At 64.7% G+C, this 57671-nt stretch carries 51 protein-coding genes (1 of these 51 running past the window's edge); 22 read left to right on the top strand and 29 right to left on the bottom strand.

The window, feature by feature from the left end; translation table 11 throughout:
* Positions 1-290: the 5' portion of an alpha/beta fold hydrolase gene (locus ACP159_RS20290; protein ID WP_425101538.1), read on the bottom strand. Its footprint begins 490 nt before the window's first position; only the first 290 of its 780 coding nucleotides appear in the window; it begins with the start codon at positions 288-290; the stop codon falls past the left edge of the window.
* Positions 290-889 carry a 2-hydroxychromene-2-carboxylate isomerase gene (locus ACP159_RS20285; protein ID WP_425101537.1) on the bottom strand — a complete coding sequence of 200 codons (600 nt, stop codon included), beginning with the start codon at positions 887-889 and terminating at the stop codon, positions 290-292. The genes ACP159_RS20290 and ACP159_RS20285 overlap by 1 nt, the downstream gene beginning before the upstream one ends.
* A 94-nt stretch (positions 890-983) precedes the next feature.
* On the opposite strand from ACP159_RS20285, the gene ACP159_RS20280 reads away from it, so the two are divergent.
* Both ACP159_RS20280 and ACP159_RS20275 read left to right on the top strand, forming a co-directional pair.
* Positions 984-1994, top strand: a complete 1011-nt coding sequence (locus ACP159_RS20280; protein WP_425101536.1) for a ribose-phosphate pyrophosphokinase — start codon at positions 984-986, stop codon at positions 1992-1994.
* Between the two features lie 78 nt (positions 1995-2072).
* Positions 2073-2543, top strand: coding sequence for a c-type cytochrome (locus tag ACP159_RS20275; protein WP_425101535.1), 471 nt, complete (start codon positions 2073-2075; stop codon positions 2541-2543).
* A 6-nt stretch (positions 2544-2549) separates the two neighbouring features.
* Here the strand turns inward: ACP159_RS20275 and ACP159_RS20270 are convergent, their stop codons facing one another.
* Together ACP159_RS20270 and ACP159_RS20265 are read right to left on the bottom strand one after the other, a co-directional pair.
* Positions 2550-2900, bottom strand: coding sequence for an H-type lectin domain-containing protein (locus tag ACP159_RS20270; protein WP_425101534.1), 351 nt, complete (start codon positions 2898-2900; stop codon positions 2550-2552).
* 93 nt (positions 2901-2993) lie between these two features.
* Positions 2994-3665: a MarC family protein gene (locus tag ACP159_RS20265; protein WP_425101533.1), complete on the bottom strand. Its 672-nt coding sequence runs from the start codon at positions 3663-3665 to the stop codon at positions 2994-2996.
* On the opposite strand from ACP159_RS20265, the gene ACP159_RS20260 reads away from it, so the two are divergent.
* Positions 3664-3933, top strand: a complete 270-nt coding sequence (locus ACP159_RS20260) for a hypothetical protein (protein WP_425101532.1) — start codon at positions 3664-3666, stop codon at positions 3931-3933. The two genes, ACP159_RS20265 and ACP159_RS20260, sit on opposite strands and share 2 nt — an antisense overlap.
* A 392-nt stretch (positions 3934-4325) precedes the next feature.
* On the opposite strand, the gene ACP159_RS20255 is transcribed toward ACP159_RS20260, so the two are convergent.
* The 6 genes from ACP159_RS20255 to ACP159_RS20230 all read right to left on the bottom strand — a co-directional run bounded on the left by ACP159_RS20255 (position 4326) and on the right by ACP159_RS20230 (position 10482).
* Positions 4326-4760, bottom strand: coding sequence for a F0F1 ATP synthase subunit epsilon (locus ACP159_RS20255; RefSeq protein ID WP_425101531.1), 435 nt, complete (start codon positions 4758-4760; stop codon positions 4326-4328).
* Between the two features lie 101 nt (positions 4761-4861).
* Complete coding sequence (gene atpD, locus ACP159_RS20250; protein ID WP_425101530.1) at positions 4862-6286, bottom strand: F0F1 ATP synthase subunit beta; 1425 nt, start codon at positions 6284-6286, stop codon at positions 4862-4864.
* Between the two features lie 19 nt (positions 6287-6305).
* Positions 6306-7190, bottom strand: coding sequence for a F0F1 ATP synthase subunit gamma (locus ACP159_RS20245; RefSeq protein WP_425101529.1), 885 nt, complete (start codon positions 7188-7190; stop codon positions 6306-6308).
* A gap of 12 nt (positions 7191-7202) precedes the next feature.
* Complete coding sequence (gene atpA / locus ACP159_RS20240) at positions 7203-8741, bottom strand: F0F1 ATP synthase subunit alpha (protein WP_425101528.1); 1539 nt, start codon at positions 8739-8741, stop codon at positions 7203-7205.
* Complete coding sequence (locus tag ACP159_RS20235; protein ID WP_425101527.1) at positions 8742-9302, bottom strand: F0F1 ATP synthase subunit delta; 561 nt, start codon at positions 9300-9302, stop codon at positions 8742-8744.
* A gap of 424 nt (positions 9303-9726) precedes the next feature.
* Positions 9727-10482: a methyltransferase domain-containing protein gene (locus ACP159_RS20230; protein WP_425101526.1), complete on the bottom strand. Its 756-nt coding sequence runs from the start codon at positions 10480-10482 to the stop codon at positions 9727-9729.
* 63 nt (positions 10483-10545) lie between these two features.
* Between ACP159_RS20230 and gloB the strand changes: the two genes are divergently transcribed.
* The 4 genes from gloB to ACP159_RS20210 all read left to right on the top strand — a co-directional run bounded on the left by gloB (position 10546) and on the right by ACP159_RS20210 (position 17866).
* Complete coding sequence (gene gloB / locus ACP159_RS20225) at positions 10546-11310, top strand: hydroxyacylglutathione hydrolase (protein ID WP_425101525.1); 765 nt, start codon at positions 10546-10548, stop codon at positions 11308-11310.
* 143 nt (positions 11311-11453) lie between these two features.
* On the top strand, positions 11454-13778 hold the full coding sequence (gene clpA, locus ACP159_RS20220) for an ATP-dependent Clp protease ATP-binding subunit ClpA (RefSeq protein ID WP_425101524.1): 2325 nt from the start codon (positions 11454-11456) through the stop codon (positions 13776-13778).
* Positions 13779-13926: 148 nt separating this feature from the next.
* The gene (locus ACP159_RS20215) at positions 13927-14148 is read left to right on the top strand and encodes a hypothetical protein (RefSeq protein WP_425101523.1); all 222 of its coding nucleotides are present in this window, start codon (positions 13927-13929) and stop codon (positions 14146-14148) included.
* A 439-nt stretch (positions 14149-14587) separates the two neighbouring features.
* The gene (locus ACP159_RS20210; protein WP_425101522.1) at positions 14588-17866 is read left to right on the top strand and encodes a calcium-binding protein; all 3279 of its coding nucleotides are present in this window, start codon (positions 14588-14590) and stop codon (positions 17864-17866) included.
* A gap of 222 nt (positions 17867-18088) precedes the next feature.
* Here the strand turns inward: ACP159_RS20210 and ACP159_RS20205 are convergent, their stop codons facing one another.
* The 7 genes from ACP159_RS20205 to ACP159_RS20175 all read right to left on the bottom strand — a co-directional run bounded on the left by ACP159_RS20205 (position 18089) and on the right by ACP159_RS20175 (position 26408).
* The gene (locus ACP159_RS20205; RefSeq protein WP_425101521.1) at positions 18089-19420 is read right to left on the bottom strand and encodes a sigma-54-dependent transcriptional regulator; all 1332 of its coding nucleotides are present in this window, start codon (positions 19418-19420) and stop codon (positions 18089-18091) included.
* Positions 19417-21156 (bottom strand): sensor histidine kinase, encoded by a 1740-nt coding sequence (locus tag ACP159_RS20200; RefSeq protein WP_425101520.1) that lies wholly within the window; start codon positions 21154-21156, stop codon positions 19417-19419. Before ACP159_RS20200 ends, ACP159_RS20205 begins: the two co-directional genes overlap by 4 nt.
* A gap of 4 nt (positions 21157-21160) precedes the next feature.
* Positions 21161-23170 (bottom strand): TRAP transporter permease, encoded by a 2010-nt coding sequence (locus tag ACP159_RS20195; RefSeq protein ID WP_425101519.1) that lies wholly within the window; start codon positions 23168-23170, stop codon positions 21161-21163.
* Positions 23167-23652, bottom strand: a complete 486-nt coding sequence (locus tag ACP159_RS20190) for a DUF1850 domain-containing protein (protein WP_425101518.1) — start codon at positions 23650-23652, stop codon at positions 23167-23169. Before ACP159_RS20190 ends, ACP159_RS20195 begins: the two co-directional genes overlap by 4 nt.
* Positions 23649-24635 (bottom strand): TAXI family TRAP transporter solute-binding subunit, encoded by a 987-nt coding sequence (locus ACP159_RS20185; RefSeq protein ID WP_425101517.1) that lies wholly within the window; start codon positions 24633-24635, stop codon positions 23649-23651. Before ACP159_RS20185 ends, ACP159_RS20190 begins: the two co-directional genes overlap by 4 nt.
* A 332-nt stretch (positions 24636-24967) precedes the next feature.
* A complete protein-coding gene (locus tag ACP159_RS20180) occupies positions 24968-25645 on the bottom strand; it encodes a hypothetical protein (RefSeq protein ID WP_425101516.1) in 678 nt (225 codons plus the stop codon).
* A 556-nt stretch (positions 25646-26201) separates the two neighbouring features.
* A complete protein-coding gene (locus ACP159_RS20175; RefSeq protein ID WP_425101515.1) occupies positions 26202-26408 on the bottom strand; it encodes a cold-shock protein in 207 nt (68 codons plus the stop codon).
* Positions 26409-26960: 552 nt separating this feature from the next.
* On the opposite strand from ACP159_RS20175, the gene ACP159_RS20170 reads away from it, so the two are divergent.
* Entirely contained in the window at positions 26961-27830 is an 870-nt protein-coding gene (locus ACP159_RS20170; protein ID WP_425101514.1) for a hypothetical protein, read from the top strand.
* 325 nt (positions 27831-28155) lie between these two features.
* Here ACP159_RS20170 and ACP159_RS20165 read toward each other — a convergent pair whose 3' ends face one another.
* The 6 genes from ACP159_RS20165 to ACP159_RS20140 all read right to left on the bottom strand — a co-directional run bounded on the left by ACP159_RS20165 (position 28156) and on the right by ACP159_RS20140 (position 33538).
* Complete coding sequence (locus tag ACP159_RS20165; protein WP_425101513.1) at positions 28156-28872, bottom strand: aspartate/glutamate racemase family protein; 717 nt, start codon at positions 28870-28872, stop codon at positions 28156-28158.
* 9 nt (positions 28873-28881) lie between these two features.
* Positions 28882-29595 (bottom strand): ABC transporter ATP-binding protein, encoded by a 714-nt coding sequence (locus ACP159_RS20160; RefSeq protein ID WP_425101635.1) that lies wholly within the window; start codon positions 29593-29595, stop codon positions 28882-28884.
* Between the two features lie 12 nt (positions 29596-29607).
* The gene (locus ACP159_RS20155; RefSeq protein WP_425101512.1) at positions 29608-30390 is read right to left on the bottom strand and encodes an ABC transporter ATP-binding protein; all 783 of its coding nucleotides are present in this window, start codon (positions 30388-30390) and stop codon (positions 29608-29610) included.
* A complete protein-coding gene (locus ACP159_RS20150; protein ID WP_425101634.1) occupies positions 30387-31370 on the bottom strand; it encodes a branched-chain amino acid ABC transporter permease in 984 nt (327 codons plus the stop codon). The genes ACP159_RS20155 and ACP159_RS20150 overlap by 4 nt, the downstream gene beginning before the upstream one ends.
* Before the next feature lie 2 nt (positions 31371-31372).
* On the bottom strand, positions 31373-32242 hold the full coding sequence (locus ACP159_RS20145) for a branched-chain amino acid ABC transporter permease (RefSeq protein ID WP_425101511.1): 870 nt from the start codon (positions 32240-32242) through the stop codon (positions 31373-31375).
* A 108-nt stretch (positions 32243-32350) separates the two neighbouring features.
* The gene (locus ACP159_RS20140) at positions 32351-33538 is read right to left on the bottom strand and encodes an ABC transporter substrate-binding protein (protein ID WP_425101510.1); all 1188 of its coding nucleotides are present in this window, start codon (positions 33536-33538) and stop codon (positions 32351-32353) included.
* A 217-nt stretch (positions 33539-33755) separates the two neighbouring features.
* On the opposite strand from ACP159_RS20140, the gene ACP159_RS20135 reads away from it, so the two are divergent.
* Entirely contained in the window at positions 33756-34460 is a 705-nt protein-coding gene (locus ACP159_RS20135; RefSeq protein WP_425101509.1) for a GntR family transcriptional regulator, read from the top strand.
* 39 nt (positions 34461-34499) lie between these two features.
* Here the strand turns inward: ACP159_RS20135 and ACP159_RS20130 are convergent, their stop codons facing one another.
* Entirely contained in the window at positions 34500-35312 is an 813-nt protein-coding gene (locus ACP159_RS20130) for an N-acetyltransferase family protein (protein ID WP_425101508.1), read from the bottom strand.
* A gap of 392 nt (positions 35313-35704) precedes the next feature.
* On the opposite strand from ACP159_RS20130, the gene ACP159_RS20125 reads away from it, so the two are divergent.
* The gene (locus tag ACP159_RS20125; protein ID WP_425101507.1) at positions 35705-36124 is read left to right on the top strand and encodes a nuclear transport factor 2 family protein; all 420 of its coding nucleotides are present in this window, start codon (positions 35705-35707) and stop codon (positions 36122-36124) included.
* A complete protein-coding gene (locus ACP159_RS20120) occupies positions 36121-37017 on the top strand; it encodes a polysaccharide deacetylase family protein (RefSeq protein ID WP_425101506.1) in 897 nt (298 codons plus the stop codon). Before ACP159_RS20125 ends, ACP159_RS20120 begins: the two co-directional genes overlap by 4 nt.
* 117 nt (positions 37018-37134) lie before the next feature.
* Here ACP159_RS20120 and ACP159_RS20115 read toward each other — a convergent pair whose 3' ends face one another.
* The 3 genes from ACP159_RS20115 to ACP159_RS20105 form a co-directional block, all read right to left on the bottom strand.
* Entirely contained in the window at positions 37135-38064 is a 930-nt protein-coding gene (locus ACP159_RS20115) for a hypothetical protein (RefSeq protein WP_425101505.1), read from the bottom strand.
* A gap of 140 nt (positions 38065-38204) precedes the next feature.
* Positions 38205-41702, bottom strand: a complete 3498-nt coding sequence (dnaE, locus tag ACP159_RS20110; RefSeq protein ID WP_425101504.1) for a DNA polymerase III subunit alpha — start codon at positions 41700-41702, stop codon at positions 38205-38207.
* Between the two features lie 234 nt (positions 41703-41936).
* On the bottom strand, positions 41937-43427 hold the full coding sequence (locus ACP159_RS20105; RefSeq protein WP_425101503.1) for an MDR family MFS transporter: 1491 nt from the start codon (positions 43425-43427) through the stop codon (positions 41937-41939).
* Between the two features lie 184 nt (positions 43428-43611).
* On the opposite strand from ACP159_RS20105, the gene ACP159_RS20100 reads away from it, so the two are divergent.
* From ACP159_RS20100 to ACP159_RS20055, 10 genes are all read left to right on the top strand, one after another.
* Positions 43612-44214 (top strand): MarR family winged helix-turn-helix transcriptional regulator, encoded by a 603-nt coding sequence (locus tag ACP159_RS20100; RefSeq protein ID WP_425101502.1) that lies wholly within the window; start codon positions 43612-43614, stop codon positions 44212-44214.
* A 194-nt stretch (positions 44215-44408) separates the two neighbouring features.
* Positions 44409-45803 carry a xanthine dehydrogenase small subunit gene (gene xdhA, locus ACP159_RS20095; protein WP_425101501.1) on the top strand — a complete coding sequence of 465 codons (1395 nt, stop codon included), beginning with the start codon at positions 44409-44411 and terminating at the stop codon, positions 45801-45803.
* Positions 45800-48220: a xanthine dehydrogenase molybdopterin binding subunit gene (xdhB, locus tag ACP159_RS20090; RefSeq protein WP_425101500.1), complete on the top strand. Its 2421-nt coding sequence runs from the start codon at positions 45800-45802 to the stop codon at positions 48218-48220. Before xdhA ends, xdhB begins: the two co-directional genes overlap by 4 nt.
* On the top strand, positions 48210-49145 hold the full coding sequence (xdhC, locus tag ACP159_RS20085) for a xanthine dehydrogenase accessory protein XdhC (RefSeq protein ID WP_425101499.1): 936 nt from the start codon (positions 48210-48212) through the stop codon (positions 49143-49145). The genes xdhB and xdhC overlap by 11 nt, the downstream gene beginning before the upstream one ends.
* Positions 49112-50635, top strand: coding sequence for an ABC transporter ATP-binding protein (locus ACP159_RS20080; RefSeq protein WP_425101498.1), 1524 nt, complete (start codon positions 49112-49114; stop codon positions 50633-50635). The genes xdhC and ACP159_RS20080 overlap by 34 nt, the downstream gene beginning before the upstream one ends.
* Positions 50636-50701: 66 nt before the next feature.
* Positions 50702-51787: an ABC transporter permease gene (locus tag ACP159_RS20075; RefSeq protein WP_425101497.1), complete on the top strand. Its 1086-nt coding sequence runs from the start codon at positions 50702-50704 to the stop codon at positions 51785-51787.
* Complete coding sequence (locus ACP159_RS20070) at positions 51784-52101, top strand: hypothetical protein (RefSeq protein ID WP_425101496.1); 318 nt, start codon at positions 51784-51786, stop codon at positions 52099-52101. Before ACP159_RS20075 ends, ACP159_RS20070 begins: the two co-directional genes overlap by 4 nt.
* Positions 52101-53024, top strand: coding sequence for an ABC transporter permease (locus ACP159_RS20065; RefSeq protein ID WP_425101495.1), 924 nt, complete (start codon positions 52101-52103; stop codon positions 53022-53024). Before ACP159_RS20070 ends, ACP159_RS20065 begins: the two co-directional genes overlap by 1 nt.
* Before the next feature lie 42 nt (positions 53025-53066).
* Positions 53067-54149, top strand: coding sequence for a BMP family ABC transporter substrate-binding protein (locus ACP159_RS20060; protein ID WP_425101494.1), 1083 nt, complete (start codon positions 53067-53069; stop codon positions 54147-54149).
* Between the two features lie 179 nt (positions 54150-54328).
* Positions 54329-55015 carry a class I SAM-dependent methyltransferase gene (locus ACP159_RS20055; RefSeq protein ID WP_425101493.1) on the top strand — a complete coding sequence of 229 codons (687 nt, stop codon included), beginning with the start codon at positions 54329-54331 and terminating at the stop codon, positions 55013-55015.
* 27 nt (positions 55016-55042) lie between these two features.
* On the opposite strand, the gene ACP159_RS20050 is transcribed toward ACP159_RS20055, so the two are convergent.
* Together ACP159_RS20050 and ACP159_RS20045 are read right to left on the bottom strand one after the other, a co-directional pair.
* Complete coding sequence (locus ACP159_RS20050; protein ID WP_425101492.1) at positions 55043-55957, bottom strand: DMT family transporter; 915 nt, start codon at positions 55955-55957, stop codon at positions 55043-55045.
* A 177-nt stretch (positions 55958-56134) separates the two neighbouring features.
* Positions 56135-56365 (bottom strand): hypothetical protein, encoded by a 231-nt coding sequence (locus ACP159_RS20045; RefSeq protein ID WP_425101490.1) that lies wholly within the window; start codon positions 56363-56365, stop codon positions 56135-56137.
* Between the two features lie 185 nt (positions 56366-56550).
* On the opposite strand from ACP159_RS20045, the gene ACP159_RS20040 reads away from it, so the two are divergent.
* Positions 56551-57671 (top strand): S-(hydroxymethyl)glutathione dehydrogenase/class III alcohol dehydrogenase (locus ACP159_RS20040; RefSeq protein ID WP_425101489.1); only part of this gene is annotated, 1121 nt, incomplete at its 3' end.

Genomic DNA, 57671 nt, shown 5'->3' with positions numbered 1-57671 from the left:
AGACGCAGCGCCACGGTGGCCCCGAAGCTGTGGCCGACGAGGTGCAGATCGTCGCACATCAGCGGCCGGACCGCTGCTGTCGCCTGATCGTGTACGTCCGGCCCGTCCCGGAAGGCCGCGCTGCGGCCGTGGCCGGGCAGGTCCGGAGCCGTCAGGGTGAACCCCGGCAGGTGCGCAGCGACCCCCTTCCACATGGTTCCGCTGCCCAATCCGCAATGCAGGGCCAGCATCCGTCCGGCCCCATCCCCGAAGCTGCGCAGCCCGATCGCCGGTGCCTCGAGCGTCGTCATCAGAGTGTTCCGGCAAGATGCGCGTCGAGATCCTCCAGCCGGTCCTGACCCCAGAACAGCTGCCCGCTGTCCACCGCGTAGGTGGGCGCACCGAAGACACCGCGCGTCACCGCTTCGTCGAGATTGCGCTCGTACGTCTCCGCCCCGACAAGCAGGCCGCTGTCCGCCAGTTTCGGATCGAACCCGGCTTCGCTCAGGCAGGCGCGGATGGTCTCGTCCTCCGCCACGTCCTTCTGATCGGCCCAGACGCTGCGCGTGATGGCATGACACAGCAGGCCAAGGTCTCCACCGCCGGCGTTCTGGGCCGCGATGACGGCATAGCTGCTGGGCGCCATGTTGGTCGGCCAATGCGCCGGTTTGAGATTGAACGGCATGCCCAGCTTCTTTGCCTGCCGGGTCAGTTCCTGGGCGCGGTAGGCCATCCGGTTCGGGTGTCGCTCGCCCGGGGGCGTGCCTCCGGTGCGGGCAAACAGCGCGAGGATGTCGAGCGGCTTATAGGTGATCGTCGCACCGTGCCGGGCCGCGATCTCCTCCAGCCGGGTGCCCGCGAGATAGGCATAAGGCGAGAGTGTCGCAAAAAAGTAGTCGATGTGAGCCATGGTGTCGCCCTTCCCCCGTAACGCTGGCAGGGACAGTACGGTCATGTTAACGGGACCGCAACTGACCGAATCCTGACCCGCCGGAGCTGCCGCCATGCCCACCGTCATCGAACCGAAGCTGATCTCGGGAAATTCCAACAAGCCGCTTGCGCAGGCGATTGCCAAGCGGATGTCACTGTACCGGGGGATGAGCGTCGGTCTCGTCGATGCCCGGGTCGAGCGGTTCAACGATGCGGAGATCTTCGTCGAGGTCTACGAGAACGTGCGCGGCGAGGACATGTTCATCATCCAGCCGACCTCGAACCCGGCGAATGACAACCTGATGGAGCTGCTGATCATGGCGGACGCGCTGCGCCGCTCCTCGGCGGCCCGCATCACCGCCGTCATTCCCTACTTCGGCTATGCCCGTCAGGACCGCCGCACGAAGGCACGGACGCCGATCACCGCCAAGCTTGTGGCGAACATGATGGTCGAGGCGGGGATCGAGCGCATCCTGACGCTGGACCTGCACGCGGCGCAGATTCAGGGCTTCTTCGACATCCCGGTGGACAACCTCTACGCCTCGCCGATCTTCGCGCTCGACATTCTCAAGCAGTTCAAGGGCCAGATGGACGACATCATGGTCGTCTCGCCGGACGTGGGCGGCGTGGCGCGGGCGCGGGAACTGGCAAAGCGGATCAACGCACCGCTGTCCATCGTGGACAAGCGCCGGGAAAAGCCGGGCGAGGTTGCCGAGATGACGGTGATCGGGGAAGTCACCGGCAAGAAATGCTTCATCGTCGACGACATGTGCGATACGGCGGGCACGCTGTGCAAGGCGGCGGAGGTGCTGATGGACCACGGCGCGACCGAGGTGCACGCCTATATCTCCCACGGCGTGATGAGCGGCCCGGCGGTGGAGCGGGTGTCGAAGTCCGTCATGAAGTCGCTGGTGCTGACCGACTCGATCCAGCCGACGGAGGCTGTCCTCGGCTGCCCGAACATCCGCATCCTGCCGACCGCGCCGATGTTCGCCCAGTCGATCCTGAACATCTGGAACGGCACGTCAGTTTCGTCGCTGTTCGAAACAGAGACGCTTGGGCCGATCTATGAGGGTATTCTCTGAGCCGGTTGATCCGGATCATTGAGGGTTTTGAAGGGCCGTCCCAAACTCGGGGCGGCCCTTCGTTTTCGGGAGTTCCGCATGCGGTTACTGCTCGCCTTCCTCCTCCTCTGGCCCGCGCTGGCACTGGCGCAGGCCGATGCGCATGACGTCTATGAGAGCGCCTGCGCCCGCTGCCATACGGCGCACGCCGGGGCCTTTGTCTTCGAGGCGATGAAGGCACAGGACGGCGTTCTGACGGGTCTGAGGAGCGGCAAGCCGGTGGGGGCTTTCCTTGCGCAGGGGCATGGCAGGGTGAGCGCAGAAGAGGCGACGCTGCTGACGGAGCATTTCAAAGTCGTGCTCGCAGGCGGGCGGGTGTTTCAGGAGAAATGCGCCATCTGCCACGGTCGGGCGCGGGAACTGGTGCGGCTCAAGCTGATCGTGAAGGACGGGGTGCTGGTCGGGCGGTATTCGGGCGTGGAGGTCGAACCGTTCTTGAGCGGCCACGGCAGGCTGCGCCCGGAGGAGGTTCCGGTGGTGCTCGAGCGGCTCAGGCGGTTTCTGGAATAAAACCCGTCAATAAAGCTCCCAATCATCCTCGGAGGTGACCTCGCCAATTGCGGTCCAGCTCATGCGGACACGGGCGACGCGAGTGTCGGACCAGGTGCGGAAGACGAGGTCGAAATGCTCCTCGGTGATGTTCTCCGCGGCGATGTCGGCGCGGACGTTGGCGCCCTGATCCATGTCCCAGAGCGACAGCGAGACCTGCACGGTTGGGATACTGCGGAAAGGCTCGGAGAATTTCACCCGCTTGCGGCGCTCGCGGGAGCCGTGGCCGGTCCACATGTCGCCGCCGGAGGCGAAGTCGGAAAAGACCTCGTCATTGCCCTGATCCACCCCGATCAGCGAACCCACGTATTTCTTCATAAGGCACCTCGTCGCAATGCCCGGACTTTGGCCGAGATCGCGCGGGATTTGAACGGGCAAGATGCGGGAAAGGTCAATTTCGCGGTAAGCCTTTCATTCCGGGTCCAGCACCGAGCCTTCCTGCGAAGGTGGCAAACGCAGCGCACCGACTTCGTCGAGACCGCCGAGGATGGCATCCACGGCGACGGTGGCGAGCACGATGCCCATCACGCGGCTGATGACACCCGCTCCGGTGTTGCCCAGGATCTTCTTGAGCCGGGCGGCCAGGAGAAGGAGCAGCAGCGTGACCAGCATGACGAAGGTCAGCAGCCCTGCGGTGATCACCTGCTCCTGGACGGAGTGGCGATGGTTGTCGGTCAGCACCACGATCGCCAGCATGGCGCCGGGCGAGGCGATGGACGGCATGGCAAGCGGGAAGACCGCGCCGGAGAGGTGATCGCGCTCGGCGGAGTGGATCTCCTGCTCGGGCTTGCTCTCGCCGAAGATCATGGTCAGCGCAAAGAGAAAGAGGATAATTCCCCCGGCAATCTGGAACGAGCCAAAGCGCAGGCCGAGTCCTTCGAGCAGCCATTGCCCCGCCAGCAGGAAGGCCAGCAGCACCAGCCAGGCAACCAGCACGGCGCGGATGGCGAAGCGGCGATGCAACGCCACGGGGACTGTTGCGGTTGCGAAGTAGAAGACCGGCAGGGTGCCGATGGGGTCGATGACAACGAAGAGCGTGATCAGCTCCCGCAACATGCCGGTAAAGTCGAGTGAGAAATCCATGGCTGTCCTGTATGCGCTCCCTTGGCAGATAGCGTTTCTGCGGCGCGGCGCAACGGGTATTGGCACCGGTTGCGACGGTTCAGCGGTTTTGGGCAAACCACTGCACGATGGCGGGCATGTCGCGCTCGAAACCGCCGGGCAGGAAGATGTTCAGGAGGGTTGCAAGCGCGTTGGTGCGATTGCGGAAGTCATGCGTGACGCCGGCCGGGATACGCAGGAAGGCGCACGGTGCGTGGCTCTACCACTAGTCTCCGACCAAAAGTTCTGATGTGCCGGAAAGGACAAGGAACAGTTCGTCATTGGCCTCGTGCAAATGGGGGCCGACATCCTCGAAACCGGGATGCACGGTCCATTCGGAGACAGAATACCGCGCGCCGGCTTCCGCCTCGTCGGCTTTGAACCGCGCTTGCAAGAGACCCATGTCATAGGGAAGGCCCTCTCCTGCCGCGAAACTGATGACCTGCTTTTCAGGATCGTCCTTAACGGCGACGGGTCGGGGGGGCGGTATGCATGGCGACGCGCTCTCCTGCGATGGGTGTCAGACTCATCCTGCCGTATCGGCCCTGGTAATGTCATCCCGGTCCCGCACCAACTATACCACAAGGCAAAAGGCCCCGCGCTGGGAGCGCAGGGCCTTTCGTGTTGGGCATTGTCGACGCGTCAGAGCGAGGGCTGTTTCGGATCGAGGCCGATGTGCGTGCCCACGGCGACCATGTCCTGCAACAGCTTGGCCGCATCATCGACGGGGCCGGGCTCGTTCTGGAAGGCTTCCTTGGTCTGCTTGTAGGCGTTGTGTGCCTCTTCGACCAGGGCTTCGTAGGTGGCCTGGTCCATGTCCGCGCGCGGCAGCGCCTTCTCCGCCAGAACGGACAGGCTCTCGCCGATCTCGGCGAAACCGCCGGTCACCACGAACTGCTCGGTTCCCGTCTCGGTTTCGACCGTGAGGATGCCGGGGCGCAGGGTGGTGATCGTCGGGGCGTGGTTCGGCATGGCGGTCATGTCGCCATCCGCACCCGGGATCTGCACGGACTTGACCTTCGTGGAAAGAAGGCTGCGCTCCGGGCTGACCAGATCGAATTGCATTGTCTCTGCCATTTGGCTCTCCTTGGAGCGCAAGGTGGGTCACAGCCCCACCCTACACCACGTCTTGAGACTGGGGTGTAGGGTGGGTTTTCAACCCACCCCCGCCCGGTTTATCAGGCGGCGTCCGCTGCCATCTTCTCGGCCTTGGCCAGCACCTCGTCGATGCCGCCGACCATGTAGAAGGCACCTTCCGGCAGGTGGTCGTACTTGCCGGCCACAACGTCCTTGAAGGACGCGATGGTGTCGGCGAGCGGAACCTGCACACCGTCGGAGCCGGTGAAGACCTTTGCCACGTCGAACGGCTGGGACAGGAAGCGCTGGATCTTCCGGGCGCGGGCCACGGTCAGCTTGTCCTCTTCCGACAGTTCGTCCATGCCGAGGATGGCGATGATGTCCTGCAGCGACTTGTATTTCTGCAGGATACCCTGGACGTCACGGGCGACGTTGTAGTGCTCTTCGCCGACGATCTGCGGGTCCATGAGACGCGAGGACGAGTCCAGCGGGTCCACGGCCGGGTAGATGCCGAGTTCGGAGATCGCACGCGACAGAACCGTGGTTGCGTCGAGGTGGGCGAAGGTGGTGGCCGGTGCCGGGTCGGTAAGGTCGTCCGCCGGAACGTAGACGGCCTGGATCGAGGTGATCGAGCCGTTCTTCGTCGAGGTGATGCGTTCCTGCATCGCGCCCATGTCCGTCGCCAGCGTCGGCTGGTAGCCCACGGCCGACGGGATACGGCCGAGAAGTGCGGACACCTCGGAACCGGCCTGCGTGAAGCGGAAGATGTTGTCCACGAAGAACAGAACGTCGGTGCCGGACTGGTCACGGAACTGCTCCGCGAGGGTCAGGCCGGTCAGGGCGACGCGGGCGCGGGCGCCCGGCGGCTCGTTCATCTGGCCGTAGACGAGGGCCACCTGGGACTCCTCGAGGTTGTCCGGCTTGATGACGTTGGATTCGATCATCTCGTGGTAGAGGTCGTTGCCCTCACGGGTGCGCTCACCCACGCCGGCGAACACGGAGTAGCCCGAGTGCACCTTCGCGATGTTGTTGATGAGTTCCATGATGAGAACGGTCTTGCCCACGCCGGCGCCGCCGAACAGGCCGATCTTGCCGCCCTTGGAGTAGGGAGCCAGCAGGTCGATGACCTTGATGCCGGTTTCGAGCACTTCGGAGGCAGTGGACTGCTGTTCGAAGGTCGGGGCCGGCTGGTGGATCGCGCGGTATTCGGTCGCGTTCAGCGGTGCGCCTTCGTCCACCGGCTCGCCGATGACGTTCAGGATACGGCCAAGGGTCGCGTTGCCGACGGGCACGGAGATCGGGCCGCCGGTATCGGACACTTCCTGACCACGGACGAGACCTTCGGTCGCGTCCATGGCGATGGTGCGCACGGTGTTTTCGCCGAGGTGCTGAGCCACTTCCAGAACGAGGGTCTTGTCGCCGTTGGTGGTGTTCAGCGCGTTGAGGATTTCCGGCAGGTGGCCGTCGAACTGAACGTCGACCACGGCGCCAATCACCTGGGTGATCTTGCCTTTTGCGTTTGCCATAAAATGGTTCTCCGGTGTCTTAGAGCGCCTCGGCGCCCGAGATGATTTCGATCAGTTCGTTCGTGATGACGGCCTGGCGCGAACGGTTGAACTCGATGGTCAGCTTGTCGATCATCTCGCCCGCGTTGCGCGTCGCGTTGTCCATGGCCGACATCCGGGCGCCCTGTTCGGAAGCGCCGTTCTCGAGCAGCGCCGAGAAGATCTGTGTCGCCACGCCGCGCGGCAGCAGGTCAGCAAGGATGGCTTCTTCATCGGGCTCGTAATCGTAGAGCGTCGATGCGCCGTCCGCTGCCTCCCTCTCCGCCTGTTCGTAGGCAGCGGGGATGACCTGCAGGGCCGTCGGAACCTGGGCGATGACGGACTGGAACTTCGCATAGAAGATCGTCGCCACATCGAATTCGCCGTTGTCGAACCGGGTCAGAAGCTCGCGGGCGATGCCCTGGGCGTCGCCGTAGCCGATCTTCTTGACCTCGCTCAGGTCCACGTGGCCGACCGAAAGCGAACCGTAGTCACGCTTCAGCTGTTCGCGGCCCTTCTTGCCCACGGTCAGGACCTTGACGGTCTTGCCCGCAGCCTTGAGCTGCTCGATCCGGGTCTTGGCCAGTTTCACGATGTTGGTGTTGAAACCACCGCACAGGCCGCGTTCCGAAGTCATCACGACGAGCAGATGCACGTCGTCCTTGCCCGTCCCGGCGAGGAGCCGGGGCGCGCTGTCACTCTTGCCGACCGAGGCGGCCAGCGACGCCATCACACCATTGAAGCGGTCCGCATAGGGGCGGGCCGCCTCGGCCGCATCCTGGGCGCGGCGCAGTTTTGCTGCCGCGACCATCTGCATGGCCTTGGTGATCTTGCGGGTCGACTTGACCGACACGATCCTGTTTTTCAGGTCCTTGAGGCTCGGCATTCGTCGATCCCCTTACGCGAAGTCTGCGGCGTATTCGTTCAGAACGGCCTTGATCTTGTCTTCCGCGTCGCCCTTGATCTTCGGATCCTCGTTGGTGATCCACTCCAGGAGCTCCGGGTTCTTCGAGCGCACGTGCGCCAGAAGACCGGCCTCGAAGCGGCCAACGTCGCGGACGGCAACCTTGTCGAGGTAACCCATGGTGCCCGCGCAGATCACGAGAACGATCTCGGCGTTGGTCAGCGGCGAGTACTGCGGCTGCTTCATCAGCTCGGTCAGACGCGCACCGCGGTTCAGCAGCTGCTGGGTCGCGGCGTCGAGGTCGGAGCCGAACTGGGCGAAGGCCGCCATTTCGCGGTATTGGGCCAGCGACAGCTTGATCGGGCCTGCGACAGACTTCATCGAGTTGGTCTGAGCCGAGGAACCCACGCGGGACACGGACAGACCGGTGTTCACGGCGGGGCGGATGCCCTGGTAGAACAGTTCGGTTTCGAGGAAGATCTGGCCGTCGGTGATGGAGATCACGTTGGTCGGAATGAACGCGGACACGTCACCGCCCTGGGTCTCGATGATCGGCAGAGCCGTCAGCGAGCCGGCGCCGTTGTCTTCATTCAGCTTCGCGGACCGCTCGAGCAGGCGGGAGTGGAGGTAGAACACGTCGCCCGGGTAGGCTTCGCGGCCCGGCGGGCGGCGGAGCAGCAGGGACATCTGACGGTAGGACACGGCCTGCTTGGAGAGGTCATCATAGATGATGAGGGCGTGCTTGCCGTTGTCGCGGAAGTACTCGGCCATCGCGGTTGCGGAGTACGGCGCGAGGAACTGCATCGGAGCCGGGTCGGAGGCGGTGGCCGCCACGACGATCGAGTACTCGATCGCGCCGGATTCTTCGAGCTTCTTCACCAGCTGCGCCACGGTGGAGCGCTTCTGACCCACGGCGACGTAGATGCAGTAGAGCTTCTTGCTCTCGTCGTCACCTGCGGCGTCGTTGTAGGACTTCTGGTTCAGGATCGCGTCGAGCGCCACGGCGGTCTTGCCGGTCTGACGGTCGCCGATGATCAGCTCGCGCTGGCCACGGCCGATCGGGATCATGGCGTCCACGGCCTTGAGGCCGGTGGCCATCGGCTCGTGCACGGATTTGCGCGGGATGATGCCCGGTGCCTTCACGTCGGCGATGCGGCGCTCCTCGAACTGGATCGGGCCCTTGCCGTCCAGCGGGTTGCCGAGACCGTCGACGACGCGACCCAGAAGGCCCTTGCCCGCCGGAACGTCCACGATGGAGTTCGTGCGCTTGACGGTGTCGCCTTCCTTGATGTCCCGGTCGGAGCCGAAGATCACGACGCCGACGTTGTCGGTTTCGAGGTTCAGGGCCATGCCCATGATACCGCCGGGGAATTCGACCATCTCACCGGCCTGCACGGCATCGAGGCCGTACACGCGGGCAATACCGTCACCGACGGAGAGCACGCGGCCGATCTCGGCAACTTCGGCATCCTGGCCAAAGTTCTTGATCTGGTCTTTCAGGATCGCAGAAATCTCTGCTGCTTGGATACCCATTTATCCGACCTCTTTCATTGCATTCTGGAGGGAGGCGAGCTTGGCCTTGATCGACGTGTCGATCATCCGCGAGCCCAACTTGACGACAAGACCGCCGATGAGGCTTTCATCGACGGTCGCATTGATTTTGACATCGCTGCCAACCTGCGCCTTGAGCGTCTCGGCGAGACGGGCGGACTGGTCGGCGCTGAGCGGCTGGGCGGAGACCACGTCCGCGGTCACTTCGCCCTTCTCGGTGGCGATCATCTCGCGCAGGCGGCGCACCATGGCGGGCACCACGAAAAGACGGCGCTTCTGGGCCATCAGGCCAAGCGCGTTCGTCAGGACATCCAGCAGGCCCATCTTGCTTGCCACGGCCGTGATGGCCGCACCCTGTTCGTCGCGCGCATAGATCGGCGAGCTGAGCAGATCGCGCAGTTCGGCGCTTTCGTCCAGCGCGGCAGAGAGGTCATCGAGACTGGCTTCGAGCTGGGGAAGCGCGTTGGCTTCCTTCACGAGTCCGAAGACGGCGGTGGCATAGCGCTCGGCGATGCCGGAGGAAACTGAGGCTGATTCAGACACGTCCACCCTTCCGATATAAGGCCCCCGTGTCGCACGGGTACTCCCGGCGGCCGAGGGCTTGGTCGCACCTTGAAGTCTGACAAGGCGATATTGATCGGGGCGGATGTAGCAGAGCCCTTGGTTTGTCGCAACATCCTAACAGTTATTTAAGACTCGGTAGTTTCCCTTTCAATTCAAGGTCTTGCCTCAAGTGCGACCATAGGTGCGGCAAAAAAGGGCAAAATTTCTCGGGTTTTGCGGCAAGAACGGCGGGTCATCGGCGGATTCTGCCTGTGTGAGCGGGCGTCGATTGCCTCTCCTGACGGCCTCCACGAGCGGCCCGCATGGATTTCGGCAAGGCGCGGGGCGCCGCTGCGGGACGGCGGGCGGGGCGCCTTCCGGCTTCCCCGACGGGAAGCCGGAACAGCGGCGTCCGGCGGCCGCGTCAGACGGGTTTCGCCACCTTTCCCGGCTTCGGCGCCAGCACTTCCAGCGGATTGAGCATCCGCGCCGCCTCACCGACGCCGCGCCGGGTCGGCGGGTAACGTTTCGAGGCAACGACCATCATCACGCCCCCTGCCATCACCGCCGGGATCGCGCGCCCGGTGTTTTCCCAGATCGGCGCGGTCTTCATCCAGAACCGCCGGGTCGAAGGCGGCTGGTAGAGCACGCTGACGTGGCTTTCGGGGATGAAGTCGTGCCGCTTGAGCTGCGCCTCCAGCTGGCTGCGGGAATAGGGGCGGCCATAGCCGAACGGCGTCGCATCGGACCGCGCCCAGAGCCCGGAACGGTTCGGCAGGATGAACAGCGCCTGCCCGCCGGGGCCGAGCACGCGATAACATTCGTCGAGCAGTTCGGAGGGGTTTTCGGAGGTCTCCAGCCCGTGCATCAGAACCAGCCGGTCGATGTGCCCGGTCTCGATCGGCCAGCTGTGCTCTTCGCAGAGGACCGAGACGTTGGGCATCCCGGCAGGCCAGGGCATCACCCCCTGCGGCCCGGGCATCAGCCCGATCACCCGGCGCGAGTCCGCGAGGTACGGGCGCAGCAGCGGCACGGCGAAACCGAAGCCCGCCACGGTCTGGCCTTTCAGTTTCCCTTCAGGCCAGAACACCCGTGTCTGGCGGCGAATGATGGCCTGCGCCGCGCGCCCGAGCGCGTTGCGATAGTAGAAATCCCGCAATGTCTGTACATCCAGATGCATTGCACCTCGCCCGCCGATGGGTTTGACTGGAGTTAACCCCGACCTCGCGCGAAAGGAAAGCCCATGGCCCTGGAGATCGTCACCGTCCCCTGTCTCAAGGACAACTACGCCTATCTGGTGAAGGGACCGGATGGCGTGGCGGTGATCGACGCACCGGAAGCCGCGCCCCTGATCGCGGCGCTGGACGAACGCGGCTGGACCCCCGGTGTCATCATGCTGACCCACCACCACTGGGACCACGTCGAGGGCATACCCGGCCTCAAGGAGCGTTGGCCAGACTTGGTGATCATGGGGCCGAAGGCCGAAGAAGCGAAACTCCCGCCCGTCGACATGGTTCTGGAAAACGGCTTCGAAGGCGGAACGGACGAAGGCCTCTGCCGTGTGATCCCGGTGCCGGGGCACACGCTCGGGCATGTGGCGTATCACTATCCAAAGGCGGGTGCCGTGTTCACCGCCGACAGCCTGATGGCCCTTGGCTGTGGACGGGTCTTCGAAGGCACGCCGGAGATGATGTACGAAAGCCTGATGCGTCTCGCCGCCCTGCCCCCGGAAACAATGGTCTATTCGGGCCACGAGTACACAACGTCGAACGCGAAATTCGCGCTGACCATTGAACCCGGCAACACCGCGCTTAAATTGCGGGTAGACGAGATTTCCCGTGCCCGTGCCGACGGGCACCCCACCGCCCAGGTTCCGCTCTCGCTGGAACTGGCCACCAACCCTTTCCTTCGGGCCTCGGACCCGGGCGTCAAGGCCGCCCTCGGAATGGAAACCGCTTCGGATGTCGCCGTTTTCACCGAAATCCGCGCCCGCAAGGATCGCTTCTGATCCGGTGAGCATTTCATCACACGCATAAAATGTGACCGGCCCGGACTGAGAAAATACTTGAAGGTTTGGCGTTATAGACCAAACTTTAAGGTAATGAGGCGAAGCTGATCCCCGGATCGGCGCATAGCAAGAGGAGCACACTCGTGCCTTCATTCTCGAACACCCTGGAGCAGGCAATCCACTCGGCGCTGGCCCTGGCCAATTCGCGCAGCCACGAGTTTGCCACCCTCGAACACCTTTTGCTGGCCCTGATCGACGAGCCCGACGCCGTGCGCGTCATGAAGGCCTGTTCGGTCGATACCGAAGAGCTGCGAACCACCCTGGTCGAGTTCATCGACGAAGACCTGTCCAACCTCGTGACCGACATCGAAGGCTCCGAAGCGGTGCCCACCGCCGCGTTCCAGCGCGTGATCCAGCGCGCTGCCATCCATGTGCAGTCGTCGGGCCGGACAGAGGTGACCGGCGCAAACGTGCTGGTCGCCATCTTCGCCGAACGCGAGTCGAACGCGGCCTACTTCCTGCAGGAGCAGGAAATGACGCGCTACGATGCGGTGAACTTCATCGCGCACGGCGTGGCAAAGAACCCGGCATACGGCGAGTCCCGTCCGGTTCAGGGCGCCCCGGAAGAGGAAGCGCAGGCCCCGGAAGCCGAGGCGCCGTCCGCCGACAAGGAATCCGCGCTTGCGAAATACTGCGTTGATCTCAATGCGAAATCTCGCGAGGGCGACATCGACCCGCTGATCGGCCGCGACCACGAGGTCGAGCGCTGCATCCAGGTGCTCTGCCGCCGTCGCAAGAACAACCCACTCTTGGTGGGTGATCCCGGCGTGGGCAAGACTGCGATCGCCGAGGGTCTGGCGCGCAAGATCGTCGCGGGCGAGACGCCGGAAGTGTTGTCCGACACCACGATCTACAGCCTCGACATGGGGGCGCTGCTGGCCGGCACCCGCTATCGCGGCGACTTCGAAGAGCGGCTGAAGGCTGTTGTGACCGAACTGGAGGATCACGAAGACGCGGTTCTCTTCATCGACGAGATTCACACCGTGATCGGCGCCGGGGCGACCTCTGGCGGCGCGATGGATGCGTCCAACCTGCTCAAGCCTGCGCTGCAGGGCGGCAAGCTGCGCTGCATGGGCTCGACCACCTACAAGGAATTCCGCCAGCACTTCGAGAAGGACCGTGCGCTGAGCCGCCGGTTCCAGAAGATCGACGTGAACGAGCCGTCGGTCGAAGATGCGGTCAAGATCCTCAAGGGCCTCAAGCCCTATTTCGAGGAGCATCACGGCGTGAAATACACCGCCGATGCCATCCGCACCGCTGTGGAACTGTCGGCCCGCTACATCAACGACCGCAAGCTGCCGGACAAGGCCATCGACGTGATCGACGAGGCTGGTGCCGCGCAGCATCTCGTCACGGAGTCGAAGCGCCGCAAGACCATCGGCGTCAAGGAGATCGAGAATGTCGTGGCGAAGATCGCCCGCATTCCGCCGAAGAACGTCTCCAAGGACGACGCGGAAGTGCTCAAGGATCTGGAGAAGTCGCTCAAGCGCGTTGTTTTCGGTCAGGACAAGGCCATAGAGGCGCTGTCGTCGGCGATCAAGCTGGCCCGGGCCGGCCTGCGCGAACCGGAGAAGCCGATCGGCAACTATCTCTTTGCCGGTCCCACCGGCGTCGGCAAGACCGAGGTGGCCAAACAGCTGGCTTCTACACTGGGCGTCGAGCTGCTGCGTTTCGACATGTCTGAGTACATGGAGAAGCACGCGGTCAGCCGCCTGATCGGTGCACCTCCTGGGTATGTCGGCTTCGATCAGGGCGGCCAGCTGACCGATGGCGTGGACCAGCATCCGCATTGCGTCCTGCTGCTCGACGAAATCGAGAAGGCACATCCGGATGTCTACAACATCCTGTTGCAGGTGATGGACCACGGCTCGCTGACCGACCACAACGGCCGGACGGTGGATTTCCGCAACGTGATCCTGATCATGACCTCCAACGCGGGGGCCGCGGAGCAGGCGAAGTCGGCCATCGGCTTTGGCCGGGATCGTCGCGAAGGCGAGGATACGGCGGCCATCGAACGCACGTTCACGCCGGAGTTCCGCAACCGCCTCGACGCGGTCATCAGCTTTGCGCCGCTGCCGAAAGACACGATCCTGCAGGTGGTCGAGAAGTTCGTGCTGCAACTGGAAGCCCAGCTTCTGGACCGCAACGTGACCATCGAGCTGACGCGCCCCGCCGCGGAATGGCTCGCGGACAAGGGCTACGACGACAAGATGGGGGCCCGCCCGCTCGGCCGCGTGATCCAGGAGCACATCAAGAAGCCGCTGGCGGAGGAATTGCTGTTCGGCAAGCTCGCCAAGGGCGGCGTGGTGAAGGTCTCCGTCAAGGATGGCGAACTGGTGCTGGGTATCGAAGGGCCGGAGAATCCGCGCCTGAGTTCGAAGAAACCGCCGCTTCTCACCGCGGAATGAAACCGGGTCTTCCTTTGCCCTGAAACGCCTCACCGCCGCGGGACCAGCTCTCGCGGCGGACGCATGTCTGGACCTGTCCATTGCCTGCACCCTCGGGCAGGATTGCACCATCGAAGCCTATGGCGGTCGTGAGCCGGGGCCGGACCGGATGGATCCGAACTGCGGGTTGCCGACGCGGGACGGACACCGGGGTATCGACTTTGCCTGGGGCGTCTACGATTCCGTGAATTCCGGCATCGCCATGCTCACCAGTGCCAGCGGCATCGTCGAGGCCGTGCGCGGTGGCGTGCCGGACACTTTCCCTGCCACAGGATTCGAGGGCGATCAGCAGTGCGGCAACGCGGTTCGACTCGGCCGCTCACGACCCTGACCTGCCAGTTGGCGGCCGGTTCTTTCCGCCTCCGGACCGGGAATGCGGTTCGGGCGTAACAGCGCCTCGGCGCTCGTTGGCCAACTGCACCTCCTTCACAATTCTCCCATGCTCGCTGATCACGAAATTTGCGGCATTCTCAAACGAAACACCCAACCCCCCAAAAGCCTCGTCCCGTAATCTTTCTATTGGAGCCGATACGGGAATGGCGCCAGCTTGCCCTCGATCTCGTAACGGGAAGGGGCGGGTCACGACGCAGCTCCCGTTTCGGCATCTCATGGATTAGCACGTTTCAGCACGGGCTTTGGAACAGGCTGCGCAGGCGACACGATTCAACAGGAGGCCGCTTGACGTCAAGTCGCGTCAGAAAGCGATTGTGCCAAGGCGCCGCCTATGGTCTGACGGAGTTGTAATACACTGATAAAATGAGTTTTCCTTTATGGCTACTGCTGGACTTCTACCCACCCCGAGCACCTGGAACATCGATTATTCAAACCTCGGAGAACCGCTTTCCATTCAGAGCACGGTTCTGACCGACGGCACCGTGATGGTGGTCTGGGTTGCGTGGGATGGGTCGCAATTCAGCAACATCGTGCAGAATACCCGGGTCCTCGGCGCACGCTTCACCGCGGACGGAACCCCGATTGGCGGCGTTGTCGAGTTGAACGGTTTCACCAACGAAATTCGCGTCGGCGCTCTGCCAACCGGCGGTTTCGTGGTCACCTGGAGTTCTCGCGCCGATGGCAACATCTACCAGCAAGTCTACGATGCCAACGGTCTGCCTGCGGGAGCAGAAACACAGGTCAACACGCTGACGACAGGGTTCGAATACGATCCTGATATCATTCCGCTCGACGACGGAGGATACCTGATCGTCTGGGATAGCGACAGAACGGCGATCTATTTCCAGCAGTTCGACGCCTCCGGAACGATGATCGGAGGGCAGACGCTTGCCCCGGTCAGCACTGCGAACGTCACGAGAGGATACGCCAACGAGCCGATACCTTTTGTCCAGCTCGACGATGGCAGTCTCGCAACGGTGTACCGCGACGGGGACAATATGATCGTCACGACCTTTGATCTCGACGGCAGTCTGCGAACGGCGATGACAATCCCGGTGAGTGCCCCGAATGGCTACGACATGAAACTCATCACGATTCTGGAAGACGGCTCTGTCATTCAGATCTGGGAGGAAAGCGCAGGTGTCGGGCGATCCGACTACAAGGCCGTCATCCTGGCTGCGGATGGTACCGTTCTGGTGCCGGAATTCACGATGTTCGCGGATGCGTTTGACGATCGTGTCATCGACTCTGCGATCCGGTTGCCGAATGGCACCTTGATCGTTGCCTGGCATGACTATGGTGGGAAGACGATATTCGGACAGGTGTTCGATACCGCGGGTGTGCCGGTGTCGGAACCGGTGGAACTCACCTATGGCCCCGCCTTGACAACCAAGACCGACTTCGATGTCATGGCTGATGGCAACGTGCTCGTGACGTTCAACGGCATGCAAAGCCTTGGGGGTCAGATCATCGGGTCGGTCTTCGACCTGTCACAAAACGCAGTCGTCACGAACCTGACGACGGGCGACGATTCGTTGGATGCGGGACCCGGCGACGATATCATCGACGGGCTGGCCGGGAACGATACCGTCGATGGCGGTGCGGGAAGCGACGTGCTGATCGGCGGGCCGGACGACGACAGCCTGACCGGCGGCGACGATCCCGATTATCTCGCGGGTGGCGACGGCAATGACGTGCTCTTCGGTGACGCTGGCAACGATCTGCTGCTGGGCGGTGCGGGCTATGACATCCTCGATGGCGGCCCGGGCAACGATACGCTGGACGGCGGCCTCGGCAACAATGCCTTGCATGGCGGCGACGGCGATGACCTGATCACGGCCGGATTGAAGTATGCCAATTCCTACACCACCATCATGCTGTGGCAAACCATCACCGGCGGCGCCGGGAATGACACCATCACGGCGTTCGATTCATGGGGAACCATCGACGGCGGCCCGGGTGACGACTGGATTGACGGTGCCGGGACGATCGAGGGTGGCGACGGCAACGACTACATCAAAGCCGGTATGGACGACTCTTTCGAATTCGGCCCCGGACAGATCAACGGCGGCGCGGGTGACGATACCCTGAACGTGGCCGTCTTGAACCACGTCGATGGCGGACCCGGACGCGACGTGCTCATGCTGGTGGATGCCATGGAAGTCGACGTGACCGCCGGCACGATGAGAGAATATGGCCCGTACAGCGGAACCAATTATTCCGGAACCTTCACCGGAATCGAAGTCTTCCGGTTCGGCTCCAGCTACGACACAACCGCCAATCAGCTCCGAACCGTCTTTCACGGCAGCGCCGGATCGGAGGAAATCTGGTACTCCGGCGAAAAATTCTACGGTGAGCTCGGCGGCGGTGACGACTTTCTCGCGGCCTATTCGCGTGGCGTGTCCACCACCCGAACCAGTCGGTACGCCAGCAACGATACGATCCTTGCAGGCGCAGGCGACGACACCATCCTTGCGGATATCGCAAACGACTCCATCGACGGGGGCGCCGGAAACGACTCCCTCTTCGGAGGGCGGTTCAACGACACCCTGCTGGGCGGAGCCGGTAACGACACCCTGGGCGGGGAGGCGGACGATGACAGCCTCGACGGCGGAGAAGGCGATGACCTGCTGCTCGGCGGCGATGGCATCGACACGCTGGCAGGCGGGCTCGGCAACGATGCGATCTGGGGGGGCAATGGTGGCGACCGCGCATGGGGTGGCGCGGGCAATGACACGCTCGGCGGCGGCAATGGCGACGACATGCTGCGGGGCGGCGATGGCGATGACGAAGTCTGGGGCGGCGGCGATGACGATTCCCTCTACGGAGACGCCGGGAACGACACGCTCGGCGGTTATTCCGGGGACGACTATCTCGCCGGGAACGCGGGGAACGACGAACTCTGGGGCAACACCGGCGACGACACCTTGCTGGGCGGGACCGGCGACGATCTGCTCGGCGGCCATGACGGGGCGGACTTCCTCGATGGCGGCGAAGGCCATGACACCCTCGGCGGCGGCGCGGGCCGCGATACGCTGTTGGGCGGCCTTGGCGACGACGCGCTCTGGGGCGGCGGCGACGACGACATCGGCTATGGCGGCTGGGGCAACGATACCCTCGGCGGCGGAAACGGCAACGACACGATGTACGGCGATCTGGGCAACGATGTCGTTGGCGGCGGGTACGGCGATGACCAGCTCTTCGGTGACGCGGGCGACGACACGCTGGGCGGCTTTGGCGGCGACGATACGCTGGACGGCGGCGCGGGCGACGATGTGCTCTGGGGCAACACCGGCAATGACTCGATTCTCGGCGGCGACGGCGCGGATCTGCTGGCGGGGTTCCACGGAGCGGACACGCTGGATGGCGGTGCCGGGGCCGACGAACTGCGCGGCGGGCCGGGTGACGACGTGCTCTGGGGGGGCAGCGATGCCGATACCTTCGTCTTCGACTGGTCTCACGGGAACGACACGGTGAAGGACTTCGAGGACGGAATCGATGTGATCCGGATCTCCTCGCCGGGGATTTCGACCTTCGCGGACCTCTCGATGAGCCAGGTCGGGAGCGACGTGGTCCTCCACCTCGCCAAGGGCGACGTGACGATCGAAAACGTGAACCTCGGCCAGTTGACGGACGCCGACTTCGTTCTTGTCTGACAGACCGGAAGGTCGGGCGCTGTTATCGGTGGCACTCTTTCGGAATGGGCTAAAAAATCTGGCGTCACCCAGGCGACATCAACCCGGAAAGCCCCGGCACTACGCCCATGCCAACCGCTCCAACCGGACGGTCAAACACGAAGGGCCGGCCTTGTACTTTCGCGATGGCATCGAGGAAGTCCGTGCGTGGCATGGCGTGGACACGAGACGGTTTCGACAACCTTATCCGGTTTCGTCCGGTTTGCGCTCGGCGTCGGAAGAAATCGCGTAGCGTCGCATCTTGTCGTTTAACGTGCGGCGCGGCAGCCCGAGGGTTTCCGCCGCGCGAAGGGTGTTGCCTGCATGGGCATCCAGAACCGCGGAGATTTCACGCGCTTCGAATTCGGCGACACGATCGGCAAGGGTCTTCGGGGCGGACGCGGGTGCGCCGGTGCCTTCGAACTCCGCCAGCCCCAGCGCATAGGCCTCGGCGCTGGTCTTCAACTCGCGCACATTGCCGCTCCAGACCTGGCGTTTCAGAGTTTGTGCCAGCGCCCAGGGCAGTTTCCGCGCCTCCCGGCCATAGCGGCGGGCGGCAAGCTGGGCGTAATGGGCAAAGATCAGGGGGATGTCCTCGCCCGCTTCACGCAGGGTTGGTGTCGTCAGTTCCGCTCCGGCCAGCCTATAGAAGAAATCCGGCCGGAACGTATCGAGCACGCGCAGGTTGGTTTTCGATGTCGCGATCACCCGCACGTCGAGGGGCCGCGCGACCGTGTCGCCCAGTCGCTCGAAACTGCGTTCCTGCAAGACCCGCAAGAGCTTGGCCTGAATGCCCCCGGGCATCGTTTCGACCTCGTCCAGCATCAGCGTGCCACCCTGCGCCGCCTCCAGCTTGCCGACCCGCCCTGCGGCATCATGCGCAAGAACGCCCTCGGCATGGCCGAACAGAATGGTTTCCGCCATGGTTTCCGGCAATGCCGCGCAATTGAGTGCCACGAACGGCCCATCAGACCGCGTGCTTGCGGCGTGGATGGCGCGGGCGGCCAGTTCCTTGCCCGTGCCGGTCTCGCCGGTGATGAGCACGTCCAGATCGACCGACGCCAGCACGGAAATGCGCTTGCGAAATCGTTGCATCGCACGCGACCGTCCAAGGATGCTGTCGTCGGCGCGCTCGGCCAGAACCTGTTGCAGGCGGGCGACCTCGTTGCGCGTCGCCTGCGCCTCCAGCGTGCGACGGATGACCGCCAGCAGGTGCGCGGACTCGTAGGGTTTTTCGAGGAAGTCCTCAGCGCCCGCCCGAATGGCGTCAACCGCGTGGCCGACATCGCCGTGACCTGTGAGCAGCACGACGGGTACGACCTGTTTCTGCAGCCTGAGTTCCTTGAGCAAGGCGATTCCGTCCATGTTCGGCATACGCAGATCGGTGATGACAAGATCCGGCTGTTGCGTCATCGCCGCAAGGGCAGCCGCAGCCCCGCCGAAGGTTTGCACGGTGTATCCCGAGGCGTCCATCAGGTCGGCCAGTGCCGAAAGATGATCCTCATCGTCATCGACAATGAAAATGCGTGCGCTCATGCGGCCTCTGCTCCGGTTGCGATGGCGAGGGGAATGGAGACGGTGACCTCTGTGCCCCTGCCCGGTTCGGACTCGATGTCGAGCGTGCCATGAAAATCGGACAGGATCGCCTTGCAGATCGCGAGGCCCAAACCGAGGCTCTCCCCGCTGACCTTGGTCGAAAAGAACGGCTCGGTGACTGTTGGCAGGTCGGCTTCGGGAATGCCCTTGCCCGTGTCCGCCACGCAAAGCCGGGCCAGGCCGTCCCCGGCCGCAAGCGTGACGGTGATCTGTGCGTCTGGAAAACCGGCCACCGCGTCGAGAGCGTTCAGCAAGAGGTTGGCCACGACCTGTTCGATGCGGACGACACCGGCCATCACTTCGATCCTTTCGCCCGGTGTGTGAAACACCGGCACGACACCAATGTCCCGCGCCCGGGGCGCGACCAGTTCCAGCGCCGAAGCCACGGGTGCGCCAAGGTCGATCAGCGAGCGCTCCGCAACGTCCTTGCGAGCGAAGCTCTTAAGATGTTTCGTCGTGCGCTGCATGCGGCGGATCAGCCCGCGCGCCTTGTCGAGCCGGGTGGCCGTGGCGGTATCGCCCTTGGTCAGGCCCAGTTCCGCCGCCGACAGCGTGGCCTCCATCGCGGCGAGGGGTTGGCTGATCTCATGCACGATCGCAGCGGACATGCGGCCAAGAGCGGCCATCTTTTCAGTGTGAACGAGCGCCTGCTGCGTGGCACGCAGGTCGACCTCCACCTGGGTTCGGGCCTCGATCTCCCGCGCCAGATCGGCGGTGCGGGCACGGACCATGGACTCCAGCTTGTCGGATTGTGACAGCCGCAATGCGATAATCTGCCGGCGTTGGTCCCAGGCCTTCAAGGTTCCGACGAGGGCAAGCGTCGCGAACATGGCCAGCACCGCCGCACCCAGGGACAGCAACTGCAGCCCGGACGTGGAACGGGCGGCAATCACTTGCCAGCCCGTCGACGGCATCGTGGCGATGCGTCCGATCCAGCCGTTCCCCGCCGCATCTTCCGGGTCCGACGGTTCCGCCAGAAGCGGTTCCGCCGCAGCCAGGTCCACGCCCGCGAACGCGCGTGTGACGGCCAGTTCCGCAAGTGTATCGGGGCGGAGCGGTCTCAGCGGACGGTACTCCCAATCGGGACGCGCCGACAGGAACACCACACCATTCTCATCGGCCAGGGCGACATCCGCATCCGCCGTGCGCCAGATCGCCTGCAACGGGCGCAAATCCATCTTGACCACCAGCACGCCCCGCGCGTCACCGACGTCGATCCGCTTCGCCAGGAAATATCCCGGCACGCCGGTGGTCACGCCAATGCCGTAGAAATGGCCCTGTCCATGCTCCATCGCCTCCTGGAAATAGGGCCGGAAGCCGTAGTTCTGACCGACAAAACTGCCCGGCCTGTTCCAGTTCGACGCCGCGATGGTGTCACCGCGCGCGTCGATCAGAAACAGGTCTCCGGCCTGCACGTGAACCGCGACCGTCTCCAGGTAGATATTGGCGGCCTGCAACGCGCCGACCCCGGCCAGCGCGTTGCGCACACGCACGTCCTCGGCCGCGACGGAGGGGAGCGAACGCAAGCGCTCCACCTCCGCCTCGACCGCGCGTTCGGTCAGAAGCAGGGTTTGGTCCAGTTCGGTGCGTGCGAGGCCGAGCGAGAGGTTCTGGGCGAAAACCCAGACCAGCGCCCCGACAAGCGCCGCAAGACTCAGCGGCCGGACCAGCATCATGGCTTCAGAGGTCCGGCGCGGCCTGCGCCCGGGGCGGACCGCCGGGCAGGTCCCTGTCCCGCCGCGCCTGCGCCCAGTTCATGGTCAGCAGCAAGGCGACCAGGGCAAAGCCTGCCGCCTCGATCCCCAGATCCGGCCAGAACAGGGCCACGACACCCGGCACCAGCAAGACCCGGACCCAGACCGGAACGGGCCGGAACAGGAAGCCTTCGAGCACGGCCGCAAAGGCCACCAGTCCCAGGATCGCGACCGCGCCCGCCCACAGGACCAGGGGCAAAGGACCGCCAACGATGATTTCCTCGTTGAACACCATGAACAGCGGGATCAGGTAGAGGCCCTTGGCGTATTTCCATGCCTGAACGCTTGTCTCCATCGGCTTCGACCCGGCAATCGCGGCACCGGCAAATCCCGCGAGCGCCACGGGCGGCGTCACGTTGCTGTCCTGAGAGTACCAGAACACCACCAGATGCGCGATCAAAAGCGGGATGCCGAATTGCTCGGTCAGCGCCGGGCCCACGAGGATGATCAGCACGATATAGGCCGCCGTTACCGGCAGACCCATACCCAGAACGAGGCTGGCCAGCAGAACAAGGATCAGCGCGAGGACGATGTTGCCACCGGAAAAGGCAATCATCATGGCCGAGAATTTCAGCCCGAGGCCTGTCAGCCCCACGACACCCACGATGATGCCCGCTACCGCGCAGGCCACGGACACCGCGACCGCATTGCGCCCCCCGAGGTCGAGCGCCTCGACGGTCAGGCCGATGCCGCGTTTGCACAGATCGACGAAGCCCGATGCCGTTGGACCGGAGGCCACGAACGTCCAGAGCGCCCGGGCCGAGGCCGCGGCGATGATGGACAGGATGGCGTAGAAACCCACCCGCATCGGCGAATAGCCCGCCACCAGCAAGGCGACCAGCGCTACGAGCGGCAGCAGGAAGTGCCAGCCTTCGGCCAGGACCTTGCGGGTATCGGGCAGGTCTTCGGCGGCAAGCCCGGTCATGCCCTGCTTGACCGCGGCGATGTGCACCAGCAGGTACACCGTGCCGAAGTACAGCACCGCCGGGAAGATCGAGATCAGGACGATGTCGACGTACGGAACGCTGGTGTATTCGCTCATCAGAAAGGCACCGGCCCCCATCAGCGGTGGCATGATCTGCCCGCCGGTCGAGGCGGCGGCCTCGATCCCGCCGGCCTGCGCGGGTCGGTAACCCAGCTTCTTCATCAGCGGAATGGTGAAGGCCCCGGTCGTCACCACATTGGCAATGGCCGATCCGGAAATCGAGCCCATGCCCGCACTGGCGATCACGGCCGCCTTGGCAGGGCCGCCGCGCTGTTTGCCGGCGGCGGCATAGGCGAGGTCGATGAAGAACTTGCCCGCCCCCGTGACTTCGAGAAATGCGCCGAACAGGACGAAGATGAAGACAAAGGTCGCCGCGACCCCCAGCGGAATGCCGAAGATGCCTTCGGCGCCGAGGGTCATCTGGCTGGCCAGCCGGTCCAGCGAATAGCCGCGGTGGTTCAGGATGCCGGGCATCCAGTCGGCCAGAAAGGGCAGCCCGCCCCGGTTACCAGCGAAGGCATAGATCAGGAACACCACCCCGATCAGCGTCATGCCCAGGCCAACCGCCCGCCGGGCGGCTTCCAGCACGACGATGATCGTCGCGACGCCCATGACGATGTCGATGGTGCGCGGGAATATCTGGTTGGCGATGGTGTCGATGTTGAGCGGCACCCAGGCGCCGGCGCCGATGCTCATCACGATCAGCGCGCCGTCGATGATCCATCCCGCCACCCCGCGTGTGCGGTGGCGTCCAAAAGCAGGATGGATCAGGAAACACAGCACCAGGACAAAGCCGAGGTGAATGGGCCGTTGAAAGAACAGCCCCAGCGGCTGCAGCCCGGCCGTGTAAAGCTGAAAGAGCGAGAGGGCGATACCGATCACCGCGATCGCGCGCACAACCGTCCTCGGCTGCTCGATCGGGGCAAGAGGGTCCTCTGTGGTGGTGGTCATCGGTCCTGTTTCCTTTCCAGCGCGATCCGCACCCGTTGGTGCTGCGCGACCGCGGACAGGGAGACAATGCTGTCTCCGACCTGCAGGCGGTGATTTACGGGACCGGCACCGGGGCGCAGAATATAGGCATTGCCCGGGACCGGCTCATTGATGTCGAGAATGAAATAACCGCCCTGCCCGTCTGTCACCTGGCGTCCGCGTCCGGGGATGTGATCCAGACCGGCTGCGAAATCGGGAAGATGCGCGGTGACAAGGACCATCCGGCCCGCCCGGTTCTCGTAGCAATCGGAAACCGGAAAGCCCTTGACCGAATGGTTCCAGAGCACGCACCACCCGGTGCCTTCGGGAACGTCGAAGCGGGCAATTTCGGGGCCGTCCACAAGCGTCGCCGTCAGCGCATCCGCCCCCGCCGGCACCGGCGACAGCAGCAGAACGAGAAGAGGGAGCCGTCTGACTCCCCCTCCCCATAGCGCGTCGATCATGGACGGAGTTTATCCGGAATGGTGGCGCCGATCTCTTCGTAGTAGCGGATTGCACCGGGATGCAGCGGCACGGGCGTTGCCGACAGCGAGAACTCGACCGTCGTCTCGCGTGCCGCCGGATGCACTGCCTGCAGCTCTGCAATGTTCTCGAACATCGCCTTGGTAATGTTGTAGGCCACGTCATCCGACATTTCGGACGAGACCGTCAGCACGTTCGGAATGCCCAGCACGGTGATGTCTTCGTCGACGCCGGTATAGCTGCCGCCCGGAAGCGTGGTCTTCGCAAAGGTCGCATCCGCGGCCATGGCTGCGTCCAATTGGGCTTCGGTCAGGGCAAGGATCACGATGTCCTGCGTCGTCGCAAGGTTGAGGATCGAGGACGTGGGCGCCCCCACGGACCAGAAACCGGCGTCGATGTCCCCGTTCGACAGCGCGTCGGCGGTTTCGTTGAAGTTCAGGCGCTGTTCTTCGATGTCGTCGTAGCTGATGCCGTTCGCCGCGAGGATCGCGTTGGTGTTCACCTCGGTCCCGGACCCCGGTGCGCCGATGGACACCCGCTTGCCGCGCAGATCGTCGAGCGAGGCAATGCCGGAGTCCTTGAGCGCCACGATCTGCACCATGTTGGCATAGAGCGACGCCAGACCGCGGATCATCGGCAATTGCTGCCCCTCGAAGCGGCCCGTGCCGGAATAGGCCTGTGCCACGGTGTCGGCGAGGCCGATGGCGAGATCCGCGTCGCCGCGTGCGATCAGGCCCATGTTCTCCACCGACGCGCCGGTGACTTCGGCCGTGGCGGAGTATCCGTCGATGTGGGTGTTGATGATTTCGGCCAGACCGCCGCCCATCGGGTAATACACGCCGCCTGTCCCGCCGGTCGCAATGGACAGCTGGCTTTGCGCCATCGCTGGCGCGCCAAGGCCGGCAGCCACGGCAAAAGCGGTCCCAAGCAGGCCAAATGCCCTGCGGCTAATAGATTCTGTCATGTTCGTCCTCCCGTTGCGGGCACGGTGCCCAAAATTTCTCCCGACTCCTCTTCGAGATACTCGAAGGTTACGCCCCTTCCGAACGTGCGTCGGCCAAGAATTGCCGTGCAAATGACGTTTCGTGGCAGTTCGCCGCCCGCAGTTTGGCGAATATTCGCCAAAGCGGCGGATACGGCATCGTTTCGGATGGAGCGGGTCTTGCCGCTTCGGCCCGCGCCCGGCCGGCCCGCAGTCGTTGAGACGCTCGCGGTCTGTGCCGCGATCCGCGCGCAGGCGCGAAACACCGCCTCATGCTGCCAAGGGGTCTCAGGTGAAGCCGTGATCCAATTGGACTACATGGCCAGACGCACCGCCTTGCGGAGTTCCGGGTGCAGAATCCAGTTGCCCGTCGCGTCTTCGGTCGCCGTTGCGCCTCTGAATCCGAGAATTGCGGTGCCGTCGCGGGTGATCGGGGCATCCTCGGCCTCAGTGCCTGCGGAAAGATATTCGGCGATCAGCAAGCCCGTCGCCGCGAAGGACCTGTTGGCCGAAGTCTCGGACTTGTAGCCCGCAGCGTAAGCCATGCGCGAGTCCGCCAGACCGTCCTCCCCCGCCAGAGACAGGGCAGTCAGCATGGCGCGTTGCGGGCCGGACAGGGTGACCTGACGGACCGCTTCCACGTATTCTTCGACGCTGGGGACATCGACGCCGTTTTGAGGATCCCTTCGCCGTTCGCCCGTCCTTCGATCTTCCCGCGCGTCGATCACCTCGTGCAGCGCGGAAATCGCGGCCTCTTCCGTCGCGCCAGTCGCCTCGGCGATCATGCCGCGCGCCGTCGTCGGCGGTTTCGGAAACGCGCGGGCGACGAATGTCCCCGCGAGCCAGCCCGACTTGATCTGATAGCGGCTGTGCTCGCCAAGAAGGACGGCGGGAACGTCCTTCGGCTGCTCCGCGGGCTTCTTGGCCTTGGGCATTTTTCTGAACGGGTCCTGAACGGCATCGGCGCGTCTTCTTGGAACGTTGGTCGGCATGCTTTGGCTCCTTTGGGTCGAGGGATGGGACCATCAGGGCGGTGCCCTGAGGCCACGTAAAACGCTGCGCGGGTTGCGGGACCAGGCGGAGAAACCCGGGGCCAATGCCCGGTCACCAACGCCAGACAGAGATCGGAAAACGCATCGGCGATCGCGTTCGCCCGCCGTATCGAGTCCGTGAAGACCGGGACTGAACGCCAGAGAGCGGCCTTGATGACCGGCCCGTACCGGACTTCTCGCAGTTCGAAGAAAACGCCTGACCGCATTGCATGGAAGGCGAAAAAGGATCGCGCCGCCAGACGATTCGACCACACCGGCCGGGACAGGCAGGCCAACGCAACGGGTCGGCCAATCGGCAGGAAACACACGGATCGGCGGCGCCAACCGGGGCTTTGGTAGCCCCGCATTTCGTTCTCAGGGTTCGAGACACATGCCCAAGGCTGTCGCGATGGCGCCTGTCACGGCTGCGCGGCGCGGCGTTTGTCCGGGCATTGACGAACCCGGTCCCGCAAATGGTCGGGCCGTGCGCGCAGGACGCGCCCACGGCCCCAATCGTTCAGGCCAGCGCCAGATTGGTCGCGCTTTCGCGACCGTCACGGCCGGTTTCTACATCGAACGTCACCTTCTGGGCGTCCGAAAGACCGGTGAGTCCCGCGCGTTCGACAGCGGAGATGTGGACGAAGACGTCCTTGCCACCCGTTGCCGTTTCGATGAAGCCGAAGCCTTTTTGGGAATTGAAAAATTTCACGGTGCCATTGGCCATATCCGTGGTCTCCTGTTCAAGTGCTGCCCACAGAATGCGGCAGCCCGGCAAAGTCAGACTGAGAGATCGACTGAAGCCGGATGAACGGGAGCAGAGGGTCGCAGAGAAAAACGATAACACGGCACACATGCGTGTTTTCGATGCAGTTTGCAAGGTTTGTCTCGTCATGGCGCAAAATACTTCGATCGACGGCGGCATCCCGCGGACCCTGGCGCTGTCGCCGAGGCGAGACCGGCCAGCGCCCCGGACGTCGGCAGCGACGGCAGCTTTCAAGGGATTCGATCGGGTTATTCGGCACGCGATGTCCGGGTGACCGACTACCGCAATTGTCCCCGCAGACACGTCCAAAGGGGCATATGCCCCATATTGCCGGTGCGCCGGTGTTTCCAAACGCGATGGCGGGTCGAGTATTCTGCGGACAGTCTTCAAGGAGCGGTCGGAGTGGGCAACGGGAGAATTGCGTTCTTTGCCTCTGCAAAGTCGGGACTGGGGCACCTGCAGCGGATTGGAACGATTGCGCAGGCGTTGCGTGCCGGCGGATTCGGGGGCGACATGGGCCTGTATTGCAACGCGGAGGCGACCGGGGCGCTCGGCGGCGGGCTCGGGGCATTCGATCGGGTGATCGTCGTCGACCGGGGAGGCATGGCCGAGGCCGCGCACAGGGCGCGGGCGACACTGGCCGTCTCAGACATGATGGTTGTGCCCGGATTGCGAAACGTGGCGCGCAGGCGGGTGCTGATCCTGAGAGAGACGCCGGAAGACCGGATACCGAAGCTGGCACTGGAAGGCGGGGTGGCCTGGGATCGGATCATCGTGCCGAACCCGGCCAATCACTGGATACCACCGCGCCATGCCGTGCTTTCGTGCAAGGTGGACAGCGTGGGCTGGATCGCCAGGAAAACTACGCCGCGCCGTCCCGATGACACTCCGGTCGGCGTTCTGTTGGCGACGGGTGGCGGCGGGACGCCGGAGACGCGGGCGGCGCTGTACCCGGTGCTGTCCCGCGTGATCCGGATGGCGCAGTCCAAGGTTCCGTTCCGGCTCAACCAGGCGCTTGGGCCGCGGGCCGCGGGCGAGGCGTTGCCGGAAGCGGATCAGTTGCTGGATCCGGGAAGCCGGCTCGATGCGTTGTTCCAGCGGGCTGACGTGGTGCTCTCCACCGCAGGATACAACTCCGTGCTGGAGCTGGCCGGGACAGACACGCCAGCCCTGCTGGCGGCCATCCCGCGAAGTTTCGACGATCAGCAGGCGCGGGTGCGCCAATGGGGACCAGGTCTTGGCCATGGGCTGGAGCCGGGCCAGGAACAGGCGGCGGCGGACTGGCTGGCGGACCGTGTCGCCCATCCGCGGCGACGTCCGCCGGTCGATCTTGGCCCGGATGGAGCGGTGCGGGCGGCAGAGTTGCTGTCGATGCTGGCATGACGGAATTCGACAAGGTCTTCTCCGGCGCGTCTGCAGTGACCCTCGCGGTGCAACGCAGCGGCAGCTTGCGCAGAAAGGTGCGTCGACGCCGTGAGCCCTTGCAAAGGAGACCCCTGTCAGGTTCGAGACTGTTCAGAGCCTGCCAGCCCTGCCGCTGCTTCGAGGTCCTCCGGGCCCCTGGCCCACGCCGCTGCAAGACCTGCATCGGTGTTCTGTGCGGGCGCTCCTGCCCTTCGATCCGATGCGGCGCGACAGGCTGCGTCTCCGGCTGCTGACATGGCAGGCGATCGGCGCTGGCCCCCGGGAGCCAGCCGCCGGAAGTCCGTCAGAGCGCCGCCGCTATGACCGGTCGTTTGTCGACCGCCGGCGCGTAGGCGCCCGCCTTGGAAGTGGACAAACCCGCAGCGACAAGCGCTTCGGCCATGCCGACCGCGCAGGATATGCCGTCGATCACCGGAAATCCGAACTCCGCGGAGAGTTGCTGCATCAGGTCCGCCATGCCGGCACAGCCCAGAACGATGGCCTCGGCCTTGTCCTCGCGGATCGCCGCGGCGATTTCCGCGCGGATCAGATCGAGGCAGGCGGGATCTCCCTCTTCGAGCTTCAGCACCGGGATGTCGGTCGCGCGGACGCTGGCGCATTTCGCCGCCAGCCCGTATCGCGCCAGATTGTCCGTGATGCCGGCGACTGACCGGCTGAGCGTCGTCACCACCGAGAACCGATGCGCCAGCATCGCGGCCGCGTGGTACCCGGCCTCGCCGATGCCGATGACCGGCACGTCGACCAGACAGCGCATCGCATCGAGGCCGGTGTCGTCGAAACAGGCGATGATGACGGCATCGACATCATCATGCCGGGCCGCCTCTTCCAGCAGTCCGGGCAGACACAGGGCGACGTCGTAGAAGCCCTCGATGCTGTAGGGACCCTGGGCCGGGTTGGTCGCGACGATTTCGGTGTCCGGACGGGCGACCTTGCGGGCAGCCACCGCGGCCTTTTCGGTCATCGACGCGGTGCTGTTGGGATTGATCAGCAGGAGTTTCATGTCTTGGTCCTACATATCGCCGCCAAGATAGGCGGCCTTGATCCGGTCGTCGTGCAGCAGGTCCTTTGACCGGCCCTCGATCACGACATTGCCGGTGCTCAGCGCATAGGCCCGGTGGGAAATCGACAGCGCCATGCGCGAATTCTGCTCGACCAGCAGCACCGACACGCCCTCGTCGCGATTGATGGCCACGATGGACCGCGCGATGTCCTGCACCAGTTTCGGCGCGATCCCGAGCGACGGCTCGTCCAGCAGCAGCAGGCGCGGCTTGGCCATCAGCGCACGGCCGATCACCATCATCTGCTGCTCGCCTCCTGACAGGGTGCCCGCCGATTGCTTGTAGCGCTCCTTGAGCCGGGGAAAGCGCTGCAGCACGCTGTCCAGCGTGTCCTGAACGCCCGAACCTTTGCCCCGGGTAAACGCCCCCATCAGCAGATTGTCCCGCACGCTCATGTAGGGAAAGACGCGGCGGCCCTCCGGAACCATGGCGATGCCACCGGCGACGATGTCCGCCGGGTTCATGCCGTCGATCCGCTTGCCCTCGAATGCCACGCTGCCCGAGCGCGGCTTCGCGAGGCCGGTGATCGCCCGCAGGATCGAGCTCTTGCCCGCACCGTTCGCGCCGATCAGCGCGACGGTTTCTCCCTGTTCCAGCGCGATGGAGACGCCCTTGAGCGCATAGACATGGTCGTAGTAAAGCTCGACATCCTTGAATTCCAACATCTTGCTCATGGCCTACATCCCAATCTCGTCATCGGCGCTGCCCAGGTAGGCTTCGATCACGCGTTCGTCGTTCTGGATTTCCACGGGTGTGCCCTCGGCGATCTTCTCGCCGAAATTCAGCACCACGATCCGGTCGGAAATCTTCATCACGGCGGGCATGTCGTGTTCGACCAGCAGCACCGTGACACCGCGTTCGTCCCGGACCTTTCGGACAAGATCGACCATCCGCATGGTTTCGTCGTGGTTCATCCCGGCAAACGGCTCGTCCAGCAACAAGACCTTGGGGTCCGTGGCCAGGCCGATGGCGATGCCGAGCGCGCGCAGGTTGCCCTGCGGCAGGTTGGACGCCTGTTCGTTGGCGATCGCGCTCATCCCGAGAAAGTCGATCAGGTCGTCGGCATAGCTGCCGAAACTCTCGACATCCTCCTGCGCGGTCCGGCTGCCCCAGAAATACCCGGCCAGCGAGGCCTTGGCACGCAGATGCTGGGCGACGACGATGCTTTCGCGCACGGTCATCGACTTGAAGATCGTGGTCTCCTGAAAGGTCCGCACGATCCCCTTTCGCGCGACGACATGCGGTTTGAGGTTCGAGATCCGCTCGCCCTTGTAGAGCACCTCGCCACTGGTGGTCGGCAGGAAGGAGGAGATCATCTTGAACAGGGTGGACTTGCCGGCGCCGTTCGGGCCGATCACCGACAGAATCTCGTATTCCTTGACGTCGAAGCTGATGTCGTTGTTCGCGGTCAGGCCACCGAATTTCCGGGTGACGTGCCGCACTTCGAGAAGCGCACTCATTTCGACGCTCCCTTCCCGGACATCCGCAGGCTCAGCAGGCCGTTGGGCAGGAACAGCATCAGGATGATCAGCAGGCTGGAATAAATCAGCATCTGGTACTTGCCGAGTTCGAACAGCAGGTCCCAGCCGAAATACAGCACCAGCGTGCCCAGCATCGGCCCGAAGACATAACCCAGCCCGCCGAGGAAGCAGTTCAGCATGAAGTTCACGCTGTCCGCGACCTGGAAACTGGACGGGTAGACGGACTGTGCAATCGACCCGAACATCGCGCCGCCGATGCCGCCAAAGAAGGAGGAGATCGCGAAGATCAGCACCCGGATGTACGAGATGTTGACCCCGATGGAGCTGGCGAGTTCCTCGTTCTGCTGCATCGACCGGCAGAGGTGCCCGAGCCGCGAGTTCACGATCCGGTAGAGCGCCGCATAGGTCAGCACCATCAGCACGGCGGTGGTGAAGTAGAACGCCTGTCGCGGGTTTTCGAGTGTGGCGAAATCCGGGATCAGCGTGATGCCGAAGACCGAGACACCGCCCGGCAGCGGGATCGAGGTGATGCCCTTTGCGCCGTTGGTGATCGGCAGCGCCAGCGCGGTCAGGGTAAAGACCTGCGTCAGAACCAGCGTGATCATCGCGAAATACACCCCGCGCAGTCGCAGGATCGGCAGCCCGATCAGCACGGCGACGAGGGCCGCGAACAGTCCGGCAAGCGGCAGCGACAGCCAGAAGGACACGCCCGCCTTGGTCACGAGGATGGCCGAGACATAGGCCCCGAGCAGCGCGAAGGCGCCCTGCCCGATATTGATCCGGCCGATGTAGAAGGTGAGCCAGACCCCGGCGCTGGCAATCGCCAGCAGGCCGACGGACGTCAGGGTGAAGAACAGGTCGGTGCGGCCCGAGGATGCGATCGTCATCGGCACGATGACGAACACCGCGAGAAAGAAGACCGCAAGGCCAACCCATTGAAACGTCGAGAGTTTGAGCATGGTCATCCCCACGGCTTGCCCATCAGGCCCTGCGGCCGGATGGCGAGGAAAATCATCAGCGACACAAAGATCAGCAGGTAGGTGATGTCGCCATATTGGGAAAGAACGGCGAGGCCGATGGCCTCCATGAAGCCGAGGATGATACCCCCGGCAATCGCTCCGGAGATCACCCCAGCGCCGCCGATCATCACCATCATGAAGGCCTTGATCGAGGTCGGCCCGCCCATGCCGAGATTGACCCCGGTGATGGTGACCAGCAGCCCGCCGACCAGCCCGGCCAGCATAGCGCCGAGGGCAAAGCCGATCATCGAATAGCGGTCGACATTCACGCCCATCAGCTGCGCGGCGGTCCGGTCTTGGGCCAGCGCCCGCAGCGCCCGGCCGGTTCGGGAGTACTGCATGAAGAGGATGAAAGACACGATCGACAGGATCGCCAGCACGCAGATCAGGATGCGGTCATAGGGCATGATCAACCGGAAATCCCAGTTGAAGACCCCGTTCACGATCTTCGGCACACCGCGCTGCTTTTCACCGAAGACCAGCAGGATCACCGCATCGAAGAAGAAGGCGAGCCCCGCCGCGAGCAGCATGGTGCTCTCCTCGCGCGAGGATCGCTTGATCACGGGGGCAAACAGGAACCTTTCGATCAGGGCCCCCAGGATGAACAGTGTCACGCAGGACGCCACCAGTCCGACGACAAAGGGCAGACCAAGCTGCCCGTAGATCGTGTAGGTGACGAACCCGCCCAGCACATACATCTGGCCATGGGCAAAGTTGAGCACGTTCATCAGCGCAAAGATCAGGGTCAAACCAAGGGCGATCATCGCATATTGCGCGCCCAGGTAGACACCGTTTGCCAGTATCTGTTCCATTCCACCCCCGTTGGGTCATGACGTTTTCAGGCTCCGGGCCCGCTACTGGGGCCCGGAGGTCTTGGAGTTCCGGTCAACACGCATGCTGGCCGGGCGGGAGTGATCGGGTCAGTCGACTTCGGCCACGAACAGCGTGTCGAACTTGCCGTCCTGGTAGACGTTGACCACCAGCGGCACGGCGACCTGGCGCTTCTGGCCGAAGGAGCTTTCTCCGACATAGCGCAGCTTGGCGTCGCCCACCATGTAGGGGTTCGGAGCCTCGAACGTGTCCATCGTGGTCTGGAACGCGGTGACGTCGTCGATGGCCGCAGGGTTCATCTTCAGCGTCTCGAGAATGTATTCGAGCGCGTAGACCTTGGTGTTCGACTCGTCGTTGTATTCTCCGAACATGTCGGTATAGCGCTGCACGAATTCCCGCATCGCATCGGAGGCCAGCTCCGGCGTCGAGGCGCCGCCCACGGAGATGAAGCCATTGGCCAGGTCACCTGCGCCTTCCTCTAGAACCTGCGCGTCCTGCGCGGTTTCGGTCGAGATCAGGCCCTGAAAGCCAAGCTCTCGGGCCGACCGGATCAGCTGCGGCGCATTGGCGGGCGACACGCCGGAGAGCACCAGGAGGTCAGGCTGGCTGCGCAGGACCGGGGTCAGAACCGGGGTGAAGTCGGTGGTGTCCACCTGATAGGTCACGTTGTCGGAGACGACCTCCAGCCCCAGTTCCTTCGCAGCGGCAACACCGCCATCGCGCTGGCTGAGCGGATCGGATTCGTTGGCTGCGATGAAGGCGACGGTCTTGACCCCGTTGTTTTCCATCAGGTGCTTGTAGATCGCCGGGCCGGATTGATAGTTGGCGACCATGCCAAGCACGGCGTTCGACGCGGGTGCGGTGTACAGCTCCTTCGGGAAGGCATAGGGGAAATACATGATCCCGTTCGCCTCCGCCACCGGACGCACGGCGGCGGCGCCGTCATCCACGTTGGGGCCGACCACGTAGTGAATGCCCTCCTGCGCCATCTTCTCCATGCCGGCGATGGCCCGCTTCGGGTCCTTCTGATCGTCGAAGGAGACGATCTCGATGTCGTAGGTCGTGTCACCGATGGTGTAACCGCCGGTCTCGTTGATCCAGGCCGCGCGGGTTTCCATCGAACGCTGGTTCGAAATGCCCCAGGCGGCTGCCGGACCGCTTGTCACGCCGACAAAGCCGATTTTCAATGTGGGGTTCTCTGCCCACGCGCTGCCCGCCGCAAACGCGGACATGGCGGCGGCTGCCACGGCAGACTTCAGGATTGTTCTGCGGTTCATTGTGTTCTCCTCCCTTGACCTTCCCCCGGCGCTCCTCGGGCCGGGTTGTGCGCGTCCACAACCGTGGTGCGGTGACGAAAGAAGACGATTGTTAACAATCTGTGTCAACGAAAATTTGACATCTTGTCGACGTCACTTACTGTTTTCGAAGATGGGTCTTCGCTTTACAGTGCTTGAGACAGACCTGTCACAGCCCAGGACAGCGGAGGCCAACAGTTTGGCAGTACAGAAAATTCTCGATGCGGACTCGTCGCTTGGCGATGAGCACATGATCGTGGATCGGATCTACAGTGCGGTCATGCGGCAGACGCTGGCCCCGATGACCAAGCTGAGCGAATCGACCATCTGCGACAGCTTCGGCGTGGGCCGGATGAAGGCGCGCCGTGCGTTGCTGCTGCTGGCAAGCCAGGGCATCGTCGAGTTGCGGTCGAACCGGGGAGCCTTCGTGGCGAGCCCGACGCAGAAAGACGCGGACGAGGTCTTCGAGGCACGCGCCCACATCGAACCGAGCCTGATCGCGCAAGTGTCCGAGCGCATAGACGCAAAGGGGCTCGCTGCCCTGACCGACCATATCGAGAAGGAAAAGGCGGCGCGACGCACCGACAACCGACAGGAGATCATTCGGCTGTCAGGGGAGTTCCACGTGCTCATCGCAACGGTCTCCGGAAACGGTTTCCTGATCCGGACCCTGCGGGAACTGGTCACGCGGACGTCCCTGATCGTCGCCATGTTCGGATCGGGCAAGTCATCCTGCTGCCGCGAAGACGAACACGAAAAGATCCTGGGCGCCATTCAGGCCCGAAACGCCGAACGGGCCGCGGCGCTGGCCCGCGAACACCTGGATCACATCCGGATGGACCTCGATTTCTCCCGGTCTCACAAAACCCAGCCCGATCTGGTGAAACTGCTCAGGGAAACCTGAAACCTACGGATCGGCAGGCGGCAGGCCAGCCTTTCAGAGCTACTTGGTGACCCGCCCGGATGCGAACAGCTCCGGCGCGATCGCGATGATCACGACAGTGTCCGAGGGGCTCAGGCCGAGCTTGCCACACAGCCGCTCCGACGGGGTGTTGCCCTCGCGGATGCCGGTGAAGACCTGCTCGTATCCGAACCGGTCCCGCATCGCGAGCATGGAATGCGCGCCCAGCAACACGGCAATCCCCTGACCGCGCCGGGCCTCATCCGTCGCCAGCATGCCCCACCAGACGGTGCCGGCCTTCGGACTGCCGGGATGGAATTGCGCGACAGCGGCGGTGGATCCGACGATCCGTCCCGCGCTGTCCCGGGCAAACAGGCAAACCGCAGGGCGGCGATGGCCGCGCATGAACGCGCCCATCGGCAGCAGGACACCGCAGGACTGCGTGAGCGCATCGAGTTGCGCCATGTCTTCCCCGGACGTCGAGCCATCGACCGAGACGATTTCCAGATCGGAAGGCCATGCGATCGACCGGATCACCTCTTCCGCTGCGCTCAGCGCCCCGCCGTCTCCACACCAGACGTCGAACTGGTCGGTCTTGAGCCCGGCCCCGGCCAGCGCGGCGTGCCGCGTTCCGGCCAGAGCTTTTGGCACCCCCTCGACGGAACAGGCCCCTTGCAGCTTCGCAAGGGCAACCTGCGTCTCGATGGTCTCCGCGCTTGCCTCGGCCAGACCAACAGCGCGGCCGTGACAGCAGAACCGGGGATCATCCTTCAACAGGGTCCAGACATGATCCGCACGCTGCTGCAGAGCTTGTTGCTCGGGCGCTCCGAAGTATTCATGGAGATGTGCGCTCATGGTCAATCCGGGCCGCCGATCAGAATACAATGGCTGGAGTATGCCGCGCAGCGTGTCAGCGCACAATACACTTGCCAGGTCCGGAATTCTTTGCGGACCTGCACATATGACGGCCAGGCAGTTCGGATCTGACGACGCGGTTCGGAATATCCATTCTGCAAAGAGTGACGTCCCGGTCGGACCGACTGCGCGCCGCTCGCGCGAAAGTTCATTTTGGAGGCGGTTCTCATGCGATGGGCAACGAGGCCGATCCGAAGTCCGATCCGCTCTGGAACCCCGAGAGACCGGAGGTCATACTTTTCCGAGTCGTCCCGATCCCGGCAGGGCTGCGGCTCTTGCTTTCCGCAACGTGATCCGGCGTTTCGGACCCGTATCCCGGAAAGGACACCACCGTGCCCAACGATCCCGTCAGCGAAGCGAAGGCCATCGTCGAGCGATATCTCGACCTGTCCATGGTTCCCGATCCCGAAGGCGCGTCGCGTCTGGTGGCCCCGGGATTTCGCATGATCTTCACCGGAGGTCGGCAGTTCTCCTCCCCTGCCGACTCCGCCGCCTTCAACGCGAAACGCTACAGTTGGGTCAAGAAACGCTTCCTGCGGACGGACGCGGCGCTGGACGAGGCCACCGGCGAGGTGCGCGTGTTCAACACCCGGTATCTCTATGGCGCATGGCCGGACGGCACGCCTTTCGAGACCAACCGCTACATCGACATCTTCACGGTCAAGGACGGTTTGATAGTGGAAACGCAAGTCTGGAACGACAGCGCCGAGATCCTGCTGCACGGGGCGGGCCTTGCGGAGGCACCGCTTTGACGCTGCCGGGGCACGGGCGGTACGACTATGTGCCAATCACCCGGCGGCCCGATGTTCTCTGGCCGGAAGGCAGGCGTCTGGCGGTCTACATCGGGCTGAACCTCGAACATTTTGCCTTCGGCGAGGGGCTGGGCGCGGAACTCGCCCCCGGCGGCCCGCAACCGGACGTGCTGAATTTCGCGTGGCGGGACTATGGCAACCGCGTCGGCGCATGGCGCATGCGCGATCTGCTGGATGACCTCGCCTGTCCCGCCACGGTGCTGGCCAATGCGGCGATGTATGGCTACGCCCCCGAGCTGATGACCGCCTTCCGCGCCCGCGGGGACGAGATCGCCGGGCATGGACGCACCAATTCCGAACGGCAAAGCACAATGACCGAGGCGCAGGAACGCGCCATGATCGCCGAGGCGACGCGGACAATCCGGGCCGCCGAAGACAAGGCCCCGGAGGGCTGGCTGAGTCCCTGGATCGCCGAAAGTCCGGTCACGCCGGACTTGCTGGCCGAGGCAGGCTACGGCTACACGCTCAACTGGTGCATGGACGATCAGCCGGTCTGGATGAGGACGCGCTCGGGTCCGCTGCTCAGCGTGCCCTACCCGCAGGAGCTGAACGACATCCCCGCCATCGTCGCACGCAAGGACAGCGCGTCCGACTTCGCCGACATGATCGTCGATACCTTTGACGAGATGGTGGAACAGTCGGCGCAGCAAAGCCTCGTCATGGGGATCGCGCTGCATCCCTACATCGTTGGCCAGCCCTTCCGGCTGCGCCACCTTCGGCGTGCCCTGTCACACGTGGCCCGCTCCCGCGACTTTGTCTGGCTGACCCGCGCCGGCGACATCGCCCGCCACTGGGCCACGAGTGTCCCGCCGGACGTGGACGGCATGTCCTGATCCCCCGAACCCGCGCTACAGCCTTTCCAGTTTACAACAAAACAAAGTGCATCCCCAATGTCTTGAGAGCGCGAAGCGCGGCAGAGCATTGGTGATCCATCAATAACTGGAAACGTTTTAGTCCTTGGTATCCACCGCCAGCACCGCGCCATCGTGGACCAGCATCGTGCTCCACCGGGCGTTGTCTTCGAAGCGTTCGTAGATGCTGACAAACGCCGTGTTCCGGGACAGGCGCGACAGCCTCGATCCGCACGGCCGGTCCGCCGCGACCCCACAGACCTTTGCTTTCAACTGCTCGTAGGCAATGTCGGTCTCCGCGCGCGGCAGGGTGACGCCCGGAGCGCCGTAGTGGATCTGCTCGTAACTCTCCACCGAGCCAAACAGCACCAGCGCGGCGGTGAACTGCCGGAGGCAACCGTCGTCGAACCCGTCGAGGTAGAAGTTGCGGGCGTCCGTGCTGCCCGGCGCACTGTCGTAAAGGGTGTATCCCCCGCGCCCCGGAAAGCTCTCGGCCTTGATCCCGAGGCTCCGCGCCGGAATCTCACAGACCCGAGCGACCGCGCCATGCGGCAGGATCGCACCGGCGTCCTGCGGTTCCGCAACCGGAGTGCCTTCTTCGACCTCCGGCGCATCGGCCCGGGACAGCCAACCGAAGAGCCCGCCTTTCCTCGGCTCCGGCTTCGGCTCCGCCGAAAGCGCCGCAAGCTGGGCGTCGTCCTGCGAGGAAACCGCCGCCTGCACCACGGTATCGGGGCTGCTGTCTCCCGGGGCCTCCTGCGGCAGGTCGCTCTCCGCCGTCCCCGCCTCCCGGACTGCATCGGCGCGGCGCTTGAGGAACCCGAGCAAGCCCCGCTCCGGCTCCGTCCCGGGCTGCACCTGCGGGGGAGCGACCTGCGGTAGGATCGTCTCCGTCGCATCCGGCAGCGCGTCCCGTTGCCCCGCGTCCTCCGCCACGCCGATGTCGCCAACCCGGTTCAGGCGAGCCAACGGATCGGTGGAACAGGCGGACAGCACGAGGCAGGACAGGATCGGCAGGGACAGACGCATGAAACCTCCGGAACGGTTTTGTTAACCATTCCTTATCGTTTCCGGCGCTCCGATGGCAAATCCACAGTCCCGAACCGGCGGTTTTCGGACGGTCTGCGAGTCTTGCACATCACAGAAGGGTGACCCGGGCCAGTGGCGCGTCAGAAATCCTCGACCGCCAGCACGCCGTCCAGCGACTTGATCGCGCCCTTGATTTCGGGGGTCACCGGGAAGTCCATCTTGAGGTCCATCTCCACCTCCCCCGGCAGCCCGGCATCGTTGAGGCAGAGCATTACCGGACCGCGCGCCGCTTTCGGCATCTGCTCGCAGGCGCGGGTCAGGACGGAGGCGATGTGCGGCAGGGCACCGGGGGCCTCCACGTGGATCCTGAGCCCCATGACACCCCCGCCGGAGGCGACCGCATCGACAGGCGCCACCCCCCGCGCGAGGAGTTTCAACTGGTCGCTTTCCATGGTCGCTTCAACGGTGACAACCACCTTGGAGCCGGTTTCCAGGTATTCGCGGGACTTCTCCAGCGTTTCGGAGAACAGCGTGACCTCGTAGGCCCCGGTCGGGTCTGACAGTTGCGCAAAGGCAAAGCGGTTGCCCCGAGCAGACTTGCGCTCCTGCCGTCCAGCCACGACCCCTGCCAGTTTTGCCACCAAGGCACCGCGTTCGGCGCGGCCCATGACCTCGTCGAGCGTCATGACGTCCTGCCGTTTCAGCGCGGGCATGTAATCGTCGAGCGGGTGGCCGGAGAGGTAGAAGCCCACGGCCTTGAACTCTTCCGCCAGCCTCTCGGCCGGGAGCCAGTCCGTGATCGGCGACATGCGCGGCTCGGGCAGGTCGTCCCCGGCCTCGCCAAACAGGGAGACCTGCGCGGAGGCCTTCTGCTCGAAGATCGCGGTCGAATAGGCAACGAGCGCATCTAGGCTGTCGAAGACGCGGCGACGATTGCTGTCGAGTTGGTCGAAGGCCCCGGCGCGGGCGAGCATTTCCAGTGGGCGCTTGCCGATCCTCTTGAGTTCCACCCGGCGGGCAAGGTCGAAAAGCGTCGAGAAAGCGCGGTCTCCCCTGCCCTCCACGATCAGCTTCATCGCGTCGACGCCAACATTCTTCAACGCGCCAAGCGCATAGACCAACTCGCCGTTCACCACGTCGAAGGTCGCCAGCGAACGGTTCACGCAGGGCGGCACCCAGGGGAGACGCAACCCCTTGCGCACTTCCTCGAAGTAGATCGCGAGCTTGTCCGTCAGGTGGATATCGCAATTCATCACCCCGGCCATGAATTCGACGGGATGGTTCGCCTTGAGCCAGGCGGTCTGGTAGGACACCACCGCATAGGCCGCCGCGTGCGACTTGTTGAAGCCGTAGTTGGCGAATTTCTCCAGAAGGTCGAAGACCTCCGTCGCCTTCTTCTTGTCGACCCCGTTGGCCGCCGCGCCCGCCTCGAATTTCGGGCGTTCGGCGTCCATCGCCTCCTTGATCTTCTTGCCCATCGCGCGGCGCAAGAGGTCGGCGCCGCCGAGCGAGTAGCCCGCCATGACCTGCGCGATCTGCATCACCTGTTCCTGGTAGACGATGATGCCCTGCGTCTCCGCGAGGATATGGTCGATGGAGGGGTGAACGGAGGTGATCTCCTTGAGCCCGTTCTTCACCTCGCAATAGGTCGGGATATTCTCCATCGGGCCGGGACGGTAGAGCGCAACGAGCGCCACGATATCCTCGATGCAGGTCGGCTTCATGCGCTTGAGCGCATCCATCATGCCCGAGCTTTCCACCTGGAACACTGCGACGGTCTTGGCGCTGGCGTAGAGTTTGTAGGTCGCCTCATCGTCCAGCGGGATGAGGTTCATCTGGTTCTCGCCGCCGGGGGCGGGCTCGTAAAGCTCCGTGCCATCGGCAGCAATATGCAACTGCCTGCCGCTTTTCAGGATGAGATCCAGCGCGTTCTGAATCACGGTCAGGGTCTTGAGACCCAGAAAGTCGAACTTCACCAGACCCGCCTGCTCGACCCATTTCATGTTGAACTGCGTTGCGGGCATGTCGGAGCGCGGGTCGCGGTAGAGCGGCACGAGCCGGTCCGTGGGCCGGTCGGCGATCACGACACCCGCCGCGTGGGTGCCTGCGGAGCGGAGCAGTCCCTCGACCTGCATGCCGTATTTCAGCAGACGGTCGACGACCTCCTCGTTCCGCGCCTCCTCCGCCAGACGCGGCTCATCCCGCAAAGCCTGCTCGATGCTGACCGGCTTGACGCCCTCGACCGGGATCATCTTGGACAGGCGGTCCACCTGCCCGTAAGGCATCTGCAGAACGCGGCCCATGTCACGCACCGCGGCCTTCGAGAGCAATGCGCCGAAGGTGATGATCTGAGCCACCTTGTCGTGGCCGTATTTGTCCTGAACGTAGCGGATGACCTCCTCGCGGCGGTCCATGCAGAAGTCGATGTCGAAGTCGGGCATGGAGACCCGTTCGGGATTGAGGAAGCGCTCGAAAAGCAGCGAATAGCGAAGCGGGTCCAGGTCGGTGATGGTCAGCGCATAGGCGACCAGCGAGCCTGCACCGGACCCCCGCCCCGGACCGACGGGGATGTCATGGTCCTTCGCCCATTGGATGAAGTCGGCCACGATGAGGAAGTAGCCGGGGAACCCCATGCCCTCGATGATGCCAAGCTCGAAGTCGAGCCGTTCCTGGTATTCCTCGACCGTCACCGCATGGGGAATGACCTTGAGCCGCTCCTGCAGGCCCTCATTGGCCATGCGGCGCAGTTCCGTCACCTCGTCATCCGCGAACTTCGGCAGGATCGGATCGCGGCGATAGGCCATGAAGGCGCAGCGCCGGGCGATCTCGACGGTGTTCTCCAGCGCCTCGGGCAGATCGGCGAACAGGGTCGCCATCTCCTGCGGCGTCTTGAGGTAATGCTGCGGCGTCAGGCGGCGGCGCGGCTCCTGCTGGTCGACATAGGCGCCCTCGGCGATGCAGATCATCGCGTCATGCGCCTCGTACATGTCCGCCTTCGGGAAATAGGCGTCATTGGTCGCCACGATGGGCAGGTCCATGGCATAGGCCATGTCGAGGAAGGGTCGCTCGGTCAGACGCTCCGCCTCCGGCAGGCCGTCCTCGCCCGGGTGGCGCTGCAACTCGACATAGAGCCGGTCCGCGAAGATTTCCTTGAGCCGGTCCATCAACGCCTGCGCCGCCGGGAATTGCCCGGCGCGGAGCATCCGGCCCACGGGACCGTCCGGGCCGCCGGTGAGACAGATCACGTCCTCCGAATGCTGGGCCAACTCTTCCATGGAAATATACGGCAACTCCGAACCCTGCCGCATGTAGAGGCAGGAGTTGAGGAGCATCAGGTTCTCGTAACCCGCTTCGCTCTGCGCCAGCAGCACGATGGGCGCGGGCGGACGCGGGCGCTCGCCCTGCTGCGGCTCGACGGCGCGCAGATCGAACTGGCAGCCAATGATCGGCTGCACCCCGAGGCCACTCGCCGAGACGGAGAACTCCAACGCGGCGAAGAGGTTGTTGGTGTCGGTGACGGCAATCGCCGGCATGCCCATGGCCTCGCAGAGACCTGGCAGTTTCTTGAGCCGGACAGCGCCCTCGAGCAGGGAATATTCGGTGTGGGTGCGCAGGTGGATGAATCGGGGATCGGCCATGCGCCTACCGTATCTTGTGGCTCCCAAGGGGGGAAGATCGCAATTGAGCGGTCAGCGCCCTTATCCATCTCCTCACACCCACTCTCTCTACCCTACCCCCACCCTGACACTCCCCAGAGGGGAGGGAAACCCGCGGTTCCCGGACAGGGACCGCCCGCAAACGAAAACCGGCCCCCGCCGGGGAAGAGCGGGGGCCGTCTCATGCCGCACGTGCAGCGCCTGTCAGGGGAGGATTCAAGCGGCGTCGAGCGGCAGTTCCTTCAATCGGGTGGAGGTCAGGCAAGCCAGCGCCGCCGCCCCCGCCGCGATCCAGAAGATCGGGTGAAGCGCATTCGAAAAGCCGGTCATGACGGCCTCCTGTGCCTCCGGCGGCAGCGCTGCAACCTGCGCCGCGCCGAGCGAGCGCAGCCCGCCTTCCGCCGCGCCGGGCAAGACATCCGACAGGTTCCGCGCCAGCCCGGCGCTGAACACCGCGCCAAAGAAGGCCGTGCCCAGCGCGCCGCCGATCAGCCGGAACATATTGGCAGACGCCGTGCCCACGCCCATCAGCGACATCGGGATCGCGTTCTGGATCGCGGCCACGCCGACCGAGAACACCGGCCCGAGACCGAGGCCCACAAGCACCATGCACCCGGCGATCAGCCACAGCGGACTGTCCTGCGTGATCGTCGCCATCATCGCCATGGCCAGAGCCAGAAGGCCGGTCGAGTAGATCGGCATCATCCGGTAATGCCCGGTCTTCGACATGATCCGCCCGGCCCCCATCGAGGCGCTCAGCAGCCCTGCCATCATCGGCACGAGGAACAGGCCGGAGTTGGTGGGAGAGACGCCTTTGACCACCTGCAGGAACAGCGGCAGGAATGTGATCGTGCCGAACATCGCCATGCCAACGAGGAAACCAACCGAGTTGACGACGACGAAGGTGTTGTTGACGAAAAGGCTCATCGGCAGGATCGGCGCCTCCGCCCGCCGTTCCGCCCAGACGAAACCGACCAGCGCCAGCAGGCCGACACCGAGCAGGGCCACCGTCTGCTCCACACCGGTCGCGTTCGGCACCAGCACGATGGACGCCAGCAACGTCGTCAGCAGGGCCGCCCCGGTGTAGTCCAGTTTGGCCTCCGGCCGCTCCGTCCGGCGCGGCAAGGCGTAGCCCAGCACGACGAAGGCCAGCAGGCCGACCGGCAGGTTCACGAAGAAGATCCAGTGCCAGCCGATGGTCTCCACGATCAGCCCGCCGAGCAGCGGCCCGATGACCGTCGAAATGCCGAAGGCGGCGCCGAGGATACCCTGCGCCATGCCGCGCTGCCGCGCCGGCAGCAGGTCCCCCACGGTCGCCATTGAGGTCACGATCAGCGAGCCCGCCCCGGCGCCCTGGATCGCGCGCCCGGCAATCACCAATCCCATGTTCGTCGCCACGCCGCAGACGATGGCGCCGACGACGAACACGCCGATGCCCCATTGCAGCACCGCCTTGCGCCCGAACATGTCGCCGAGCTTGCCCGCCATGGGCGCGGCGATGGTGGAGGTCAGCAGGTAAGCCGTGATCACCCAGGTCAGGTGATCCATGCCACCGAGGTCCGCCACCATGATGGGCAACGCGGTGGAGACGATGGTCTGCCCAAGCGAGGCAAACAGCAATGTTGCCGCGATTGCACCCAGCACGATGCGGATCATCGTGGGGTCCGGGGCGTCGGCATAAACGGTTTCGGGTTCGGCTAATGACATTGGCGGTCCTGGCGTTGAGGGGCGAGACGACGATGCGCACAAAAAGCGCGATCTGCCAGACCGAAAAGCCGGTCGGCAGTGAGCGCGCAGGAACGCTTTGCATCGGGTCGCGTTGGTGTCTAAAGTGTGCTAATGACAATTGCATGTCAAGAGCATGCATTATGAAGATTCTCGAAAGGGCACCATGGGTCACCGCGACGAAGAGTTGAAGGGCAAGCTGGAACGCGCCGGGATCGACCGTGAGACCGGGCAGGCAGCGCTCGATGTCGACGCGATCCTGCAGAAGTGGCGGCGCCGGGTGTTCAAACGCGAGCTGGGTCAGCGGGCCATCGACGACCTCGGCCTGCCGATCGACCTCGCCAAGATGGACGTGATGATGGCGGTCTGGGCCCCGGCGAACGAGTTCGGCGGCGAGGAAACGGAAGAGACCATGGTCTCGACCGTGGCGCAGCGGCTCAACATCGACCCGTCGCGGGCCAGCCGGGTGACGTCCGACCTGATCCGGCAGGGTTATGTGCGCCGCGCCGTCAGCCAGCTGGACGCGCGGCGGGCTGTCCTCGAGTTGACCGAGGCCGGGGAGCGCCTTGTCGAGGCGGTGCGGCACTACAAGTTCCTCGTGCTCGGCTCCTACCTCAAGGACTGGACCGCGGCGGAAATCGCCACCTTCCTGCCCCTGCTCGAACGCTTCAGCGCCTGGTCGGAACGGGCCGCCACCCCCTCCGGCGCGGTCACCGAAGAGGTTGCAAAGTTGCGCGAAACGCTGCTGGAACCCGATCCACAGACGTAGACTCGCGGGCTTTGTCAGCTGCCCAAACAACAGGCATACCCGCAACCCCGCCCAAATCCTGAACATTTTTTGCTTGCCATACCGCGCCGGCGCCGCCTAGCCTTGGCGGAACAGGGACACCGTGCGCTTTCTACGCCGCATCGAGGGCGCACACCCCGCACAGGGGCATCAGGGTAAGGCGGCAGGCAATTCACATGACAATCACGTTTCTTCTCAATGGAGAGAGCGTTGATCTGGACGGCGTGGCCCCGACGGTCACGCTTCTGGACTGGCTGCGCGAGTCGCGCGGCCTCAAGGGCACCAAGGAAGGCTGCAACGAGGGCGACTGCGGCGCCTGCACCGTGATGGTGCAGGACGAACACGGCGCGAAGGCGCTCAACGCCTGCATCCTCTTCCTGCCGCAGCTGCACGGCAAGGCGGTGCGCACCGTCGAAGGGCTCGCCGCTCCGGACGGCACGCTGCACCCGGTGCAGCAGGCGATGATCGACCACCACGGCGCGCAATGCGGCTTCTGCACCCCCGGGTTCATCTGCTCCATGGCCACCGCCCACCTCAACGGCGAGACGGGTCACGACGATGCTCTGGCCGGCAACCTCTGCCGCTGCACCGGCTACGCGCCGATCATCCGCGCCGCCGAGGCTGCGGCACAAGAGCCCGTACCCGAGCATCTGAAAGCCGACAGCAGCTTCCAATTGCCGCAAATATCCACGGAGGGTCCGGAAGGCAGTCAGCCTCCCGGGGTCCATGCACCGGAAACGCTGGAGGCGCTCACCGAGCTCGCCGCGCAGCACCCGGAGGCCACCCTCATCGCCGGGGCCACGGATGTCGGCCTGTGGGTCACCAAGCAGTTACGGGATCTGGGCGAGGTCATCTTCCTGAGCCGCTGCACCGACCTCCAGCGTATAGACGAAACCGACGACGCGCTGCGGATCGGCGCGGGCGTCACCATGGACCGCGTCCATGCTCTGATGAAGGCCCACTACCCCAGCTACGCGGAGATGATCCGCCGCTACGGTTCCACCCAAGTGCGCAACGCCGCCACGATCGGCGGCAACATCGCCAACGGCTCGCCCATCGGGGACAACCCACCCGCGCTCATCGCCCTCGGGGCGACTCTGCACCTGCGCCACCGCGACGCCGGGCGCGACATGCCGCTGGAAGACTTCTACATCCAGTACGGCAAGCAGGACCGAGACCCCGGCGAGATCGTCGAGGCCGTGACCGTGCCGAAGGGCGTTCCGCTCAAGGTCTACAAGCTGTCCAAGCGCTTCGATCAGGACATCTCTGCCGTCTGCGGGGCGTTCAGCATCACAGTCGAGAATGGCACCGTCGCCGCCGCCAGCATCGCCTTTGGCGGCATGGCGGGCACGCCGAAACGCGCGAGCGCCGTGGAGCTGGCGATCACCGGCAAACCCTGGACCGATGACACGCTCGCCGCCGCCTGGGACGCCTGGGAGGACGACTTCGCACCACTCTCCGACATGCGGGCCAGCGCCGATTACCGCCTGACCGCCGCCCGCAACATGCTCTCGCGCTGCCTTCTGGAAGACCTCGGCGCGGTCTCCTCGGTTCTGGAGGTGCGGGCATGAGCGTCGGCAAACCCCTCCCCCACGACGCCGCCCGCCTGCATGTCACCGGCGCGGCGCGGTACATCGACGACATCCCGGCGACGGCGGACACCCTGCATCTGGCCTTCGGCCTGTCGCAGATCGCCGCCGGGCGGATCACCGCCATCGACCTCGATCCCGTCCGGCAAGCGCCCGGCGTCATCCGGGTCTGGCAGGCGTCCGATCTGCCGTCCGACTGCGATTGCAGCCCGTCTGCCCATGATGAGCCGATGCTCTCCGGCAGCACGATCAAGTATCTCGGCCAACCGATCTTCCTCGTCGCCGCCACCTCCCACCTCGCCGCCCGCAAGGCCGCGCGGCTGGCGAAGATCGAATACCAGTCACGCGACGCCATCCTGACGGTCGCGGAGGCCATGGAGGCCGGGAGCAGCTTCGGCGAGCCGCGCATCTGGGAAAAGGGCGACGCAGGCGAGGCCATCGACACCGCACCGCACATGCTCGAAGGCGTGATCGTCATGGGCGGGCAGGAGCACTTCTACCTCGAAGGGCAGGCCGCGATGGTGGTGCCGCAGGAAGGCGGCGACATGCTGGTGCATTCCTCGACCCAGCATCCGACGGAGATCCAGCACAAGGTCGCCCACGCGCTGCACCTGCCGATGCACGCGGTTCGGGTGGAGACCCGGCGCATGGGCGGCGGTTTTGGCGGCAAGGAAAGTCAGGGCAACGCCCTCGCCATTGCCTGCGCCGTGGTGGCCGCCGCGACGGGCCGTCCGGCAAAGATGCGCTATGACCGCGACGACGATTTCATGATCACCGGCAAACGCCACGATTTCCGCATCGAATACGCCGTGGGCTACGACGATGACGGGCGGCTGCTTGGCGTCGAGTTTCTGCAACTCGCCCGCTGCGGCTGGGCGCAGGACCTCTCGCACCCGGTTGCCGACCGCGCGATGCTGCATTCCGACAATGCTTACCTTCTGGACAACATCCGCATCGAGAGCCACCGGCTGAAGACCAACACCCAGAGCGCCACCGCCTATCGCGGCTTCGGCGGCCCGCAGGGGATGCTCGGGATCGAGCGGGTGATGGACCACGTGGCCCACGCCCTGCGTAAGGACCCTCTGGAGGTGCGGCGCATCAACTATTACGCCGCCAAGGCCGAAGGCGGCGCACCGCCCACGCCCCCGGAACTGCCGGAGACGACCGAAACCCGGCAACACGAGGACAGCGACGCGGATCTGACCTCGCGCGGCGCGGCAGCGGTGGTGCCGACCGGCAAACCCACCGTCCCCCCAGCCAACATGCAGACCACGCCCTACGGGCAGGCCGTCACCGATTTCATCCTGCACGAGATGACCGACGCGCTTGCGGACAGCTGCAACTATGCCGAACGCCGCAAGGCGGTGGCAATCTGGAACGCCGCCAATCCGGTTCTGAAACGCGGGATCGCGCTGACCCCGGTGAAGTTCGGCATCTCCTTCACGCTCACGCACCTCAATCAGGCGGGCGCGCTGGTGCATGTCTACCAGGACGGCTCCATCGCCATGAACCACGGCGGCACGGAAATGGGACAGGGGCTGTTCCAGAAGGTCGCGCAGGTGGCCGCGACCGAGTTCGGCGTCGGGCTGGAGGCGGTGAAGATCACCGCGACGGACACCGCCAAGGTGCCCAACACTTCCGCCACCGCCGCGTCTTCCGGATCCGACCTCAACGGCATGGCGGTCAAGGCCGCCTGCGAGGCGATCCGGGCGCGCATGGCCGAGCATCTGGCGAAGCTGCATCAGGACAAGCCGTCTGACGTGGTGTTCAAGGACGGCACCGTGCAGGTCGGCGGCAACACCATCCCCTTCGCCGAGGCTGCGAAACTCTGCTATGAGGGCCGGGTCAGCCTCTCCGCCACCGGCTTCTACAAGACCCCGAAGCTCAGCTGGGATTCGGTCAAGGGCCAGGGCCGTCCGTTCTTCTACTTCGCCTATGGCGTCAGCTGCTCCGAAGTGGTCATCGACACGCTCACCGGTGAGTACCGCGTCCTGCGGGCCGACATCCTGCACGACTGCGGCACCTCCCTGAACCCGGCGCTGGACAAGGGCCAGATCGAGGGCGGTTTCGTGCAGGGCGCGGGCTGGCTCACGACAGAGGAGCTGGTCTGGGACGAGGAGGGCCGCCTGCGGACCCATGCGCCCTCGACCTACAAGATCCCCGCCTGCTCCGACCGGCCGGAGGTGTTCAACGTCGCCCTCTGGGACGGCAGGAACCGCGAGGAAACCATCTACCGCTCCAAGGCCGTGGGCGAGCCGCCGTTCATGCACGGAATCTCCGTGCTCATGGCGCTCTCCGACGCGGTGGCGTCCTGCGGCGAGGCCTACCCGGCGCTTGACGCCCCAGCCACGCCCGAAGCGGTGCTCGAAGCCGTGCGGAGGGTGCGCGGTGAGCTTTGATCTTGCGGAGCTGAAAGCCGCCGTGGCCAGCCATGGCCGCGTGGCGCGGGTGGTCGTGGCCGAGGTCCGGGGCAGCACCCCGCGCGAGGTGGGCGCGTCCATGCTGGTCTGGCACGGCGGCCAATCCGGCACCATCGGCGGCGGGACACTGGAACTGGAGGCGGCCCGGCACGCCTTCGACCGCCAAGGCGCAACCCGCCACGCGCTTGGCCCCGACATGGGGCAGTGCTGCGGCGGGGCGGTAACGCTCTGGACCGAGCTCTTCGACGCCGAAACCCTGGCCGCGCTGGAAGGCCCGGTCATCGCCCGTGGCCCGGGCGCGATGCCCCTCGCGGTGCAGCGCGTGCTGGCGCAGGCGCGGGGGCAAGGCACCCGCCCCGCCCCGGCGCTCATCGACGGCTGGATGGTGGAGCCGGTGACGGAGCCGCAAAGGCACCTGTGGATCTGGGGCGCGGGCCACGTCGGCCGGGCGCTGGTGCAGGTCCTCGCTCCCCTGCCCGATCTCGCGATCACATGGGTCGACACCGGCCCCGAGCGCTTTCCTCAGACCGTCCCCGCGGGCGTGACCGCGCTTCCCGCCGCGCAGCCTGCCCGCCTCGTGCCCCACGCGCCGAAAAACGCCGAACACCTGATCCTGACCTATTCCCACGCGCTCGATCTGGACCTGTGCCACGCGATCCTCAGCCATGACTTTGCCTTCTGCGGCCTGATCGGCTCCGACACCAAGTGGGTCCGCTTCCGCAAACGCCTTGCCGCGCTCGGTCACGCGGATGCTCAAATTGGGCGCATCTGCTGCCCGATTGGGCAAAAACACCTTGGCAAACACCCCGCCGCCATTGCCATCGGGGTCGCCTCACAGCTACTTGATATTCAAAAAAGGAACGGGGACACGTGTCTGACATCCTGCTTGGCATCCGGGGCCTGACCAAGGCCTATCCCGGCGTGGTGGCGAATGACGATGTGTCCTTCGCCATCCGCAAAGGCGAAATCCACGCGCTTCTGGGCGAGAACGGCGCCGGGAAATCGACGCTGGTGAAGATGATCTATGGCCTCGTGACCCCCGACAAGGGCACGATGGAACTGGACGGCAAGCCCTACACGCCCGGCAAACCCTCCGAAGCGCGGCAATCCGGCGTCGCCATGGTGTTCCAGCACTTCTCGCTGTTCGACGCGCTGGACGTGGCGGAGAATGTCGCGCTCGGCATGGAAAATCCGCCGCCGATGCGCGACCTGGCGAAGCGCATCCGCGAGGTGTCGGAACTCTACGGCCTGCCGCTGGACCCGTTCCGCACCGTCGGCACCTTGTCCGCGGGGGAGCGGCAGAGGGTAGAGATTATCCGCTGCCTGCTGCAAAATCCGCGCCTGTTGATCATGGACGAGCCGACCTCGGTGCTGACCCCGCAGGAGGTCGACATCCTCTTCGAGACGCTGGAAAAGCTGAAGGCGGAGGGCACCTCGATCCTCTACATCTCGCACAAACTGGAGGAAATCCGCGCGCTCTGCGATCACGCCACGATCCTGCGGCTGGGCAAGAAGGTGGGCGAAAGCACGCCCGCCGAGTCCACCGCGCGGGAACTGGCGGAGATGATGGTGGGATCGAGCTTTGCCTCGCCGGTCGCCCGCTCGACCGAGAAAGGCGCGGTGCGGCTGGAAGCCAAGGCCCTGAGCCTTCCCGCGCCGGGGGCCTTCGGCACGCCGCTGCGCGAGGTGACGTTTGCGGTGCAGGCGGGCGAGGTGCTGGGTATCGGCGGGGTAGCTGGCAATGGGCAGGACGAGCTTCTCGCCGCGCTTTCCGGCGAACGGACCTCTGCCGCAGGCACCGTGATGCTGAACGGCAGCGACGTCAGCCGCCTCGGCCCGACCGCCCGCCGCGATGCCGGTCTGCTATCGGCCCCCGAGGAACGTCTCGGCCACGCGGCCGCCCCGGACATGAGCCTGATCGAGAACGGCGTTCTGACCGCGGCCAAACGCAGGGCCCTCGTGCAGAACGGTTTCATCAGCTGGCCCAAGGCGAAGAGCTTCGCCGAGACCGTCATCGAACGCTTCGACGTGCGCACCCCTGGCCCCGGCACCGCCGCCCGGGCGCTCTCCGGCGGCAACCTGCAGAAATACGTGGTGGGCCGCGAGATCCTGCAGGACCCGGACGTGCTGATCGTCAACCAGCCCACCTGGGGCGTCGACGCCGCCGCCGCCGCCGCGATCCGGCAGGCGCTGCTCGACCTCGCCGGGAAAGGCGCGGCCATCGTGGTGATCAGCCAGGACCTCGACGAACTGATGGAAATCTCCGACCGCTTCTGCGCCCTGAACGAGGGACGCCTGTCCCCGGCACGGCCGGTCGCCGCGCTCGACATGGAACAGATCGGCCTGATGATGGGCGGCGCGCATGACATGGAGGTGGCGCATGTGGATGTGTGACGGTTCCGCCAGGCGTCAAAATCCCTTCGACGGGAATTGCCCCAAGACCCACCCGGAGGCGCAGCCATGATCACCCTCGAAAAGCGCCCGCAGCCCTCAAAGCTCTGGACCGCCGTCACCCCGCTCCTCGCCGTGCTGATGACCATGCTGGTCGGCGGCCTCATGTTCGCCGCGCTCGGCGTCGACCCGATTGAGGCCATCCGCACCATCTTCTGGGACCCGCTGTTCCATCCGCAGTTCGCCGGGTTCGCCCGCCCGCAACTGCTCGTGAAGGCTGGTCCGCTGATCCTCATTGCCATCGGCCTTTCCATCGGTTTTCGCGCCGGTATCTGGAACATCGGGGCGGAAGGGCAATACATCATCGGCGCGATCTGCGGCGCGGGGGCGGGCCTCGCCTTCTATCCTTCCGAAAGCATCCTGATCTTCCCGCTGATGATCCTCTGCGGCGCGATCGGCGGCTTTCTCTGGGCGATGATCCCCGGCATTCTCAAGACGAAATTCGGCACCAACGAGATCCTCGTCTCGCTCATGATGGTCTATGTCGCGCAGAACATCCTGATTTCCGTCTCCACCGGCCTGCTGCGCAATCCCGAGGGCATGGGCTTCCCCGGGTCGCGCAACTTCAAGCAATGGCCCGCCGCCTTCAACGAGGAACTCCTCGCCAATACCGGCATGCACTGGGGCGTGGTCTTTGCCTTCATCGCGGTGATCGCCGCCTATGTGCTCATGGCCCGCCACATACAGGGCTTCAACATCCGCCTCAGCGGCGAGGCCCCCCGGGCCGCCCGCTTTGCCGGGGTCAATCCGGCGCGGATCGTCCTCCTCTGCCTCGGCATTTCCGGCACGCTGGCGGGCATGGCGGGCCTCTTCGAGGTCACCGGCCCGGCTGGCCAGATCACCGGCAACTTCAACGCGGGCTACGGCTTTACCGCCATCATCGTCGCCTTCCTCGGCCGCCTGAACCCCTTCGGCATCCTGCTGGCGGGCCTCCTGATGGCGCTGACCTACATCGGCGGCGAACTGGCGCAGCTCATGCTCAGCCTGCCCGGCGCGTCGATCCAGTTGTTCCAGGGGATGTTGCTGTTCTTCCTGCTGGCAACGGACGTCTTCACCAACTACCGCGTGCGGTTCGGCAAGAGGGAGCTGGCATGACGGTCAAGGCGGCTCTCCTCACCGGCACCGTGGCCCTCATCACCGCGTGGTTCGGCTATGTCGCCGGGTTTCTCGCGGACGGCGACCCGGGCAAACTCGGCATGGGCCTGCTCATCCTCGCCGTGCTGCTGATCTACCTGTTCACCAGTGTCGTTGGCCAGGCCCAACGCCTGAACCGCAAGCTGAACGAACGGCCCGGCATGGCCGAAAACACCGCCAGCCTGCGGCCCCTGATGCTGACCGCCCTCGCCACCACGATCCTCGGCGCGATTGTCGGATATTTCCGCATCGTCGTCCTCCTGGAGTTGCCCTGATGGACCTATCCTCGATCAATCCCGTCCTTCTCGTCGCCTCCATCATGGTCTCGGCGACTCCCATCCTGCTCGCCGCGATCGGCGAAATGGTGGTGGAAAAATCCGGCGTCCTCAACCTCGGGGTCGAGGGCATGATGATCACGGGCGCGGTGGTCGGCTTTGCCGTCGCGGTGACCTTCGGCAACCCCTACCTCGGCTTTGCCGCCGCCGCGCTGGCCGCGGCGGTCTTGTCCCTGACCTTCGGTGTCCTGACCCAGTTCCTCCTGTCCAACCAGGTCGCCACCGGCCTCGGTCTCACCCTCGTCGGGCTCGGCCTGTCGAGCCTGATCGGCAAACCCTACGAGGGCATGAAGGCCCCGCCGGTCGCGAAACTCGACATCCCGCTGCTCTCGGACCTGCCGGGCCTCGGGCGCATGCTGTTCAGCCATGACGTCATGATTTACATCAGCCTCCTGCTGGTCCTCGCCGTCTGGGCATTCCTAAAGTTCACCCGCCTCGGCCTGATCCTCCGCGCCGTCGGAGAGAGCCACGACAGCGCCCATGCACTCGGCTACAAGGTCGTCTATGTCCGCCTGCTCGCCATCTTCTTCGGCGGGGCCTGCGCGGGCCTCGGCGGCGCCTATCTCAGCCTGGTGCGCGTGCCGCAATGGACCGAAGGCATGACCGCAGGGGCCGGCTGGATCGCCCTCGCCATCGTCGTCTTCGCCAGTTGGCGGGCGGGCCGCGTGCTGATCGGGGCCTACCTCTTCGGCGGCGTCACCGTGCTCCAGCTGAACCTGCAGGCCGCCGGGGCCAACGTCCCCGTTGCGCTCCTGAGCGCCTCGCCCTACCTCATCACGATCATCGTTCTGGTCTTCATTTCGGCACGGGGAGCGCACGGTGCGCCCGGCTCCCTCGGCCGCTCCTTCCACGCCGCACATTGAAGCGGTAGACTGACAAAAAACCACCCAACAGGAGACACTTCCATGCAAAGACGTACCCTTCTGGCCACCGTGGCCATGGCCCTCGCCCTTGGCGGCGCGGCCCACGCGGAGAGCCACGGCGAGCCGATCACCGCGGGCTTCATCTACATCGGACCGCCGGGCGATGGCGGCTGGACCTACGAGCACGATCAGGCCCGCCAGAAGATGGAAGCCCATTTCGAAGGCAAGGTGAAAACCGTCTACCAGGAGAACGTGCCCGAGAGCGCCGACGCCGAGCGCGCCATCACCCAGATGGCCCTGACCGGCGCGGACATCATCTTCACCACCTCCTTCGGCTACATGGACCCGACGCTGGCCGTCGCCGCCAAGTTCCCGAACGTGAAGTTCGAGCACGCCACCGGCTACAAGCGCTCGGACAACGTCTCGACCTATTCCGCCCGCTTCTATGAAGGCCGCGCCATCCAGGGCACCATCGCGGGCCGCATGACCAAGACCAACAAGATCGGCTACATTGCCTCCGTGCCGATTCCCGAGGTCATCCGCGGCATCAACTCCGCCTACATCCACGCCAAGAAGGTTAACCCGGACGTCGAATTCTCGATCATCTGGCTCTACACCTGGTTCGACCCGGCCAAGGAAGCCGACGCGGCGCGCGCCCTGATCGAGAACGGCGCCGACGTGATCCTGCAACACACCGATTCCACCGCGCCGCAGGCCGCCGCGCAGGAAGCCGGGAATGTCATCACCTTCGGTCAGGCTTCGGACATGGCCGAGTACGCGCCGATGCCGCGGGTCTCGTCGATCATCGACAACTGGACGCCCTACTACATCGCCCGCGTTCAGGCCGTCATGGACGGCACCTGGACCTCGACAGACACCTGGGACGGCATCGGCCCGGGCATGGTCGGCATCGGCGAGATCTCCGACGCAGTTCCGGAAGAGGTCAAGGCCGAGGCGCTGGCACTGAAGGACAAGATCGCCTCCGGCGAATACCATCCCTTCACCGGCCCGCTGAAGAAGCAGGACGGCTCCGACTGGCTCGCCGAGGGCGAAACCGCGGACGACGGGACCCTTGCCGGCATGAACTTCTACGTCGAAGGCATCACCGCCGAAGTGCCGAACTGATCCGGCCCATCTCTCCAAACGGAAAGCCCCGCCCCCAAGCGGGGCTTTTCTCTTTCCGGGGCGGCTGACACCGGCGCACGCGGACTTTCGCGCCTGTACAACAGTTGTCCAACGGTCTAGCAACGGCAGGACACTCGCCTGAGTAGAGCGCGATTCATCAAGAACAGAAGGCTTTTTCCATGCCCAACGACGTCTTTTCCCTGGCCATCAACGATGCCGGCTTCTTCTGGAGCGAAGAGTACCTGCGCCGGATGAACAACCGCGCGCGCCGCATCTTTGCCTTCGAGAACGAGCTGATCAAAGGCGCCCGCGTTCTGGACATCGGTGCGCGTCACGGCTTCTGGAGCTGGGCGGCCCACAAGCTCGGGGCACAGTACACGCTGGGTCTCGAAGGCCGCAAGGAAAGCGCCGACCGCGGGCACAAGCTGATGAGCCCTTACAAACATGACTGGATCATCGGCAACGCCTTTTCGCTGATGCCGGAACTGGCAGCGAAGGGCGAGACCTTCGACGTGATCCTGAACCTCGGGTTCTACTACCACATCTACGACCACGCCGGCATGCTCAAGCTGATGGACGCGCTCAAGCCCCGGCTGATCGTCATCGACAGCGAAATCGACGACGCCGACGAGCCGGTGATCCGGGTGCGCAAGGAAAAGACCTGGGAGCCGAACAACGCGATTGCCGAGGTCGAGGGCCAGCAATACGCGCCCGTCGGCAACCCGAGCCGCGGCGCGATCAACCTGATGGCGGAGTGCTACGACTATTCCGTCGAATGGTGCGACTGGTCCGGCCTAACCGAGGCAGACGGCTGCGAGGATTACGCCGTGCGCCGCCGCTTCACCTGCCTGCTGCGCAAGACGTGACGATCAAGGCGCGCGGCGCCGCGTGCCTTACCACTTGCCGGTCATGCTCGGTCGCGCCTTGCCGCGTTTCAGGCCGAGCTGCCGTTCCCGCCAGATGATGATGATGCCCGCCGCCACCACGATGGCGGAGCCGATCAGCACCATGGCCGTCGGCACCTCTTCGAAAAAGAAATAGCCGATCAGGATCGCGAACAGGATCGACGCATAGTCGAACGGTGCCAGCAGCGCCGCCTCCGCGTGTTTGTAGGACGAGGTCAGCAGGATCTGACCGAACCCGCCGATCAGCCCGGCCCCGATCAGCTGCGCCAACCCCATCGGTCCCGGCCAGGCCCAGCCGAAGGGGATGGTGAACAGCGAAAACAGCGTTGCGGTCATCGAGAACCAGAACACGATGGCCGCCGTCTCCTCCGTCGCCACCATGCGCCGGATGTGGATCTGCGAGAACGCGCGGAACACCGTCGAGGCCAGGATGCAGGCCACCCCGAGCGCCGCCGCGTGGTCGAGCGTGTCGAGCGACAGCCGCGGCCAGAGCACCACGACGACGCCGACAAGCCCCAATGCCACTGCGCTCATGCGGAACAACCGCAGTCGTTCCTTGAGGAAGATCGCAGCGAAGATCACCGTCATCAGTGGCGCGGCGTATCCCAGCGCCGTCACCTCCGGCAGCGGCAACAGCCCCAGGGCCGTGAACCCCGTACCCATGGCCGAGACGCCGATGAGCCCGCGCCAGACATGGCCCATGGGCCGCTGCACCTTCAGGCCGACCTTCAGGTCGCCACGCATCGCCAGCCAGACGATGATGATCGGCATGGCAAAGAACGACCGGAAGAATACGGCTTCCCCCGGCGGGACGATGTCGGAGCTGGCCTTGATCAGCGCGGCCATGATGGTAAAGACGAAGACCGCGCTGAGCTTCAACGCGATGCCATGCAAGGGGGACATGGAACCTCCCGGTTGCGCCCCTGGACCCGCCGCAATCCCGACGCCGCCTCAAGGCCGCCGCTGTCCGGCGACTGTCCTGAGGCTCCGGTTTCTCGGCCGTTCCACGTAACGCATTAGAATGGGTTCACCGTGGACCCATCCCGGGAGATGGTCAATAGTCCTGTCCTGTCTGAAGCCTCATCCCTCCGGATGCATCAGCTGATCGCGCAGCCGGGTGATGTTGCCCTGGATGATCCGCTCGTCCGGATGCGGGCCATGCTTGAGGTCGCGCAGCGCCGCCAGGGCCGCCTCGTTGCGGCGGATCTGAAACAGCAGCGTCGTGCTGACGCTCGGCTCCGGCGCCTCCGCGGGAGCGTCGGGGGCGGTGGCCTGGGCGGATCCGGATTTCAGGGGGGTGTATAGCGACATGCGTCTGGCCTCGTAATGTTCACTCCGCCACCGAATCTGACAGACAATCCCGAAGATTCCCTCAACCGGGACAGGATTTCCGATCAACGCCGCATCCCCTGTAAAAACAGCCGTTTCCTGCCTTGCAGGCCCAGGACCGATGACGGAAAGTATCGAAAATTGTTTTCAATAAGGGGGGAAATCCCATGCGAACGAAAGCCGCCGTTGCCCTTGCAGCGGGAAAACCGCTTGAGATCATGGAAGTCGAGCTGGACGGGCCGAAGGCCGGGGAAGTGCTGGTCGAGATCAAGGCCACCGGCCTGTGCCACACCGACGAATTCACCCGCTCCGGCGCCGATCCCGAGGGGCTGTTCCCCTGCATTCTCGGCCATGAAGGCGCGGGCGTCGTCGTCGAGGTCGGCGAGGGGGTCACCACGCTCAAGCCCGGCGATCACGTCATCCCGCTCTACACCCCCGAGTGCCGCCAGTGCCCGTCCTGCCTCTCGGGCAAGACGAACCTGTGCACCGCGATCCGGAACACGCAGGGCCAGGGCCTGATGCCGGACGGCACCACCCGCTTCAAGATGCTCGACGGCACGCCGATCTACCACTACATGGGCTGCTCGACCTTCGCCAATCACACCGTGATGCCCGAAATCGCCCTCGCCAAGGTCCGCGAGGACGCGCCCTTCGACAAGATCTGCTACATCGGTTGCGGCGTCACCACCGGCATCGGCGCCGTGATTAACACGGCAGGTGTTGAGATTGGGTCAACGGCGGCGGTCTTCGGCCTCGGCGGCATCGGCCTGAACGTGATCCAGGGCCTGCGCATGGCCGGCGCGGACATGATCATCGGCGTCGATCTCAATGATTCCAAAGCAGAAATGGCGAAGAAATTCGGCATGACGCATTTTGTTAATCCTTCGAAGGTAGAGAATACCGTGCAGGAGATCGTCAACCTGACGAAGCGCGGCGCCGACCAGATCGGCGGCGTCGACTACTCGTTCGACGCGACGGGCAACGTCAAGGTGATGCGCGACGCGCTGGAGTGTTCGCACCGCGGCTGGGGCGTGTCGGTGATCATCGGCGTGGCGCCCGCGGGGGCGGAGATCTCGACGCGGCCGTTCCAGCTGGTGACCGGAAGGGTCTGGAAAGGCACGGCATTCGGCGGCGCGAAGGGGCGGACGGACGTGCCGAAGTTCGTCGACTGGTACATGGACGGCAAGATCGAGATCGACCCGATGATCACCCACAAGCTGAAGCTCGAGGAGATCAACCACGGCTTCGACCTCATGCACGAGGGCAAATCCATCCGCGCCGTCGTGGA

It is taken from the genome of Tropicibacter sp. S64 (assembly GCF_049803835.1).
GTDB lineage: Bacteria > Pseudomonadota > Alphaproteobacteria > Rhodobacterales > Rhodobacteraceae > Pacificoceanicola.
This window is presented reverse-complemented; position numbering and strand designations above follow the sequence as displayed.

Excerpts from the sequence above, each read along its gene's own strand:
- dnaE (WP_425101504.1), bottom strand. The coding sequence starts at position 41,702 with ATGGCCGATCCCCGATTCATCCACCTGCGCACCCACACCGAATATTCC.
- ACP159_RS20190 (WP_425101518.1), bottom strand. The coding sequence starts at position 23,652 with ATGATCGACGCGCTATGGGGAGGGGGAGTCAGACGGCTCCCTCTTCTC.
- ACP159_RS20075 (WP_425101497.1), top strand. The coding sequence starts at position 50,702 with ATGATCACCCTCGAAAAGCGCCCGCAGCCCTCAAAGCTCTGGACCGCC.
- ACP159_RS20215 (WP_425101523.1), top strand. The coding sequence starts at position 13,927 with ATGGATCCGAACTGCGGGTTGCCGACGCGGGACGGACACCGGGGTATC.
- ACP159_RS20140 (WP_425101510.1), bottom strand. The coding sequence starts at position 33,538 with ATGAACCGCAGAACAATCCTGAAGTCTGCCGTGGCAGCCGCCGCCATG.
- ACP159_RS20245 (WP_425101529.1), bottom strand. The coding sequence starts at position 7,190 with ATGCCGAGCCTCAAGGACCTGAAAAACAGGATCGTGTCGGTCAAGTCG.
- ACP159_RS20265 (WP_425101533.1), bottom strand. The coding sequence starts at position 3,665 with ATGGATTTCTCACTCGACTTTACCGGCATGTTGCGGGAGCTGATCACG.
- ACP159_RS20175 (WP_425101515.1), bottom strand. The coding sequence starts at position 26,408 with ATGGCCAATGGCACCGTGAAATTTTTCAATTCCCAAAAAGGCTTCGGC.
- xdhA (WP_425101501.1), top strand. The coding sequence starts at position 44,409 with ATGACAATCACGTTTCTTCTCAATGGAGAGAGCGTTGATCTGGACGGC.
- ACP159_RS20275 (WP_425101535.1), top strand. The coding sequence starts at position 2,073 with ATGCGGTTACTGCTCGCCTTCCTCCTCCTCTGGCCCGCGCTGGCACTG.
- xdhB (WP_425101500.1), top strand. The coding sequence starts at position 45,800 with ATGAGCGTCGGCAAACCCCTCCCCCACGACGCCGCCCGCCTGCATGTC.
- ACP159_RS20210 (WP_425101522.1), top strand. The coding sequence starts at position 14,588 with ATGGCTACTGCTGGACTTCTACCCACCCCGAGCACCTGGAACATCGAT.
- ACP159_RS20285 (WP_425101537.1), bottom strand. The coding sequence starts at position 889 with ATGGCTCACATCGACTACTTTTTTGCGACACTCTCGCCTTATGCCTAT.
- ACP159_RS20255 (WP_425101531.1), bottom strand. The coding sequence starts at position 4,760 with ATGGCAGAGACAATGCAATTCGATCTGGTCAGCCCGGAGCGCAGCCTT.
- ACP159_RS20170 (WP_425101514.1), top strand. The coding sequence starts at position 26,961 with ATGGGCCTGTATTGCAACGCGGAGGCGACCGGGGCGCTCGGCGGCGGG.
- ACP159_RS20200 (WP_425101520.1), bottom strand. The coding sequence starts at position 21,156 with ATGATGCTGGTCCGGCCGCTGAGTCTTGCGGCGCTTGTCGGGGCGCTG.
- atpD (WP_425101530.1), bottom strand. The coding sequence starts at position 6,286 with ATGGCAAACGCAAAAGGCAAGATCACCCAGGTGATTGGCGCCGTGGTC.
- atpA (WP_425101528.1), bottom strand. The coding sequence starts at position 8,741 with ATGGGTATCCAAGCAGCAGAGATTTCTGCGATCCTGAAAGACCAGATC.
- ACP159_RS20260 (WP_425101532.1), top strand. The coding sequence starts at position 3,664 with ATGGCTGTCCTGTATGCGCTCCCTTGGCAGATAGCGTTTCTGCGGCGC.
- ACP159_RS20160 (WP_425101635.1), bottom strand. The coding sequence starts at position 29,595 with ATGTTGGAATTCAAGGATGTCGAGCTTTACTACGACCATGTCTATGCG.
- ACP159_RS20065 (WP_425101495.1), top strand. The coding sequence starts at position 52,101 with ATGGACCTATCCTCGATCAATCCCGTCCTTCTCGTCGCCTCCATCATG.
- ACP159_RS20180 (WP_425101516.1), bottom strand. The coding sequence starts at position 25,645 with ATGCCGACCAACGTTCCAAGAAGACGCGCCGATGCCGTTCAGGACCCG.
- ACP159_RS20270 (WP_425101534.1), bottom strand. The coding sequence starts at position 2,900 with ATGAAGAAATACGTGGGTTCGCTGATCGGGGTGGATCAGGGCAATGAC.
- ACP159_RS20205 (WP_425101521.1), bottom strand. The coding sequence starts at position 19,420 with ATGAGCGCACGCATTTTCATTGTCGATGACGATGAGGATCATCTTTCG.
- ACP159_RS20100 (WP_425101502.1), top strand. The coding sequence starts at position 43,612 with ATGGGTCACCGCGACGAAGAGTTGAAGGGCAAGCTGGAACGCGCCGGG.
- ACP159_RS20045 (WP_425101490.1), bottom strand. The coding sequence starts at position 56,365 with ATGTCGCTATACACCCCCCTGAAATCCGGATCCGCCCAGGCCACCGCC.
- ACP159_RS20230 (WP_425101526.1), bottom strand. The coding sequence starts at position 10,482 with ATGCATCTGGATGTACAGACATTGCGGGATTTCTACTATCGCAACGCG.
- ACP159_RS20050 (WP_425101492.1), bottom strand. The coding sequence starts at position 55,957 with ATGTCCCCCTTGCATGGCATCGCGTTGAAGCTCAGCGCGGTCTTCGTC.
- ACP159_RS20150 (WP_425101634.1), bottom strand. The coding sequence starts at position 31,370 with ATGCTCAAACTCTCGACGTTTCAATGGGTTGGCCTTGCGGTCTTCTTT.
- ACP159_RS20105 (WP_425101503.1), bottom strand. The coding sequence starts at position 43,427 with ATGTCATTAGCCGAACCCGAAACCGTTTATGCCGACGCCCCGGACCCC.
- ACP159_RS20055 (WP_425101493.1), top strand. The coding sequence starts at position 54,329 with ATGCCCAACGACGTCTTTTCCCTGGCCATCAACGATGCCGGCTTCTTC.
- gloB (WP_425101525.1), top strand. The coding sequence starts at position 10,546 with ATGGCCCTGGAGATCGTCACCGTCCCCTGTCTCAAGGACAACTACGCC.
- ACP159_RS20280 (WP_425101536.1), top strand. The coding sequence starts at position 984 with ATGCCCACCGTCATCGAACCGAAGCTGATCTCGGGAAATTCCAACAAG.
- ACP159_RS20070 (WP_425101496.1), top strand. The coding sequence starts at position 51,784 with ATGACGGTCAAGGCGGCTCTCCTCACCGGCACCGTGGCCCTCATCACC.
- ACP159_RS20195 (WP_425101519.1), bottom strand. The coding sequence starts at position 23,170 with ATGACCACCACCACAGAGGACCCTCTTGCCCCGATCGAGCAGCCGAGG.
- ACP159_RS20130 (WP_425101508.1), bottom strand. The coding sequence starts at position 35,312 with ATGAGCGCACATCTCCATGAATACTTCGGAGCGCCCGAGCAACAAGCT.
- ACP159_RS20185 (WP_425101517.1), bottom strand. The coding sequence starts at position 24,635 with ATGACAGAATCTATTAGCCGCAGGGCATTTGGCCTGCTTGGGACCGCT.
- ACP159_RS20165 (WP_425101513.1), bottom strand. The coding sequence starts at position 28,872 with ATGAAACTCCTGCTGATCAATCCCAACAGCACCGCGTCGATGACCGAA.
- ACP159_RS20145 (WP_425101511.1), bottom strand. The coding sequence starts at position 32,242 with ATGGAACAGATACTGGCAAACGGTGTCTACCTGGGCGCGCAATATGCG.
- ACP159_RS20115 (WP_425101505.1), bottom strand. The coding sequence starts at position 38,064 with ATGCGTCTGTCCCTGCCGATCCTGTCCTGCCTCGTGCTGTCCGCCTGT.
- ACP159_RS20060 (WP_425101494.1), top strand. The coding sequence starts at position 53,067 with ATGCAAAGACGTACCCTTCTGGCCACCGTGGCCATGGCCCTCGCCCTT.
- ACP159_RS20155 (WP_425101512.1), bottom strand. The coding sequence starts at position 30,390 with ATGAGTGCGCTTCTCGAAGTGCGGCACGTCACCCGGAAATTCGGTGGC.